Source organism: Micromonospora sp. C41 (assembly GCF_018070485.1).
Taxonomy (GTDB): domain Bacteria; phylum Actinomycetota; class Actinomycetes; order Mycobacteriales; family Micromonosporaceae; genus Micromonospora; species Micromonospora chalcea.
Genome location: NZ_JAGPXP010000001.1, coordinates 230,686 through 288,162 on the forward strand (window position 1 = coordinate 230,686; position 57,477 = coordinate 288,162).

Consider the following 57,477-nt stretch of genomic DNA (forward strand, 5'->3'; position numbering starts at 1 on the left):
GAACAGGTCGCCGCCGCGCTCGACGAGACCAGGGCACCGGCATGAGCGTGCTGCGGGTCGCCCCGCGTACCGCTGTGGTGCTGACCCTCGCCTCGGCCGCCGCGCTGGCCACCTTCACCTGGCCGTTCTTCGTCCCCGCACACCCGGAGAGCACCGCCCGCACCGGCGAGGCGCCGCTGGTCTTCATCGTCATGCTGCCGGTACTCGTGGCGCTCGTCCTCGCCGAACTCACCTCCGGCGGCATCGACAGCAAAGCCCTGGCGATGCTCGGCGTACTCGCCGCCGTCAACGCCGCCCTGCGCCCCCTGGGTGCGGGGACCGCGGGCATCGAGACCGTGTTCTTCCTGCTCGTCCTGGCCGGCCGGGTCTTCGGACCCGGGTTCGGGTTCCTGCTCGGTGCCACGTCGCTGTTCGCCTCCGCCCTGCTCACCGCAGGCGTCGGGCCGTGGCTGCCGTTCCAGATGCTCTGCGCCTCGTGGATCGGCCTCGGCGCCGGCCTGCTTCCGGCCCGGCTGCGCGGCCGCGCCGAGGTCGCAGTCCTGGCCGGGTACGGGATGCTCGCCGCCTACGGCTACGGCCTGCTGATGAACCTGTGGTTCTGGCCGTTCAGCGTCGGCGCGGACACCCAGCTGTCCTACGTCGCCGGTGCCCCCGTACTGGAGAACCTGCACCGTCTCGCCCTGTTCACCGCCGTCACGTCCACCTTCGGCTGGGACACCGGCCGCGCGATCACCACCGCCGTGGCGATAGTCCTCGCCGGTCCTGCCGTCCTCGCCGCGCTGCGCCGCGCCGTCCGGCGGGCCGCGTTCGGCGCGCCGGTCACCTTCGCCGCGGCGTCCGACAGGCCCGCGGCGAAGGTGACCGGCATCCCGCAGTCCTCCTCGCAGGCGACGTAGGGCGCCGGCCGGAGGGTCGGTCAGACGGTCGTACGCGACCACTGCTGGTTGGCGCCGGTGTTGCACGCGTACTGCTTGAGGACCACACCGTCAGCGGTCGATGCGGCCGGTACGTCCACGCACTTGCCGCTGTGCCGTGCCCGGAGTTGGAAGTAGCTGCCGCCTGTGACCATCTGGAACTGCTGGTTGGTGCCGGTGCCGCAGGTGTACTGGATCAGTTCGGCGCCGTCGGCGGTGGACGCGCTCACGACGTCGAGGCACTTTCCGCTGTTGCGGCTGACGAGTCGCCAGTAGCCGTTGCCGGCGTCCTGGAACTGCCACTGTTGCCACGTGTTGCCGTTGTACGTGTACTGGCCGACGCGCGCGCCGTTGTCGGTGTTCGGTTGCTGGACGTCCATGGCCTTGCCGCTGTGTCGCACGGTGATCCGGTAGAACGTGTCAGTCGGCGGGGGCGTCGTGGGGCCGCCGCCGATGGTGTCGCCCCAGGCGTACCGGATCTGGTCGGCGCCGGAGGTGTTGCGGACGGTCAGGTTGAGGTCGGTGCCGCTACCGCTGAGCGAGTACATCGAGTACCAGTCGTAGCCGATGGTGCCGGGCTTGCCGCCGAGCGCGGGCCAGTAGGTGCCGCCCATCCGGTTGTCGCGCATGACCTGAGCCATGGCGCGGATGTGGCGCACGAAGTTGTCGGTGCTGTTCGCGTCGGCGTAGTTGCGGCCGTCGTTCATGGGTGCGCCGAACTCGGTGGCGACCGCCCGCGACGCGCAGTTGCCGAGGCGGGTCTGGATGTGGCTCCGGAAGGCGTCGTAGGTCATCTCGCCGTAGAAGAAGGCGTAGTGGTGGAACGACAGCAGCGTCGAGGCGAATCGGCTGTCGTTGCAGATGTCGCGCAGGTCCTGACTGAACCCGGTGCCCCCGATGAGCACCCGGCTGGGCACCGCCGAGTAGTGGTAGCTGAGCCAGTTGGCCGCGACGTTGCGCCACTCCGTCGAGCTGTAGCCGTGGGGCTCGTTCATCGGCTCGAAGTAGACGTCGGGGTTCGAGCCGTACGTGTTGGTCACCGTGGACCACATCGCGTTCCACGCGGCGAGGTTCGTGATCCGGCCGCCGGAGGCGGCGCCGTCCTCCCAGTAGGCGAGGATGACCTTGAAACCGCGGGCGGTGGCGGCGTCGATGGCGCCCCGGTAGGCCTCCCACCACGCCGTTCCCACCGTGTGGGTGTTGATGGGCAGCCGGACGGTGTTGACGCCCATGGTGGAAGCCATGTCGTCGTAGAGGGCGTTGGCCTTGGCTCGCACCGTCGCGTTGCTGTCGGAGGAGCTGAGGCCCTGCACGACGAGGGGACCGGTGCTGAAGTTGTCACCCAGCACGGCCCAGTTCATGCCTCGGAACTGGTTCGTGGCGGCGACGGCGGGCGACGACATGACGGCGACGCCGCCGACCATCGCCGTCGTCGCGGCCACCAGCACGATCAGCAGCCGGCGTAGTGACCTGGTGCTCCGCGCCGGGCCCGGTGGGCGGCGCCGCGACGAGGTGGTCCGCGTCGGGAAGTGGTCGATCATCTGATCCAGCCTCTCTGGCTCCGGACATCGGGCTGACCGCCGAATCCGCTGCTGCCCGGCAGTGGTCCGGCCGTCCTTAGTCCCCTGGGGCGGCCCATGTTAGCGCTAACATCACCCGCATCGCGTGCGCTCCCAGGGCTTCAGGGCCGGGGTGCATCCCGTCGAGGCAGATATATGCCTTCTGGTTGTTAAATGCGCGTTACGAACAATTGTTGGCGGTTGCATCTGGAGTGTCAAGACATCGACGCGCATCGCATTCGCGGTGGCCTCGGCCCGCCGGCCGCCATCGGGTGCGGCGACCAGACGCTCGGAGGGTGACGGCCTTCACCTGCGCGGGCTGGCCCCGCGATCGCGCATAGACCTGCTTCCGCGGCGTGTTCGGCCCCGGGTCTGCGCGATCCAACTGGTAGCCAGCGCTGGGGCGGTTCCGGTATCGAGGGCGGGCCGGTAGCACTCCAGATTGGCGTCGCGCGCGGTGTCGGTCGTTTGGGCTGCTGCGGTGGTTGCCGGGCGGATGAGCCGTGGTTGGCGTCGGTCATCGCGATGATCGCCGTTTCGCGTAAGGTCCTCACATGCAGCCGAGGGCGTTCGAGCAGCACATTGCGGTGTTCGGGGAGAGCGGTAGCGGCAAGACCGTTCTGCTCTCGTCGTTCTACGGTGGCACGCAGGAGCCGCAGTATCTGAAGAGGAGCCTGTTCCACGTCCTGGCGGAAGACATCGGCCAGGGTAACCGGCTGCACAAGAACTACCTCGGCATGAAGGACGAGGGAACACTGCCGCTCACCACCCGTTTTGCCGCCACGTCGTACGCCTTCAAGGTGCAGATGAAGGACGGATCAGATCCCGCGGCGGTGAAGTCCCGGCCGTTCGACGTGCTGCGGGTGGTCTGGCACGACTATCCGGGGGAGTGGTTCGAGCAGTCCGTGCAGAGTCCCGAGGAGGCTCAGCGCCGCGCCGACACCTTCCGGTCCCTACTGAGCTCGGACGTCGCCCTGCTGCTGGTGGATGGCCAGAAGCTGCTCGACAACGCGGGCGAGGAGGACCGGTACCTCAAGTCTCTGTTCAGCAATCTCCGAAATGGCATCCTGTCGCTACGGGACGAGCTGATCGAGGACGGCAAGCCGCTTGCCCAGTTCCCCCGGATCTGGGTGATGGCGCTGTCGAAGGCCGACCTTCTTCCGGACATGGACGTGTACAGGTTCCGTGATCTGCTCGTGGCCAAGGCATGCGACGAGCTCGAGCAGTTGCGCGAGGCGATCGCCGGGCTGGTGGAGGGTCGCGAGGCGCTGTCGGTGGGCGAGGATTTCGTGCTGCTCTCGTCGGCGAAGTTCGAGCCGGGCAGGATCACGGTGGCCGAGCGCGTCGGGTTGGATCTGATCTTGCCGCTGGCAGCCGTCCTGCCGTTCGAGCGTCATCACCGGTGGCACGAGTTGACACAGCTTCCGGCACGCCTGTTCGAGGGCCTTCTCGGTCGTGCCGACGATCTGGCACTCGCGTTGCTGGCCAAGACCAAACTGCCCGGCCCGCTCGGTCTGCTGATGAATATCGTCGGTCCGGACCTCGTCAGCAACGCGGCGAAACTGGCGGGGGACAAGCTGAGGGCCGTCAATGCCGAGGCGCTGTCCAAGAAGGAGTTCCTCTCGGCCACACTGACCGGTTTCCGGATAGACCTGGAGAAGGGCGAGGAGAACCAGATCCTGCTCCGGAGTGTGCGATGAGCCTCATTTGGGCCACCCGCGGCCGAGTGTGGGGCTTCCGTTTCCTGCTCACCGGCGGGTTCCCGGACCCTCTTCCGGAGTACGAAGCCGCTTTCGCGGGTGCTGGCGACGCGCCGGAGATCTGCCACGCCGTCGGGGACAGGGTGGCGTTGCGCATCGCGGATCCGCTGGGGCGTCAGGACCAGTCGGGTCGGCTGATTCCGCACGAGTTCGTCATCTGCGGGCCGCAGGCAGCGGAGATCCGCTCGGTGGCGGACGGCCTCGCCCTGGTGTGGCCGCAGGTTGCTGGGGAGTTCGAGCGAGTCTGGGAATTGCCTCGGCCGCCTGTCTGAAGACGTTTGTGGGCATCTCGGTCGCGCCGGAGTTCAGCGATGTCCGCGTCATGCGCCTGCGGGCTCGGGTCGACCTCGTGATCCAATGAGGCGCATGGTTCTCCAGCGGATCGCCGCCGGCCTCCTGTTGCTGATCGGGTTGCTGGCGATGGCGGCCACCCACACCTTCCCGTTCCTCGACGATCTCTCCGAACCGGCCGAGTCGGCGGTCGCGATCGGGGGCGCGGCGTGCCTGCTGGCAGGAGTGTGGCTGTGGTGGCGCAAGCCGGCGGACCGGTCGTCCGCGCCGTCGCCCGGCGACGGTGGTAGCCCGTGACGGAGGCGGCCAAAGGGCCGGCGCGCTCGGCGGGCGGGCGCGGCGGAGGCGTCGGATACTGGGTCGATGACCAACCCCGACCTCGATCCCGAGGTGTACCCGCCGATCGACCCGCGTGAGGACGTGCCGGACGATCCCGGCGAACTCCTCCCGGACACGCCCGGCGAACTGCCCGAGGCGCCGGTCGAGCCGATGCCCGACGACGGGGAGCCCGGGGGCGTACCCGAACCGGCCTGACCGGCCCGGCGCCGGGGTGCCCGATAGATCGACGATGGTGGATAATCTTGCGGTGACCGGCGCGCGGACCGCAGGGGAGACCGGATGAGAATCGTCGACGCCCGGGTGATCGTGACCTGCCCCGGCCGGAACTTCGTGACCCTGAAGGTCGTGACCGACGAGGGAGTCACCGGAGTCGGCGACGCCACCCTCAACGGCCGGGAGTTGGCCGTCGCGTCCTACCTGCGCGACCACGTCGTGCCGCTGCTGATCGGGCGCGACCCGGCCCGGATCGAGGACACCTGGCAGTACCTCTACCAGGGGTCGTACTGGCGGCGCGGACCGGTCACGATGAGCGCCGTCGCCGCCGTGGACACCGCGCTGTGGGACATCAAGGGCAAGGTCGCCGGGCTGCCGGTCTACCAGTTGCTCGGCGGCCGGTCCCGCGAGGGCGTGACCGTGTACGGGCACGCCAACGGCGAGACGGTCGACGAGGTGCTGACCGAGGTCGCCCGTTTCGTCGACCTCGGCTACCGCGCGGTGCGGGTGCAGTGCGGCGTGCCCGGCCTGCCCCGGACGTACGGCGTCAGCGCCGACAAGATGTTCTACGAGCCCGCCGACGCCGCGCTGCCGACCGAGACGACCTGGTCCACCGAGGCGTACCTGGCCCACGTGCCGGGCGTGTTCGCCCGGGTCCGCGAGGAGTTCGGGCCCACCCTCCGGCTGCTGCACGACGTGCACCACCGGCTCACCCCGATCGAGGCGGCGCGGCTCGGCAAGAGCCTGGAGCCGTACGCGTTGACCTGGATGGAGGATCCGGTCCCGGCGGACCTGCAGGAGGGCTTCCGGCTCATCCGCTCGCACACCACCACGCCGATCGCCGTCGGCGAGGTCTTCAGCAGCATCTGGGACGCCGCCCAGCTCATCCGGGAACAGCTCATCGACTACGTCCGTACGACTGTGGTCCACGCCGGCGGGATCACCCACCTGCGGCGCATCTTCGACCTCGCCGCGCTGCACCACGTCCGCAGCGGCTCGCACGGCGCCACCGATCTCTCCCCGGTCTGCATGGCCGCCGCGCTGCACCTGGACATCGCCATCCCCAACTTCGGTCTGCAGGAGTACATGCGGCACACCGAGGCGACGGACGAGGTTTTCCCGCACGGCTACCACTACGACGGCGGCTACCTGCATCCGGCCGAGACTCCGGGGCTCGGCGTGGACATCGACGAGCAGGCCGCGGCCCGCTACCCGTACGCGCCGGCCTACCTGCCGGTGAACCGGCTGACGGACGGCACCGTGCACCCCTGGTGAGCGCGCCGGCTCAGTGGATGCGGCGGCCGTGCGCGTCCGGGATCCCGGACTTGCGGAAGAAGTACGTGTTGATCTGGTCCCGCCACTCGACGGCGCTGCGGAGCTGTTCGTCGAGGCGCTCGGCGACCCGGTCGTGGACGGCCGGGTCGACCGCCCCGGCGACGAGCCGCCACCGTTCCCGCATCGCCATCACCTCCTCGACCCCGGCGAAGTGCGTGTCGTAGATGTGCTGGATCACGGTACGGCCGCTGTGCAGCACGTGCCGGTAGGGCACGTGATGGAAGAACAGCAGCAGTTCGTCGGGGCAGCGTTCGCGGGACTCGTACACCTCGGACCACGGCGGCGGGTACTGGCCGGTGAAGCCGGTCCCGGTCGCCCGGGTCCGGTCCACCCCGACGCCGTCGCGGTCGGCGAAGTGGTAGGTGCCCCACGGGGTGTACTCGTAGCCGTCCACGTCCGGGCCGTAGTGGTGGCCGGGCCGCACCATGAACCCGACGCCGAGCGGGGCGGTGTAGCGCTCGTAGGTGCGCCAGGAATCGTCCATGATCGCGTGCATCGTGCGCCGCAGCGCTTCCGGGTCGCCGGTGGTCACCGGCAGCCACGTCAGGTCGATCCACTCGTCGAGGATCGCGCCGGGATCCAGCAGCGGATCCCAGGCGAGCCGGCCGAAGGCGTACAGGTTCGCCTGGGCCAGCGGGTGCCCGGTCCAGAACGGGTCGTCGCCCACGTTGGACACGGCGACCAGGCCGCCACCGGCGCCCGCCCGTCCGGCCGCAATGTCGGCGATCGTGTCGCCGGCCGCGCCCCGGGGCCGGAACCGCAGCACCAGGCTCCACCAGGGGCCGAGGTAGCAGACGTGCCGCTGCTGGCCGGTGTACTCCTGCGTCGCCTGCACCTCCACCGCCAGCCGGGTAGCAGGCATCGCGGCGAGCACCGGGGACACCGGTTCGCGTGGCTGGAAGTCGATCGGGCCGAACTTCACCTGGACGATCACGTTGTCGGCGAATCGTCCGTCCAGCGGCGCGAAGTGGTCGTGGGCGGCCCGGGCCCGGTCGGTCGACCGGTCCCGCCAGTCCTGGTGGTGGTCGTAGACGAACGCCCGCCAGCGCACCACGCCGCCGTGCGGTGCGAGCGCCTCGGCGAGCAGGTTCGCGCCGTCGGCGTGGTCGCGCCCGTACGCGAAGGGGCCGGGCCGGCCCTCGGAGTCGGCCTTCACCAGGTAGCCGCCGAAGTCGGGGATCCGCTGGTAGACCCGCCGGGTGGCGGCGGCCCACCAGTCCCGTACGCGCTCGTCCAGCGGATCGGCGGTGGGCAGGCCGCCGAGGGCCACCGGGGCGGCGAAGGTCACCGCCAGATGCACCCGGATGCCGTACGCGCGGAACACCTCGGCGATCTCCGCGACGTCGCCGAGCCGGTCGGTCAGCAGCAGCGCCTCGGTGTCGTGCACGTTGACGTTGTTCACGCAGATCGCGTTGACGCCGCAGGCGGCGAGCAGGCGGGCGTAGTCGCGGAGCCGGGCGGGCTCGCGCCGGGTGGCGCCGTCGCGCCAGAACAGGGAGCCGCCGGCGTAGCCTCGCTCGACCTGGCCCGACACCGGGTGCACGGCCACGTTGTCCCAGTGGTCGAGCATCCGCCGGTCCAGTGCCGGCCGGTGCCGCCGCGCCGGAAGGTCGTCGTGGAAGGCCGCCGCGCCGAGCCGGACCACGTGGAACATCCCGTACAGCAGGCCGGCCGGCGCGTCGGCGAGGACCACTGTCACGCCGCTGGCCCGCGTCAGCAGGTACCCCTCGTCGCCGAGCGCGCCGTCGCCGGTGCCGTTCACCGCCGGTGTCGCGCCGAGCCGGACCGCCTCCGCCGCCGCGTTCGGCACCGGGCCGGCGCCGCGCAGGGCCAGCACCAGGTCGGCGTCGACAGGCCACGGTGGCCCGTGCCAGAGCCGTCCGCCGTAGCGGGCGCAGGCCCGGCTCACCTCGCCGAGGACGGTGTCGACCAGGAGCCCGTCGCCGTGCACCAGCACCGGCCGGGAACCGAGCTCACGGAACGCCGCAGTCGGTAGCCAGGCGGCATGCCAGGCCGACTCGCCGCTGTCGGCCGACAAGCGGCCGGTGACCGGGACGCTCACGCGGTGAACTCCGCCCGGATGTCGTCGATCATGGGAGCACCGATCCGCAGCAGCGCCAGCACCAGGAGCGCGGCGAGCAGGGCGAGCACCGCCTCGGAGAACACCGCGGTGACGCCGGCGGCGGCGACCAGCAGCGCGACGTTGCCGAACGTGACGCCGGGCTTGCGCGCCACGTAGTAGACGGCGAGCCGGAGCACGTCGCGGGTGCGGAAGGTGAACAGCGAGACGATCACCAGCGCGTTGACCCCGACCAGGATCACCCCCGCCCCGACCACGACGAGCGGCACGGCCCACCAGCCGGGGACGGCGGCGGCGGGCAGGTTCGCCAGGTTGAGCGCGATGACTGCGAGCCACAGCAGCGTGGGCGCCCAGACGCGCAGCACGCCCGCCAGGTTCTCCCGGTAGGCCCGGCGGAACGCGGCGGCGGGACGGAGATCGGTCAGGTCGGGGCGCTGGTGCCGCAGCGTGTGCAGCGCGGCCGAGACGGCCGGACCGACCGGCAGCGCGGCGGCGGCGACCAGCGGAAGGTTGCTGCTGTCGCGGTCGAGCAGCACGAGTACGGCCAGACCGGGCAGCGTGCTCACCAGGAGCAGCAGTTCGACCACGAGCAGGGTGTGGACCGTCGCGGCGGCCCGCGACAACGGCCCGTCGCCGAACTCCCGCAGCCCGCCGGTCGCGCCGGTCACCGTCGGTCCTCGTGCGGGTCGAGCAACCTGTCGTCCCACCACGGCGGCGTCTCGTCCACTACCGGGGTCAGCTCGGCGAGAGTCACCTCGTGCCGGGCGAGGTCGAGGTCGAGGTCCGCCCGCCCGCCCGCGACCGGCACTGCGCGATGGGTACGGGCCGGCTCGGCGGCCTCCCGCAACGCGTCGAGCTGCCGTGGCCGGGGTGAGTGCGGGCTGCCCATCTCCCGCCAGGCCGCGAAGGCGTTGCCGGCGTCCTCACTCACTGCCGAGCGGAGCAGGAACGCCGACGCGGTGCCCGGCGGGCCGATCGGAACGGACAGCGACAGGGTGTGCCGCTCGGGTACCGGCTCGCGGCCGGTGACGTCCACCGGGGCCCAGGCCAGGACCGCGACCCGGCCGTCGGGGTGCCGGGTGACGAGATGGTCCGGCCCGCGCGCGAGCACCTCGTCGCCGAGCCGGGCCATGAACGCGTACAGATGGTAGGTGGGCTTCTTGATCTGCCGGTGGGTGAGCAGGCCGAAGCCGCCGTGCAGCGGCGCGGTCGGCACCCCCTCCTCCTCGAACACGTCGCTGAAGGTCCAGTAGGAGAAGGAGTCGACCAGATCCCCGCCGCCGGCCAGCACCGGAGCGAGGTAGGCGGCGTGGAAGGCCGTGTCGTGGATCGGGTTGTCCGGCCGGTAGGAGGAGTTGAACTCGGTGATGTGCACCGGGTGGTCGGCCAGCGCGGTGCCGGCCAGGTGCCGGCGGGGCGCGGCGAACTGTTCCAGCAGCTCCGCGGCCGGAGCCAGGGTCTGCCGGGTGCCGAACGGCAGGTGCCGGGCCGGGCCGGAGGTGTAGGCGTGCCGGCTGACGAAGTCGACGGGCACGTCGCGGTCGGTGACGAACTCGGCGAACGGCTTCAGCCACTCGTCGGCGCCGGGGGACAGGGCCGGGCCGCCGACCTGCAGTGCCGCGTCGACGTCCTTGACGGCGTGCGCCGACACCTCGTACAGGCGGTGGTAGGCGTCCTGGTCGGCGCCCTGCCAGAACGCCGGCAGGTTGGGCTCGTTCCACACCTCGATCGGCCAGCCGCGCACCTCGTCGAGGCCGTACCTGTCGACCAGGTGGGCCACCGTGGCGCGCACCAGGTCACCCCATTCGGTGTACGACCGGGGCGGCGTCACGTTTCCCCGCCACCAGAACACGGTCTGGTCGCCGGAGGCGAGCGCCGAGGGCATGAACCCCAGCTCCACGAAGGGTCGGATGCCCAGCGCGAGGTAGGCGTCGACGACCTGGTCCACGTAGGTGAAGGCGTGCCGCACCCGGCGCTCGCCCCGGTATTCGTACGGGCGGTGCACGCCGACGCCGTCGCTGAGCAGCCCGTGGCCGCGGATGTGCCGGAAGCCGATGTCCTGCTGCACCAGCGCCAGCGAGTCCTGATAGTCACGTCGCAGAGCCAGGTCGAACCGGCCGGTGCCCACGCAGGTACGCCAGGCGTCGGTCAGCCGGCCGGCAGGCCGGTCGGGGACGAGGAGCCGCGTCATCCGTGGTTCTTGCGGTACCGGTCGTACGCCTTGTTGACCAGGTCGATGTAGGCCTGCGCGTTCTTGCCCTTCAGCTCCGAGACGTAGGCGTCCCACTCGCTCAGCGGCCGCTGGCCGAGGGCGAACTTCAGCGTGTTCTGGGTGACGTGGTCCTTCAGCGCGGTCGCCCACAGCGTCGTCTGCTCCCGCTCGGAGTCGCTGAGCGGCGCCGGTGGCGGAGTCACCCAGGGCGCGGCCTTGCGGGCGTTCATCTCCTTCTGGAACTCCAGTTCCTCGGGCGAGAAGAACGACTGCACCAGGTCGAGCTTGCCCCCGTAGGCGAAGACGCCGTTGTAGAAGCCGAAGTCCTTCTGCAGGTGCTTGGTGCCCTTGGGGTTGAGGCCGATGACGTTGACGTCCGGGGCGAGGGTGCGCTTGCCCGAGCCGTCCTTGGTGTACGTGGTTCCCTCGACGCCCCACTTGGCGAACTCCTGGCCGGCGTCGGAGTACCAAAGCCAGTCGACGAACTGCATCATGGCCACGAAGTTCTTGCCGTCGCGCGCCTTGCTGGAGATCATCACGCCGTTCTCCAGCCGGGTCGCCGGGTTGACCGCTCCGGCCGGCCCGACCGGGAAGAGGATCTTGCCGAGCCGGGCGTTCGGGTTGATCTTCGCGATGTCCGGGCGGTAGTCGTTCACCAGGGTCTGCGCGTTCGTGCTGATCACGAAGGACTTGCCGCTGGCGAGCTTCTGCCGGGCCTGGTCGTCGGTCTGGGTGAACGTCTCCGGGTCGAGCAGCCCCTCGGCGACCAGCTTGTGGAGATACTCCACCACCTGCCGGTAGCCGTCCGAGGCGCCGGTGAAGACGTACTTCCCGGCCCCGGAGTCCCAGCTCGTCGGCTGGTAGTTCCAGCCGGCGCCGGGCAGGCCGTGCGCGAGGGCCAGCATGTTCAGCAGGTTGCCGGCCGGGTTGGGCTTGCCGAACCGGTCGGAGAACGGGATGACGTCCGGGTGGGCCGCCTTCATCGCCTTGAGCATGGCGTACACCTCGTCCCAGGTGGTCGGGGACGGGATCTTCAGCTGCTCCAGCACGTCGGTGCGGACCGCGAGCGTGTAGTCCTGCCAGGGCTTCTCGTGCAGGCCGGGCAGCAGGTAGAACTTGCCGTCCTCCTGCCGGAGCGTGTCCATCTCCGGCTGGAGCTTCCACTTCTCGATCTTGTCCTTGAAGTGCGGCATCAGGTCGAGGTAGTCGCTGACCGGCAGGATCGCGCCGGAGGAGACGTACGAGTTCTCCTGCGGGTGGTAGGTCTTCGGGATGATCATCGGGGCGTCACCGGAGCCGACCAGCACGCTGCGTTTCTGCTCGTAGTCGCTCAGCGGCACGGCGACCGGGTCCAGCTTGACGTTCGTCCGCCCGGCCAGCTCGGTCCAGAACAGCCACTCCGGCTTGAGCGGGTAGTTCGGGTGGTTGTTGTAGAGGATCGAGAACGTGACCGGCTCGGTGGCCTTGAACTGGTCGCCGATGCCGTACTTGTCCATCGCGCCCGTACGGTTGCGGTCGAGGTCCTTCTTGTCCGGGGTGTCGTCGCCGCAACCCGCCAGGGCGACGACGGCGGCCGCGCCGCTGGCGAGCAGTACCTGGCGCCGGGACAGCTGGGCCATGGGTTCTTCCTTCCGGTGGTGGGGTGGTGGTGCGGGCGGCGGCTATCCCTTCACGGCGCCGAGCATGATTCCGGAGACGAAATAGCGCTGGATGAAGGGATAGACCGCGAGGATCGGCAGGATCGTCAGCACGATCGTCACGGACTGGATGGTGGCGGCGGACTGGACGACGTCGCCGGCGCTGCCGAGGCCGCCGCCGGTCTGCGTGGCGTCGGTCGCGCCCGCGATGAGGTTGCGCAGATAGACCGTCACCGGGAGCAGGTCCTGCCGGTCCATGTAGAGGAACGCGGCGAACCACGAGTTCCAGAACGAGACGGCGTAGAACAGCACCATCGTGGCGACCATCGCCTTCGACAGCGGCAGGACGATCCGCAGCAGCGTGCCGTACGTGTTCAGCCCGTCGACGGCGGCCGCCTCCTCCAGCTCGACCGGCAGGCTCTCGAAGAACGCCTTCATCACCAGCAGGTTGAACACGTTTATCGCGTTGGGCAGGGCGATCGCCCACACCGTGTTCTTCAGCCCGAGGCTGGTGACCAGGACGTAGTTGGGGATCAGGCCGCCGGTGAAGAACATGGTGAACACGGCGATCCCGACCAGCGCGGTCCGGCCCCGCAGGTGTTTCTTCGACAGCACGTAGGCATAGCAGGTGGTCAGCACGACGGAGACGAGCGTGGCGACCACCGTGTAGAAGACGGTGTTGCGGTAGCTGACCCAGAACGTCGGGTCCGACGTCACCACCCGGTACGCGGTCAGGTTGAACCCCCGCGGCACGAGGTTCACCTCGCCCGCGACGATGTACGCGTTGTCGCTGAGCGAGCGGGCCACGATGGTGAGGAACGGATACAGGGTCACCACCACGACGCCGGTCAGCACGAGGGCGTTCACCACCTGGAAGACCCGGTAGCCGCGGGTGGGCCGGGGGCCACGCGGCCGGGCCGCCGGTTTCCGTGTACGGGCCTGGGCGCGGGCCTGCGTGCTCACCACAGGCTCGTCCCCACCGTGCGCCGGGAGATCGCGTTCGCCGACAGCACCAGCGTCAGCCCGATCACGGACTCGAACAGGCCGATGGCGGCGGCGTAGCTGAGGTTCCCGGAGACGATGCCCACCCGGTACAGGTAGGTCGAGATCACGTCCGCCGTCGGGTAGGTGAGCGGGTTGTACAGCAGCAGGATCTTCTCGAAGCCGACGGCCATGAAGGTGCCGATGTTGAGGATCAGCAGCGTCACCATCGTCGGCCGGATCCCCGGCAGCGTCACGTGCCAGGTCTGCCGCCACCGGTTGGCGCCGTCGATGCGGGCCGCCTCGTACAGGTCGCCGTCGACGGTGGTGAGCGCGGCGAGGTAGAGGATGGTGCCCCAGCCGACGGTCTGCCAGACCTCGGAGGAGACGTAGATCGTCCGGAACCATCCGGCCTGCTGCATGAACGCGACCGGCTCGCCGCCCACGGCACGCACCATCTGGTTCACCGTGCCGTCCACCGACAGCAACTGGAGGACCATGGCGGCCACGATCACTATCGACAGGAAGTGCGGCAGGTAGGACACCGACTGGACGAACCGCTTGAGCGCGCGGTTGCGCACCTCGTTGAGCAGCAGCGCGAGCACGATCGGCAGCGGGAAGCAGAACACCAGCGTCAGCGCGCCCAGCACCAGCGTGTTTGTGAACACGCTCCAGAAGGTCGGGTCGGTGAAGAACAACCGGAAGTACCGCAGCCCGGTCCAGTACTCGCCGAAGATGCTGCCGCCCGGCTGGAAGCGCCGGAACGCGATCACGTTGCCGAGCATCGGCAGGTAGCGGAACGTCAGGAAGAACAGCAGCGGAAGGACTGCGAGCGAGTAGAGCTGCCAGTCCCGGCGCAGGGCCCGCCGCCAGGGCGTACGGCGACTGCGCGGGGTCGGGGCTGCCAAGCTCGTCCTCCCCCTGACCATCGGCCGGAACGTTTCCGGTAATACGTCGTAAGCCTTTCGGAAATTTATGGGTATCGTTATCTTCGTGTCAAGAGCGTCGATTGATATCTCCCTAGGCCAACTCCGCCGCTACACGCCGGCTGTCGTCGAGCCCGCCGACTTCGACCGGTTCTGGCGGGCCACCCTCACCGCCGCCGCGGCCAGCCCGGTGCTCGTCGACGTCCGCCCCGAACCCACCGACCTGCGGCTGCTCGACGTGTGGGACGTGACGTTCGCCGGGTTCGCCGGCGAACCGGTGCGGGCCTGGTACACCCGTCCCGCAGGCGTAGCCACACCGCTGCCGGCAGTGGTGGAGTACCCCGGCTACGGGCGCGGCCGGGGCCTGCCGGGGGAGCGGCTCACCTGGCCGGTGGCGGGCTACGCCCACCTGCTGGTGGACAACCGGGGACAGGCCGGCCTGTACAGCCGCGGTGACACCCCGGACCCGCACGACGCTCCCGGCGGGCCCAGCCCCGCCACGAGGGGAATCCTGTCCCCGGACGACTACCACTACCGCCGCCTGATCACCGACGCGGTCCGCGCGATCGACGCCGTCCGCGTACTGCCCGGGGTGGACCCGGCCCGCGTCGCCGCGGTGGGCAACAGCCAAGGTGGTGGACTCGCGCTCGCGGCGGCGGGCCTCGTCGACGGCCTCGCCGCGCTCCTGGTCACCGCCCCGTTCCTATGCGACATCCAGCGCGCCATCGAACTGACCGAGGCTTCCCCGTACGGCGAGATCGCCCGCTACCTCGCGGTGCACCGCGAGGCCGAGGAGCCGGTCCGGCGCACGCTGTCCTACGTCGACGGCGTCACCTTCGCCCGGCGCGCCACCGCACCGGCGCACTTCGGGATCGGTCTGCGCGACGAGGTCTGCCCACCGAGCACCGGCTTCGCCGCCTACAACCAGTACGCCGCTGCCGCATCGGCCACTCCGCTACGGGAGATGCACACGTACCCGTTCAACGGCCACGAGGGTGGGGAGGCCGTCCACGTCCGGCGGCAGCTGCGCTGGCTGGATGCGGTGATGCGTCCCGCCGGGACGGCAGCCGGCTGACGGACTCACCGGATGTCCGATGCAGGGCGCTAGATGACCCGGCGCCGTACCCGCCACACCACCACGCCGATCAGGATCGCCGCGACCGCGACGAACACCGCCGCCTCGATGAGCTGGAACGTCCAGAACCGGTCGGCCGGGTGGTAGACCCCGAACCGCTGGATGCCGCGTTCGTGCAGGAACTGGCTGAGGTTCGTGCCGGCCTGGTTGGCCGCGTCCTCCAGTTCGTAGTACTCCGTCGAGCTCAGCCTGCGCCCGGCGGCGTCCGCGTAGCCGCGTTCGATCACCCAGTCGGCGACGCCGGCTCCGGCCTGGCCCTTCGTGCCGCCGGCGGGGACCGGCTCCATGGTGGTGAGCGGCGTGGCGTACGCGGGACGGGCCAGCAGCGCCACCGACATTCGGGCGGCGAGGAACGCCCCGAACGCGACGCCGAACGCGGGCAGGCTGCGCCGCAGGATCGCCCCCGCGGCGGTGGCGACGCCGAACGCGAACAGCGCGTACGCCAGCGGAACGAGCCCTTCCAGGTCGAAGGCGTCGTACTGGAACCGCCCTTCCCAGGCGTCGAACGGCTGCCGGAACCAGGTGAGCACGGCGGTGAACATGCCGGTGAGCGCGACTGTGACGCCGGCCAGCGCGGCGAGCTTGGCCGCCAGCCAGCGCATCCGCGGCACGGCCTGGGTCCAGGCGAGCTGCCAGGTGCCGTCCTCCAGTTCGCGGGCGAGCAGCGGCGCGCCGAGGAACGCGCCGATGCCGACGGGCACCAGGTAGAAGGCCGCGAGGAGGTTCTCGACGTATCCGTACTCCTCGTCGAGCCGGCGGAAGGCGGCCGTGCACGTCTCGCCGGCGCCTGCTGTTCCCGCGCACCGGGCGGGGCCGCCGGGGAACAGGTCGTGGGCCTGCGTCCCGAGCACGAGCAGGGCGATGCCGAACACGCCGAGAAGCAGGCCGAGGACACAGACCTCGGTGCGGTGCTGGCGCCAGATCAACCACGTCATGCCGCCACCTCCGACGGGACCGCGGCGCCCGGCTCGGACGGCCGGCGCAGGTACGCCAGCACCAGGTCCTCCAGCCCGACCGGCTGGGCCTGCCAGCCCGGCGCGGCCGGGATGCCGCCGTCGCGTACCAGCAGGGTGGTGTGCCGGTCGCTGTGGACGGCGTCCACGACGGCGCCGGCCCGGTCGAGGTCGGTGGCCGTGCGCGGGCCGACGAGCAGCCGGTGCTCGGCGAGGAGGGTGTCGATGTCACCGGTGAGCGTGACCCGGCCGTGGTTGAGCACGACCAGGTGGTCGCAGACACGTTCCAGCTCGTGCACGACGTGGGAGGAGAACAGGACCGTCACCCCGCCGTCGGCCACCGCGCCCATGAGGACCTGCAGGAATTCGCGCCGGGCCAGCGGGTCGAGGCTGGCCACCGGCTCGTCGAGGACCAGCAGGTCCGGCCGTTTCGCCAGGGCCAGGGCCAACGCGACCTGGGCCTGCTGCCCGCCGGAGAGCGAGCCGGCCCGGCGGTCCAGCGGGATGCCCAGCTTCGCCAGCCGGCGCTCGGCCAGCCCTTGGTCGAAGCGGAGGTTGCAGGCCCGGCCGAAGCGGAGCATCTCGGCGACGGTGAAGCGCTTGTACAGCGGGTGGTCCTGGGCCAGGAACCCGATCCGGGACAGGGTCTGCGGGGTGCTGGCGGTGACGTCGTGGCCGAGGACCTCGACGGTGCCGGTGCTCGGCGCCAGCAGTCCGACGATCAGGCGCAGCAGCGTGGTCTTGCCCGCGCCGTTCGGCCCGACCAGGGCGATCACGCCGCCCGCCGGCAGGGTCAGGGTGCAGTCGCGCAGCGCCCAGCCCTTCCGGTACCGCTTGCCCACGCCGTCGGTGCGCAGCGCGATCTCGGTGTCTGTCACGCCACGTCCTCGTTTCTCGTCTGCTGGTGGACGGAGGTGAAGAGCGCGTCGACCGCCTGCTCGTCGAGGCCGGCCTCGTAGGCGCGGCGCAGCCACGTCGCCAGGCCGCGGCGCAGCGACGTGTACGTCGACGGCGACATCGCGGCCGACTGCTGCTCGGTGACGAACGTGCCCTGGCCGGGCCGGCCGGTGACCAGGTTCTCCTGCTCCATCTGCCGGTACGCCTTGGCCACGGTGTTCGGGTTGATGGCCAGGTCCTCGACCACCTCGCGGATGAGCGGGAGGCGGTCGCCGGGTTGGAGGAAGCCCAGCAGCACCGCCTGGCGGACCTGCTGGACGAGTTGCAGGTACGGCGGCACGCCGGAGTGGGTGTCGAGCCGGAAGACGAACACTGGTAGCCCTTCGCTGTTTTACTAGTACCGTAGTAAAGCCGCAGGTGGGCGGTCAAGAAGGGCGGGTTGGCCGCGGCTGGGGGATCGACATGATCGCCGATGGCTGTATCGTTGCCGACGCCGCATCCCGCAGGCCGCTTCCAGCAAGGACGACCATGACCGCCTCCACCGTCACCGCCGTCATTGACCTCGACCTGACCGGCCCCACCATCTCCCGCCACGTCTACGGCCACTTCGCGGAGCACCTGGGGCGCTGCGTCTACGGCGGCTTCTGGGTGGGGGAGGGCTCCGCGATCCCGAACGAGGGCGGGATCCGCCTCGACGTGGTGGAGGCGCTGCGCCGCATCGGCATCCCGAACCTGCGCTGGCCGGGCGGCTGCTTCGCCGACGACTACCACTGGCGCGACGGGATCGGCCCGCGCGAGCTGCGGCCCCGCATGGTCAACTCGCACTGGGGCGACGTGGTCGAGGACAACTCCTTCGGCACGCACGAGTTCATGGCGCTGTGCGAGCTGCTGGGCGCGGATCCGTACGTCTCCGGCAACGTCGGCTCGGGCAGCGTGCGGGAGATGTCCGAGTGGGTCGAGTACCTGACCCGCGGCGACGACTCTCCGATGGCCGCCCTGCGGCGGGAGAACGGGCGCGACGAGCCCTGGCGGGTCCCGTTCTGGGGACTGGGCAACGAGGCGTGGGGCTGCGGCGGCAACCTGCGCGTCGAGCAGTTCGCCTCGCTGGCCCGCCAGTACGCCACCTACGTCCGCGACCACGGCGACAACACCGTCTACCGGATCGCCGCGGGCGCGAACAGCGACGACTACCACTGGACCGAGACGTTGATGCGCTCCTTCGACGACCTCGCGGCACCGGACTCCCGCGCCTGGCCGTTCCAGGCCGTCTCGCTGCACTACTACACGATGACCCGGGGCTGGTCGTCGAAGGGCGCGGCGACCGGCTTCGACGAGGAGGAGTGGTACCTCGCGCTGCGGAACGCGACCCGGATCGAGGAGCTGGTGTCGCGCCACGAGGCGGTCATGGACCGCTGGGATCCGCAGCGCAAGGTCGGCCTCGTCGTGGACGAGTGGGGCACCTGGTGGGACGTGGAGCCGGGCACCAACCCCGGCTTCCTGTATCAGCAGAACACGCTGCGCGACGCGCTGGTGGCCGCGGTGCACCTCGACACGTTCCACCGCCACGCGGCGCGCGTCGTGATGGCGAACATCGCGCAGACCGTGAACGTGCTGCAGGCCATGATTCTCACCGACCCGGAGACGGGCGCGCTGGTGCTCACGCCCTCGTACCACGTGTTCGCGATGAACCGGGCCCACCACGACGCGGCGTCGCTCGCGGTGACCTTCAAGGGCGAGGTCCCGGTGCGCGAGGTGGCGGGGGATCACCTGGCGACGCTCTCGGCGTCCGCCTCGACGCGCGGCGACACGGCGCTGGTCTCGCTGTCGAACCTCGACGCGCGGCGTCCGGTGACCGTCGTCCTCGACCTGCGCGGACGGGACGTCACCGCCCACCGGGCCACGATCCTGACCGCCGACGCGCTCGACGCGCACAACACGCCGTCGACCACGGGCGTCGCGCCCCGCGAGCACGCCGGGGTCACGGACCACCCGCGTGGCCTGGAGGTCGAACTGCCGCCGCACGCGTACGTCACGGTGGCGCTCGACCTCGCCTGACCGCCGGACACACGGCTCCGCGCACGGCCGCGTGACGACAGCGGTCTGGTGACGCCTGCGTTCCTCTCCTCACTCCGGCGCCCGGGGCCAGGAAATCGCCAGTGACCTCGGTCGATCGAGTTCGCCCAGTGGCGCGCTGCTCGGTCCGATAATTTTCGGTGCTGTGTCGGTCGGAACGTCTGCCTCTTGCTCGGTGCTACCGCAGGCAGCGGGGTCGTTGACGGATGGCGGGGCACTTAGTAGCCTCAGCGCACACAATCCTGGCATGTAAATATCTCGATAAGTTTCGGAGACGACGACCTCGCCTGCGGTGCCCACCGCCGGAGGGACCGTCGCGCTGATTCGCCGCGGTCACCCGACCACCGCCGCGCACGATTACCGCATGGAGGGCCGTTGAAACGCGTCCGGAGCACCGTAGCCATCATCGCCACCGCCGCGCTCCTCCTCGGCGGATGTGGCGGATCAGACGGCGAATCCGACTCGAAGACCTTCGAGTTCTGGTCGTTTGCCAACATCAACCAGAAGGCCGACGTCGACGTCTACACCAAGGCGCACCCCGATGTGCGCATCAAGCTCACCGAGGTCGGCAGCACCACCGAGACCGCGCAGGCGCTCACCGCCGCGCTGGCCGGTGGCAAGGTGCCCGACCTGGTGCTCATCCAGGCCGACGACCTGCCGAAGTTCATGCAGTCGCCGGACAACTTCGTCGACCTCACCACGCTGGGCGCCGGCGACATCAAGGGGAACTACCTCGACTGGGTGATGTCGCAGGCGACGACCAAGGACAACAAGATCATCGGGGTACCGACCGACGTCGGCGGGCTGGCGGTCGCCTACCGTACCGATCTGTTCAAGGCAGCCGGCCTGCCCACCGACCGGGACGAGGTCGCCAAGCTCTGGCCGACGTGGGACGAGTTCATCAACGTCGGTAAGCAGTACGTCCAGAAGACCGGGAAACCGTTCGTGGACAACACGCCGACCAGCGTCTTCTTCCAGGCGGTCAACCAGGGCAGCCAGCGCTACTACAGCGCCGACCGCAAGCTCGACTACGACAACGAGCAGGTCAAGGCGGCGTTCGACGTGACGCTGAAGGCCTTCGAGGCGGGCATCTCCGCCAAGCAGGGGTCGTTCTCCTCCGGCTGGACCGCGGCCATGAAGAAGGGCGACTACGCGGTGGTGTGCTCACCGTCCTGGATGCTCAGCCAGATGAAGACGAACGCCCCCGAGACGAACGGCAAGTGGGACATCGCCACCATTCCCGGGGGTTCGGGGAACTGGGGCGGCAGCTTCCTCGCCATCCCCAAGCGCGCCAAGAACGCGAAAGCGGCGTGGAACTACATCTCCGAGATGCAGTCGCCGAAGGGCCAGCTCGAGCACTTCCTGATGCAGGGGTCGCTGCCCACCACGCCGTCGGTCTACACGGACCCGCAGCTGGTCGGAAAGACCGACCCGTTCTTCAGCAACGCGCCGATCGGCAAGATCTACACCCAGTCGGTGCTGGGGATCAAGCCCTTCTACTTCGGCCCGCAGGACGGCCCGATCGGCACCGAGTTCCTCAACACGCTCACCAGCGTCGAACAGGGCAAGGTGAGCCCGGCGAAGGCCTGGGACACCGCGCTGACAAACGTCAAGAACGCCGTACGCGAATGACCGAGGGCTGACGTGCGGCAGCCGGGCACCGCCCGGCTGCCGCCCATCGCGGAGGTGACGCTTTGACCACCATGCTCAGCCCGGCCACGGCCCCGCCGGACCTCCGGCGGCCCCATCGCAGACGGCGGATCCAGCAGGGCGTACGGGAGTTCCTGGCGCCGTACGCGTACATCGCGCCGTTCTTCGTGCTCTTCCTGATCTTCGGTCTCTTCCCGCTGCTGTTCACCTTCTACATCTCCCTGTTCGACTGGGATCCCATCGGTGAGCACCGTTTCGTGGGGCTGGACAACTTCACCGAACTTCTGCACGACCCGCGCTTCTGGGGCGCGTTGCGGAACACGTTCAGCATCTGGGTGATGTCGACGGTGCCGCAGTTGCTCCTGGCGCTCGGCCTGGCGCATCTGCTCAACCACGCGCGGCTGCGGCTGGCCGCGTTGTTCCGGATGTCGGTGCTCGTCCCCTACGTCACCTCGGTCGCGGCCACGACCATCGTCTTCGCGCAGATGTTCGACCGCGACTACGGCATGATCAACTGGTTCCTCGGGCTGCTGGGCTTCGACCACATCGACTTCACAGCCTCGCTCTGGGGCAGCCACGTCATGATCGCCACGATGATCGCCTGGCGCTGGACCGGCTACAACACGCTGCTGTACCTCGCCGCGCTGCAGTCGGTACCCCGGGAGCTGTACGAGGCCGCCGCCGCCGACGGCGCGAACGGCTGGAAACAGTTCCTGCACATCAGCATCCCGTCGTTGCGGCCGATCATCGCGTTCACCGTCGTGACGTCGACCATCGGCGGGTTGCAGGTCTTCACCGAGCCGCTGCTGGCCAACCCGGTGGGCGGGCTCACGTGCGGGGCGGCACGGCAGTGCCAGACCGTCACCCTCTACCTCTACGAGCAGTCCTTCGGGCAGTTCCACTTCGGCTACGGCGCGGCGGTCGGCGTCGCGCTCTTCGTCATCGTGGTCGCCTTCTCCGGACTCAACTATCTGCTGGCCACCCGCGTCCGCTCGGAGCGCCCATGAAGCCCGCACCCTCGACCGCCGCGCCCGTACGGACCCGGCGGCGCTCGGCCAACCGCGTCTCGATCGCGGTGTACGCGCTGCTCACGCTCGTGGCGCTCGCCAGCGTCTTCCCGCTCTACTGGATGTTCGTGGTGGCGACGACGGACTCCGCCACCGCGACGACCCTCCCGCCGACGATCACACCCGGCGGCAACTTCCTGCACCTGGCGGAGCTGGTCTTCACCATCGTGCCGTTCGTGCAGTCCCTGCTCAACAGCGTCATCGTCGCCGGCACGATCGCCGTGGGCCAGGCGGTGCTCTGCGCGCTGGCCGGGTTCGCCTTCGCCAAGCTGTCCTTCCCCGGCCGCAACACGCTGTTCCTCATCGTCGTGCTGACCATGACGGTGCCGGCGCAGCTGGCGGTGGTGCCGCAGTACCTGATCATGTCCCAGCTGGAGTGGGTCGACACCCTGCAGGCGGTGATCGTTCCCGGTCTGGTCAGCGCGTTCGGCATCTTCTGGATGCGTCAGCACATCGGCAGCACCATCGACGACGAGCTGATGGCCGCGGCGCGTGTCGACGGCGCCACCACCTGGCAGATCTTCTGGCGGATCGCGTTCCCGCTGGTCCGCCCGGCGGCGTACGTGCTGGGGCTGTTCACGTTCGTCTACGCGTGGAACGATTTCCTGTGGCCGTTCATCGTCCTGAAGTCGCCGGAGAACTACACCGTCCAGATCGCCATCAAGGCGCTGCAGCAGAACCGGGACATCGACCTGGGGCTGGCCATGTCCGGCTCGTTCCTGGCCACCATTCCGCTGCTGGTGCTGTTCGTGTTCGTCGGACGCCGTCTGGTGCAGGGAATCATGGAAGGCGCATTCAAGGGGTGAGGTCCGTCTCGGTCCCGTCAGCCGGCCGGCCGGTAGTCGAACCAGTCGAAACCGGCGCTTCCCTCGGTGACGTACATGCCGATGACCCGGCCGGTGAACCCGGAGGCGACCTCGGTGGACAGGTAGCGCCCGTCGAGCTCCGCCAGGCACGACCAGCCGTCGCCGGTCTCGACCTCGAAGCTGATCGTGTCACTGCCGGCCGCCGTGACGCCGACGAGGCCCGCCCGCGCCAGGTCGCCGGACGAGGTGACCGTCGGGGGCAGCACGCCGGTGGTCCGGATGGCCAGCGCCACGGTCAGCGCCCCCGCGGGCACCGGGCACTCCCCGAACACCTGCCGAAACGGTCCGACCCGGCCGACGACCCGGGCCTGCCCCCGGGCGAGCTCCAGGTCGTAGTGGTGGGCCTCGTCGATCCTGATCGTCAGGCCGGACCGGCCGGAGCCGGGATCGAGGCGGGCGCTGACCCGGCAGTCGTGGTGCTGCTGGCGGCGGCCGACGACGGTGGCGCCACTGCGGTCGAGGCTGTCGCCGGTCGCGTGCAGCGTCAGCCAGCCGGGCCGGTCGGTCAACGACCACGCCGAGTCGGGCCGGCTACGGGGAGAGATCCACTGTGGGCCGAGCCGCTCGTCGTCGAAGTCGTCCCGCTCGGCCCACCGGCTCGTCCCATCCGGGCCGTTGGCGATCGAGACCGGGTCGACCACCGGCCACCCGTCTACCCAGCGCACCGGCGCCAGGAACGTCTCCCGTCCCAGGACGTGGTAGGGCGGCCACTGGCCCTTCGGCCGGATCCCCAGCAGAACCATCCACCAGCTGCCGTCGGCGGCCTCGACCATGTCGGCGTGCCCGGTCGCCTGCACCGGCCGGTCGGTGCCGCGATGCGTCAGGATCGGATTGGCCGGCCCGGGCTGGAACGGCCCGCGCGGCGAGCGGGCGCGGGCGACACTCACCGCGTGGCCGGTGTGGGTGCCGCCCTCCGAGACGAGCAGGTACCACCAGTCGCCGACCCGGTACAGATGCGGCGCCTCCGGGTACTGGCCGCCCGTCCCCGACCACATCGGCACCGGTCCTTCCAGGACCTCTCCGGTGCGCGGGTCGATCCGGTACGACTCGACCCCGGACACCGTCATCCAGCAGGTGCCGTCGTCGTCCCACGCCAGCGACGGGTCCACGTGGGGCAGGTCCAGGTAGACCGGGTCCGACCACGGGCCGGCGGGATCGGTAGCCGTGACGATCAGGTGCCGGTCGAGCGTGACGTTCGTCGTGACGACCCAGAACCGGCCGTCGTGGTGGCGGATCGTCGGCGCGTAGATGCCCCGCGAGGCGAGCGTGTCGGCCGGCAAACGGAGCTGATCGGCGCGGTCCAGCACGTTGCCGATCTGCTGCCAGCTGACCAGGTCACGACTGTGGAAGATCGGCACACCGGGCGCGTACTCGAAGCTCGAACACACGAGGTAGTAGTCCTCACCGGCGCGGCAGATGCTCGGATCGGGCCAGAAGCCCGGGAGGATCGGGTTGCGGTAGCCGTCGTCCGCAGGCTCCGGTTCCATTTCCGCTCCTTCTCGTACGGGCACAACGCCTCCACGAGTGTCGATGTCGCGAACCGTATCGGACAACCCGCGAGTGGGCGATGACAGTTCTCGGCCGCCTCCTGTCCCGGCGCCCCCGTCGCGACGCGGCCACGGAGTTTCCGTACACCTTCACCGTGCGGCGCGGGCTGCGCGTGCCGATGGACGACGGCGTGGAGCTGGTCGCCGACCTCTACCAGCCGGTCGGCGTGGTGGAACCGCCGTTGCCCACGATCGTCGTCCGCTCCCCGTACGGCCGGCACGGCTCGCTGACCCACGCGCCGGCGCTGGCCCGCTCGGGGTTCACGGTGCTGGTGCAGAGCTGCCGCGGCACCGGTGGCTCCGGTGGCAGTTTCCGGCCCCAGCTCGACGAGCAGCGCGACGGCATCGCCACCCACCGGTGGGTACGCCGCCAGCAGTGGTGCACCGGCACCGTCGCGACGTACGGGGAGAGCTACCTCGGCTACACCCAGTGGGCGGTGGCCGGACGGATGTGCCGTGACGACCCCGGCAACTCCCCGGACGCGCTGTGCCTGAACGTCACGATGGCCGACTTCGGCCCGATCACCTGGACCAACGGCGCGTTCTCGCTGGAGGGCTCGCTCGGCTGGTCGCGCCGGATGGACCTGCGGGGCCTGCGCGGCGCCCTGGTCCGGGCGTGGCTCGCGCGGCGGCCGGACCGGAAGCTGGCCGCGGCCTTCGACGTGCTGCCGCTGTCCGGTGGCGACACCGCGGTGGCGGGCCACCCGATCAGCTGGTACCAGGACTGGCTGGCCCACGAGAAGCTCACCGACGACTACTGGACCCGGCAGTCGCACACCGCGTCGGTGCCCGACGTCACCGCGCCCGTGTACATGGCCACCGGCTGGTACGACATCTTCCTGCCCTGGCAGCTGCGCAACTACGCCCAACTCGCCGCGGCCGGCCGCCCGCCCCGGCTGACCATCGGCCCGTGGGGCCACAGCAGCGCGCAGAGCCCGTTCCTCACCGAGTCCATCGCGTTCCTCAAGGAACACTTCGCCGGCGCGCCCACGACCCGGCCGGCGCCCGTGCGCGCCTTCCTCACCGGCGCGGAGCAGTGGCACGATCTGCCCGCGTGGCCACCGCCGGGCACCGTGGCGCAGCGGTGGCACCTGCACCCCTCGGGGCTGCTCGACCCGGCCGTCCCCGGCGCGGGCAGCACCCGCTACACCTACGATCCCGACCGGCCCACGCCCGCGCTCGGCGGCCCCGGCATGGGCCCGTCCCCGGGGCCGGTCGACAACAGCGCCCACGAACGCCGCGCGGACGTGGCCGTCTTCCGCAGTCCACCGCTGGCGCACGCGCTCGTCCTCGCCGGGGAGCCGACCGCCCATGTCCGGTTCCGTTCGACGGCGGCCAGCGCGGACGTGTTCGTGCGGATCTGCGACGTGCACCCCGACGGCCGCTCGATGAGCGTGTGCGACGGGATCCGCCGCGTCGGCGGCGTCGGTACCACGGCTACCGACCCGCAACCGGACGAGGACGGGTTCGTCGAGCTGGAGGTGCCGCTGTGGCCGGCGTTCCACCGCTTCGCCGCCGGCCACCGCGTCGCCGTGCAGGTCAGTTCCGGAGCGCATCCGCGCTACGCCCGCAATCCCGGCACCGGCGAGCCGGCCGCCACCGCGGCCAAAACGGTACGGGTGGAGCAGGAGTTCTCCCACGGCGGCGACCACCCGTCCCGGATCGACCTGCCGGTATGGACCTGAACAGACATCTCCAGAAGGGACCCCCGGATGGCATCCGTATTCCATGTGGCGACAAGCGGTTCCGATCGCGCCGACGGCTGCGCCGAGCGGCCGTTCCGGACGATCAACCGGGCGGCCGGCGTCGCCCAGCCCGGTGACACGGTGGTGGTGCACGCGGGGGAGTACCGCGAGTGGGTGAAGCCACGCCACGGCGGTCTCAGCGACTCCCGCCGCATCACCTACGAGGCCGCGCCCGGCGAGCACGTGGTGATCAAGGGATCGGAGCGCGTCACCGGCTGGGAGCCGCTCGGCGGGACGGTGTGGCGGGCACGAGTCGACAACGCGCTGTTCGGCTCGTTCAATCCGTTCGCCGAGGAGGTGACAGGTGACTGGATCGTCCACCGCACCGGCACGCCACCCAAGCACCTCGGTGAGGTCTACCTGAACGGCCTGAGCTTCTTCGAGGTGGGGAGCCGCGCGGAGGTCGAGGACCCGCCCCGGCGTACCGAGGTCGTCGACGACTGGACCGGGGTGACCCGTCCGGTCGGCGATCCCGACCAGACCCGGCTCGTCTGGTACGCCGAGGTCGGTGAACAGACGACGATCTGGGCCAACTTCCAGGGCGCCGACCCGAACACGGAACTGGTCGAGATCAACGTACGCCGCAGTGTCTTCTACCCGGAACAGCCGCACCTGGACTACATCACCGTCCGTGGCTTCGAGTTGGCGCACGCCGCCAGCCCGTGGGCGCCACCGACCGCCGACCAGCCGGGCCTGATCGGACCCGGCTGGGCGAAGGGCTGGGTCATCGAGGACAACGTGATCCACGACGCCAAGTGCTCGGCGATCTCGATCGGGAAGGAGGGCTCCACCGGGCAGAACTTCTCCGCTCTGCGCGGCGACAAGCCGGGCTACCAGTACCAGCTGGAGTCGGTCTTCGCGGCCCGCCGGATCGGGTGGGACCGGGAGCACATCGGCTCGCACGTGATCCGCCGCAACACGATCTACGACTGCGGCCAGAACGCGATAGTGGGTCACCTCGGGTGTGCGTTCTCCACCATCGAGGACAACCACATCCACCGCATCGGCCTGAAACGCGAGTTCTACGGGTACGAGATCGCCGGCATCAAGCTGCACGCCGCCATCGACGTGGTGATCCGGCACAACCGGATTCACGACTGCTCGCTCGGCACCTGGCTGGACTGGCAGGCGCAGGGCACCCGGGTCTCCCGCAACGTCTACCACGACAACTGCCGGGACCTCTTCGTCGAGGTCAGCCACGGTCCCTACCTGGTCGAACACAACATCTTCGGCTCACCCGCCGCGTTGGAGCTGTTCAGCCAGGGCGGTGCCTTCGTCAACAACCTGATCTGCGGCACGGTGCGGCTGGAGCCGGTGCTGGACCGCGCCACCCCGTACCACCTGCCGCACAGCACGCAGGTCGCCGGGTACGCGGTGATCTACGGTGGGGACGACAGGTACGTGGGCAACCTCTTCCTGGGCGGCGATCCGGGCGCGGCCTACGCGACGGGTGCGGAGGGTCGAGGGACGCCGCTGGGCGGCACCGCCGGATACGACGGCCATTCCGCGTCGTTCGCGGAGTACCTGGCCCGCCTGGACGAGCAGCCGCCCAGCGACCAGAAGAAGTACCTCGACGTGAAACAGCCGGTGTACGCCCGGGCGAACGCCTACGCCGCGGGCGCCCGGCCGTTCGCGGGCGAGCGTGAGCCGTGGGTGCTGGGCGCCGCGACGGTGACGGTCGTCGCCGAGGGCGACGCGGTCTGGCTCGTCACCGATCTGCCCGAGACGTTCGACGAGGCCCGTGTCGGTGTGGTCACCGGCCGGGATCTGGAACGGGTCCGGTGCGCCGACGCGGATTTCGAGGAGGCGGACGGCAGCCCGGCCGTCATGGGCGTCGACCTGGTCGGGGAACCCCGGCAACCGGGACGCAACGGCGCCGTCGGCCCGATCGCGGGCCTCGCGTCCGGGTCGCGCCGCACGCGCGTCCTCTGACGGCGGACCCGCCCGTACGCGAACGGAGACGGTGACGCCGGGCGGCGTCACCGTCTCCGCCTGCCTCAGCCGCGCGCGGCCCAGTCGCCGAGGGCCCAGTCGCGCACCTCGGGCATGTCCTCCAGGTGCTCCACCACGTACGTCTCGTGGCGGTCGAGCTGGCTGCGGCACCACGCCTTGAGGTCGGCGGCGCCGCGCGGGAGGCGCTTGGCGTTGTTGATGGCGTCCATCACGAGGTGGTACCGCGACGCCTTGTTGCGCACCGTCATGTCGAACGGCGTGGTGGTCGTGCCCTGCTCGATGAAGCCACGCACGCGGAACCGGTCCGCGTCCGGGCGGCCGTGGACGAGCTGGTGGATCGCGCCGGGGTAGCCGTGGAAGGAGAAGATCACGTCTACGTCGTCGGTGAACAGCTCGGTGAACAGGGTCTCGCTCATGCCGTGCGGGTGGTCCTTGGGCCGGACCAGGGTCATCAGGTTGACCACGTTGACCACGCGGACCTTGAGCCCGGGCAGCCGCTCGCGCAGGATCTGCGCCGCCGCGACCGTCTCCATGGTGACGACGTCGCCGGCGCAGGCCAGGACGATGTCGGGGTCGCTGGTGCCGTCGTCGGTGCCGGCCCACTCCCAGATCCCCGCGCCGCGGGCGCAGTGTTCGATCGCCTCGTCCATGGAGAGGTACTGCAGCTGCGGCTGCTTGTCGATGACGATCAGGTTGATGTACGACCGCGACCGGAAGCAGTGGTCGGCCACCGACAGCAGGGTGTTGGCGTCCGGCGGCAGGTAGACCCGGGCGACGTCGCCCCGCTGGGTGAGCACCACCTGGATCAGGCCCGGCCCCTGGTGGGAGAAGCCGTTGTGGTCGTTGCGCCACGCCGTCGAGGTGAGCAGCACGTTGAGGCTCGGCACCTTCGCCCGCCAGGGCAGGTGCTTGGCCTCCTGCAACCACTTGCCGTGCTGCACGGTCTGCGAGGCGCTGACCATCGCGAACGCCTCGTAGGTGGCGAACATGCCGTGCCGGCCGGTCAGGTTGTAGCCTTCCAGCCAGCCGTGGCAGTTGTGCTCGCTCAGCACCTCCATCACCCGGCCGTCGCGGCCGATCGCCACGTCCTCCGGTGTCACCCGCTCCATGAAGGCACGGTCGGAGACGTCGAAGACGCTGCCGAGGCGGTTGCTGTTGGTCTCGTCCGGACAGAACAACCGGAACCGGTCGGCGTTGCGCGTGTAGATGTCGCGGATCATCTCGCCCAGCTTGCGCGTCGACTCGGCCCGCTGCTGCGCCGGCCGGGGCACCTCGATCGCGTACGACCGGAAGTCCGGCAGGTCCAGGTCCCGGGTCAGCAGTCCGCCGTTGGCGTGCGGGCTGGCGCTCATCCGCAGGTCGCCGTCGGGGGCCTGGTCCCGGATCAGCGCCACCGGCGCGCCGGTGGAATCGAACAGCTCCTCCGGACGGTACGACCTGAGCCAGCGCTCGAGCAGCGCGAGGTGCTCCGGGTTGTCCTTGACGCCGGACAGCGGCACCTGGTGCGAGCGCCACGTGCCGGTGACCGGCGTCCCGTCGACGGTGTCCGGGCCGGTCCAGCCCTTCGGCGACCGCAGGACGATCAGCGGCCAGGTCGGGCGGGTACCGTCCCAGGAACCGTCACGGGCGGCGGTCTGGATGTCGCGGATCCTCGTCCACGCGGCGGCGAGCGCGGCGGCGAAGCGGTGGTGCATGCCGGGCAGGTCGGAGCCCTCGACCTCGATGACGTCGTAGCCGTGGCCCCGCAGCAGGTGGCGTACCTCCTCGGGGTCCTTGCGCCCGAGTACGGTGGGACCGGAGATCTTGGCGTCGTTGAGGTGCAGGATCGGCAGGACCGCGCCGTCGCGTTCGGGGTTGAGGAAGGACACGCCCTTCCAGGAGCCCTCGAGCGGCCCGGTCTCGGCCTCGCCGTCGCCCACCACCGCGATGGCCAGCAGGTCCGGGTTGTCCATCACCGCGCCGAACGCGTGGACCAGGACGTAGCCCAGCTCGCCACCCTCGTGGATGGAGCCCGGGGTGGTCACCGACACGTGCGACGGGATGCCGCCCGGGCTGGAGAACTGCCGGAACAGGCGCAGCATCCCGGCCTCGTCCTGGCTGACGTCCGGGTAGATCTCGCTGTAGGTGCCCTCCAGATAGCCGGCGGCCACCAGCGCCGGCCCGCCGTGGCCCGGGCCGGCCAGGTAGATCGCCTGCTGACCGGTGTGCCGGATCAGCCGGGAGACATGCGCGTAGATCAGCGACAGGCCGGGGCTGGTTCCCCAGTGGCCGAGCAGGCGCGGCTTGATGTGCTCGGCCGACAGCGGCTCGCGCAGCAGCGGGTTGCCCTGCAGGTAGATCTGCCCGATGGTCAGGTAGTTGTTCGCCCGCCACCACGCGTCCAGACGGGCGAGTTCGGTGTCGTCGAGTTCGGCGAGCGTACGGATTTCGGATTCGACCGCGGTCACCGTGCTTCCTTTCACTGATCTCGTCATGTCCGGACCCAGGTTAGGCCCAGCCGGGCTCGTTCACCGGGGGCCGCAGACCGCAAGCCGCGGGACCTTCGGCCCTCTCGATCCGTAGTACGCGGCGCGCATCAGTTCCTGCATGTCGCCGAGCATCGGCATCCGCGGATTGGCCGGCGCGCACTGGTCCTCGTACGCGTTCAGCGCCTGCTGCGGCAGCGCGGCGAGGAAGGCCCGCTCGTCCACCCCGACGGCCGCGAACGACGGCTCGATGCCGACCTCGTCGCGCAGGCGCTCGATCGCCGTGGCCAGGGCTTCGACCGCTTCGGCGTCGGTGGCCGCGGGCAGCCCGAGGGTACGGGCGATGTCGGCGAAGCGCTGCGGCGCCCGGTACGTCTCGTACCTGGGCCAGCCGGTGAGCTTGCTCGGCACGGTCCCGTTGTACCCGATGACGTGCGGGAGCAGGATCGCGTTGGTGCGCCCGTGTGCGACGTGGAACGTGGCACCCAGGGTGTGCGACATGGCGTGCACGATGCCGAGGAAGGCGCTGCCGAACGCCATGCCGGCGATCGTGCCGGCGTTGTGCATCTTCTCGCGGGCCACCGGGTCCGCGGCGCCCTGGTGCACGGCCCGGGCGAGGTTGCCGAAGATGAGCCGGACGGCGTGCAGGGCCAGACCGTCGGTGAAGTCGTTGGCGTAGACCGACACGTACGACTCGATGGCGTGGGTGAGCGCGTCGAAGCCGCTGTCCGCGGTGACCACCGCCGGCAGGTCGGCGGCCAGGACCGGGTCGACGATCGCCACGCTCGGGGTGAGCGCGTAGTCGGCGAGCGGGTACTTCTTGCCGGAATCGGTGTCGGTGATGACCGCGAACGGGGTGACCTCGGCTCCGGTGCCGGAGGTGGTCGGAACGCAGACGAGTTGGGCCAGCGCGCCGAGGGTGGGGAACTTGAAGGCGCGTTTGCGGATGTCGAAGAACTTCTCCCGCAGATCGGCGAAGACCACCTCGGGGTGCTCGTAGCGCAGCCACATCACCTTGGCGGCGTCCATCGCCGAACCGCCCCCGAGCGCGACGATGGTGTCCGGGCGGAACGAGCGCATCAACTCGGCGCCCCGGTCGACCGTTTGTACGCTGGGCTCCGGCTCGACGTCGTCGATGATCTGCAGGGCGACCTGCTCGCGGCGGCGGTGCAGCACGGACAGCACGCGGTCCACGTACCCCAGTCTGGTCATGGTGTGGTCGGTCACCACGGTGACCCGGCGCACGCCGGGCATGTCGGCGAGGTAGCGGATCGCGTTCGGCTCGAAGTAGATCTTCGGCGGCACCTTGAACCACTGCAGGTTGTTCGTCCGCCGGGCCACCCGCTTGATGTTGATGAGGTCGACCGCTGTGACGTTGTGCGACACCGAGTTGTGGCCGTAGCTTCCGCAGCCCAGCGTCAGCGACGGCAGGAAGGCGTTGTACATGTCGCCGATGCCGCCCTGCGAGGCCGGCGCGTTCCAGATGATCCGGACGGCCTTGACCCGGCGGCCGTACGCCTCGGCCAGGTCGGCGTCGCGCGTGTGGATGACGGCGCTGTGCCCCAGGCCGTCGAACTCGACCATCTGCTCGGCGTACTCGAATCCCTGGTCGTGGCCGGTGGCGGGCAGCAGGGCGAGCACCGGGCAGAGCTTCTCCCGGGTCAGCGGCTCGGCCGGGCCGACCCGGTCGACCGGAACCAGGATGATCGAGGTGTCCGGGTCGACCGGGAATCCGGCGTGTTCGGCGATCCAGGTCACCGGCTGCCCGACCACGTCCGGGTTGAGCTTCCCGGAGCCGAAGAGCAGCTTCTCCAGCAGCGACTTCTCCTCCGGCGTCGCGATGTGGGCGTGCAGTCGCCGGAACTCGGCGAGGGCGGCCGGCCGGATCGCGTCGTCGATGATGACGGCCTGCTCGGAGGCGCAGATCATGCCGTTGTCGAACGCCTTGGACAGCACCACGTCGTTCACCGCGCGGGCCACGTCGGCCGACGCCTCCAGGTACGCGGGGACGTTCCCGGCGCCGACGCCCAGCGCCGGTTTGCCGGTGGAGTAGGCGGCGCGGACCATGGCGTTGCCGCCTGTCGCCAGGACCACCGAGACGTCGGGATGCCGCATCAGCTCGTTCGTCGCGGCCACCGACGGCTCGTCGATCCACTGGATGCAGTGCTCCGGCGCGCCGGCGGCGACGGCGGCGTCGCGGACCGTGCGGGCCGCTTCCTGGCTGCACCGTTGCGCCGCCGGGTGGAAGGCGAAGATGACCGGGTTGCGGGTTTTGAGGGCCAGCAGCGCCTTGAAGATGGTGGTCGAGGTCGGGTTCGTCACGGGCGTCACCGCGGCCACCACGCCGACCGGCTCGGCGATCTGGGTGATGCCCGTGATGTCGTCCTGAGCGATCACCCCGACCGTGCGGACGTCGGCCATGTGGTTGGTGACGTGTTCGCAGGCGAAGATGTTCTTCACCGCCTTGTCCTCGAACACGCCGCGACCGGTCTCCTCGACCGCCAGCATCGCGAGTTCGGCGTGCCGGCCGAGCGCCGCCACCGACGCCTTCTTCACGATCCCGTCGATCTGTTCCTGGCCGTAGGAGTCGTAGGCGGCCAACGCCGTGAGACCGTTCTCCACCAGGGTTCCGATCATGCTTCCGCCCTCCATCGGTCGTCACCCCGAACATAGATCCGCGGTGATCGATGCGACTATGGCCGGTGGGCCCGCGAGGACGGGACCACCGGCCCGCGCTTGGCCCGCTGGATCTGCTCGTAGACGTGGGTCCGCAGTTCGGTGAACCGGGGCAGGGCCCGGGTGGTGAGCTGATCGCGTTCCGCCGGGAGGTCGATCACCAGGTCCTCCTGGACCCGGGTCGGTGAGTTCGACAGGACGAGCACGCGCTGGCCCAGGTAGACGGACTCGTCGATGTCGTGCGTCACGAAGACGGTGGAGATCCCCCGGGTCAGGTGCAGTTCGCGGACGAGGTCCTCCAGGTCCGCGCGGGTCTGCGCGTCCACCGCGGCGAACGGCTCGTCCATGATCAGCACGTCCGGCTGGTACGCGATGGCGCGGGCGATCGCCACCCGTTGCTGCATTCCGCCGGAGAGCTGCCACGGGTGGCTGCGCGCCGACTGCGGCAGCCCGACCGCGTCGAGGGCGTCGGCGACCAGCCGGGCGCGTTCGGCGCGGGAGAGCTTCTTGTGGCGGAGCGGAAGCTCCACGTTGCCGCGGACGGTCAGCCACGGGTAGAGGCTGCGGCCGTACTCCTGGAAGACCACGGCCATCGCCGGGCTCGGCCCGGTCACCGGCGAGCCCTCCATCTCGACCAGGCCGCTGGTGGGCCGCAGCAGTCCGGCGAGGCATTTCAGGAGCGTGGTCTTGCCGCAGCCGGAGGGACCGACGACGCACAGCAGCTCACCGGGATCCATGGTGAAGCTGAGATCCCCGATCGCCTCGACCTCGCCCCGGCCGGAGGCGTAGACCTTCCGCAGGTGCTCGACCCGCAACAGGGGGGTCCCGTCAGGCACGGGTGATCTCCTTCATTCCGTGGTACCAGCGCAGGACGCGGCGTTCGACGACACCGAAGGCCACGGCGAGGAAGACGCCGATGAGGCCGAGCAGGAGGATGCCGCTCCACATCTCGGCGATGAGGTAGTTCCGCTGGAAGTAGGCGATCCGGTAGCCGAGACCGGCCGACGACGCGAACATCTCCGAGATGACCATGAGGATCAGGGCCACCGAGAGCGCCTGCCGTACGCCGGTCATGATGCGCGGACTCGCCGCCGGCAGGATCAGCAGCCACAGCCGGTCCCACCGCGAGATCCGGAACGAGCGCGCGGTCTCCAGCATCACGCTGTCGGTCGACCGGACGCCTTCGATCGTGTTCAGCAGGATCGGCCAGATCGCGCCGGAGGTGATGACGACGACCTTCATGGTGTCGGTGATGCCGAGCAGGAGCATCGCGACCGGGATCAGCACCGGCGGCGGAATCGCGCGGAAGAACTCCAGCAGCGGTTCGAGCATCTCGCGTAGCGGGCGGAGCCGGCCGATGACGACGCCGGCGGCGACGCCGAGCAGGATCGACGCGAACAGGCCGATCAGGAGCCGGTACACGCTCGGCAGGACGTCCTCGACGAACGCCGGGCCGATCCAGGTCTGCCGGAACGCGTCGAGGAGCGTGCCGGGGCCGACGAGGAACCGGCTCGTCGACCGGGTGGACCAGACCGCCCAGAGGCCCACGGCCAGGATCGGAAGGCCGACCGCGAACAGGAGGTTCTCGGCGACCCTGACGCCCAGGTCACGAGGGCGGGCCTTTGCCGCGCCGACGGCGGTCATCGGGCCGCCTCGTCCGCGAGCACCGACTGGTGCCAGGCCAGCGAGCGGCGTTCGACGAAGCGGAACACGACGTTCACCAGCAGGCCGAGCATCCCGGTGACCACGACGAGGCCGTACAGGCCGACGGCGTCACCGGCGGAGCGGGACAGCTCGATCATCCGACCGAGGCCGGGGTTGCCGATCACCATCTCGGCGGTGACGGCCAGGATGAGCGCGACCGCCGCGCCGAGGCGCAGGCCGGTCATCAGGTACGGCAGAGCGGTCGGCAGGATGAGGTAGCGCAGCCGCTCGGCGCGGGTGAGGCCGAAACTCCGCGCGGTGTCCCGGGCGACGCTGTCGACGTCGGCGACGCCGTAGATCACCTGCACGAACACCTGCCAGAACGCCGCGTAGACGATGATGACGAGAGCGGCGCGCATCTGCAGGCCGAACATCAGCACGGCCAGCGGGATCAGCGCGACCGACGGCACCGGTCGCAGGAACTCGACTGTCGTGTGGGTCGCGCGACGCAGGAACGGCACCATCCCGACCACGGTGCCCAGCGCGACCGCCGCGAGCGTCGCCACCGTCAGACCGATCGCCCACGACGTCATGGTGAGCCGGACCCGACGCCAGAACGCCAGGTCGCGGACCTCCTGGGCCAGCCGTCCGAACACGTCGGTGGGGTACGGCAGGTAGTCCGGGTCGACCAGCCCCAGCGCCGGGATCAGTTGCCAGACGACGAGGAACCCCAGCAGGCCGACGGCGCCCAGCAGGATCTTGCGCATCGGCCGGCTACTGCTGCTGCTGGATGAGGCGGTCGAAGTCGGGGCGCCGGTCGAGCACGCGGTACTTCTGGGCGAGCGTCGCCAGTTGCTCCAGGCCGGCCCGGTCGAGCTCCCACCCGAACGACGGGAGCCGCACGGAGTCCGCCACCGCCTCCGGCAGTTCGAGGTTGTCCTTGATGGCCTGGCGCAGATCCTTCTCGTTGGCCGGATCCTTGGCCCAGGCGAGCGTCTTCTTCATCGCCGCCGAGAAGTCCGCGACGAGCGTGGCGTCGGAGTCCTTCAGCTTGCTCGACGTGATCGTCGTCAGGGTGGTGAGTCCGGGGACGGTGGCCTGGTACGGAGCGACCACGAGGACGTCGCCGCGCTTGCGCATCTGGGTGATGAACGGCTCGGTCACCCAGGCTGCGTCGATGTTGCCGGCGGCGAGCTGGGCGGGCGCGTCCGGGAAGGCCACCTCGACGAACTTGACCTTGGTGGGGTCGCCGCCGTCCTTCTCGACCGCCGCCATGATCGTGACGTCGCCGGCGGCGCCCAGGCTGTTCACCGACACCTTGCGCCCGGCGAGCTGGGACGGCCGGGTGATGCCGGATTTCGCCGACGCCAGCACGGCGTTGATGTCGTCACCGTCGGCGTAGGACGACGCGTAGTTGCCGATGATCACCACGCCGAGGTTCTGCAGGTCGGCCCGGAACGGGCCGAACGGCTGACCGATGGCGAAGTCGATGTCGCCGTTGATCAGGGCCGGGATGGCCTGGGCCCCGCCCTGTGCGGGCACCACTTCCACGTCGAGCCCCTGCTCCCGGAAGATGCCCGCCTTGATGCCGCCCCACAGCGCGGCGGTCTCGCTGATGGGCAGCGCCGCCACGCGGACCTTGCGCAGCTCGCCGCTCGACCCGGGGGACGGATCGGTGGCGTCGGAGTCGGTGCAGCCGGTCAGGGCGATCGCGACGCTGGCGAGAACAGCCAGGGCGGTGACCTTCTTCATGGACGAGCCCTTCCGTGCGAAGCGCTGGTGCATCCGGAGGAGTGGGGCCGGCGAACAGAGATGAACCATCCGACCGCGTCGATCAGCGTCGTGCAGAGTTGATTGATTGTCAAGAATTCTGATAAGGCCACTCGCATTGCGCCCGAAGTGGTCAGACCTCGATGACAATGCGTCTTGACGAACGACGATTTTGTGACCAAACTGTGCGGTGGCGGAGGGGGCGACGACTTGGCGATCGTGATCGTGGGCGCTGGTATCGGTGGCCTCACCACCGCGCTCAGCCTGCACCGGGCCGGCTTCCGTGACATCGCCGTCTATGAGCGCGCCGACGCGCTGCGCCCACTCGGCGTCGGGATCAATCTGCTCCCGCACGCCGTCCGAGAGCTGACCGAATTGGGCCTCGGAGAACGCGTGGAAAGGCTGGGCGCCGCACCCGGCACACTCGCTTACTACAACCGGCACGGTCAGCAGATCTGGAGCGAGCCGCGCGGGCTGGACGCCGGATATCGCTGGCCGCAGCTTTCCGTGCACCGCGGCCGGTTCCAGATGGAACTGCTCGCAGTGGTGCGGGAACGGCTGGGCGCGGACGTGGTGCGCACCGGGCACCGGCTCGTCGGCGTCCACGACGGCGTCGCACGCTTCGCCGCGGCAGCGGGAGAGGTGAGCGTCGCGGCCGACCTGATCGTCGGCGCGGACGGCATCCACTCCGCGCTGCGCCGGCAACATCAGCCCGACGAGGGTGAGCCGCTCTGGAACGGGCTGACGCTGTGGCGGGGGACGGCCCGGGCACCCGGATTCCTGGACGGGCGAACCATGATCATGGCGGGGGACGCGGAGCAGAAGTTCGTCGCGTACCCGATCGGTCCCGGCGTGATCAACGTCGTGGCCGAGCGGCGCGGCCCCGGCTTCGCCGGGCCCAACGCGGACTGGAACCGGGCGGTCGACCCCGCGCCCGTCGTCGCGCTCTTCGCGGACTGGCGTTTCCCGTGGCTCGACGTGCCGGAACTGCTGGCCGCCGCCGACGAGATCCTCGAATACCCCATGGTGGACCGCGACCCCATCGACACGTGGACCCACGGGAACACGACGCTGCTCGGAGACGCGGCACACCCGATGTACCCGAACGGCTCCAACGGGGCGTCGCAGGCGATCCTGGACGCGCGTACCCTCGCCTTCCACCTCGCCACCGCGACGACGGTCCCGGCGGCGCTGGACGCCTACGAGGCGGACCGGCGGCCGGCGACCACCGCGCTCGTGCTGAGCAACCGGCGGCAGGGCCCGGAGCAGGTGATGGTGCTCGCCCGCGAGCGCGCGCCGGACGGGTTCGCGCACATCCACGACGTCATCCCGCCGGAGGAGCTCACCGAGATCGCCACCGGCTACAAGAAGGCGGCCGGCTTCCTGCCCGCCGATCTCAACGAACGCGCCTCCCTGACGCCGACGGTCTTCTCCGGTGTCCTGCCGTGACCGGCCCCGAATCGGCCGAACTGGACGCGGCACGCCTGGCCTCGGTCATCTCACCGCTGCGCCGCACGCTGCTCGCCGCCGCCCGGGCCGCCGAGCACCTGCCGGAGATCCCGGACGCGCAGATCGAGATCGTGCGGGCACTGCCCCGCGGCACCGTGTCCGGCCCCGGTGAGCTGGCCGAACGACTCCGCCTGAGCCGCTCGACGGTCAGCAACCTGCTCACCACGATGGAGGGCAACGGCCTGGTCGAGCGCCGCCCCCGTCCCGGCAACCACCGCCACGTCGACGTCCTGGCCACCCCGAAGGCCCTCGACCTGTTCGACCGCTTCGACCTCGCGAGCGGAGACCTGGTCGCCCGCGCCGCGGCCACCCTGTCGGCGGCGGACCGCGCGGCCCTCGCCGCCGCGGTGCCCGCGCTGGAGCGCCTGCGCGACGCGCTCGCGGACACCAAGGACACCCCATGAGTACGCGTCGACCCGCGGTCAGCGCCCCGGCGGTGCCCGGACTGGAGGCCGCGTTCGACGTGGAGGTGCGGCTCGGCGCGCTGGAGGACCACGGGGTGACCCGCGCGGGCCACCGGCGCGTGGTGCCTGTCGTCGGCGGCCGGGTCACCGGCCTGTTCGACGCCGACATCCTGCCCGGCGGCGCCGACTGGCAGCTGGTCCGCCCCGACGGCGCGATCGAGATCGACACGCGCTACTCGGCGCGCACCGCCGACGGCGGCCACGTCTACCTCCGGACGTTCGGCGTCCGCAGCGGCCGCCCGGAGATCCTCGCGGCGTTGTTGCGCGGCGACGCGGTCGACCCCGCCGAGTACTACTTTCGCCTGGGCGTACGACTGGAGACGTCGGTGCCCGCGCTGGCCGCGCTGGAGCAGTCGATCTTCGTGGCGTCGGCGATCCGCGAGGCCGACCGGGTGCGCTACACCGCCTACCGCGTCACGTAGGTGTTCGCGCTCCGGGCCTCAGATCTGCACTCCCGCGTAGATCCACGGCACGATCAGCGCGTACCCGAGGAGGAGCGCGCCGACGGTGACGACCGGTGAAGATCATGTGGGTGTCGGGTAGGCCAGGGCGCGCTTGTCCGGCTTGCCGCTCGCCGCCACCGGAACCCGCTCGATGGCCTGGATCGTCTTCGGTGCCGACGAGTCGCCCAGCGCCTCCGTCACCACGGCACGCAGCCGCCCGGCATCGATGTCGTGACCGGCGGCCGGTACCACGTACGCGTGCACCGCCTCCCCGGTGACGTCGTCGGGACGGCCGACGACGTACGCCTCGGCGACCGTGGGATCGGCGGCGAGGACCCGTTCGATCGGGCCCGCGTACACCAGGTTGGCGTGCACGATGACGACGTCCCGGATCCGGCCGAGCAGGTGCAGGTAGCCGTCGCCGTCGAGCCGGGCCAGGTCGCGGGTGCGCACCCAGCCGTCGACGAACACGTCGGCGGTCTCGGCCGGATCGTCCCAGTAGGCGGTGGCCTGCGCCGGCGTCCGCACGAACAGTTCCCCCTCGGTGGCGGGCCGGCCGTCGGCGTCCCGGATGGACAGCGCGGTCACCGCCGGTGGGCGGCCGACCGAGGCGAGCGCGGACGGGGACGCCAGCATCTCGGCCGGCGTCACCATCGTGATCATGCCGGTCTCGGTCTGGCCGTAGCCCTGAAAGACGACGGGGCCGAGCACGTCGAGCGCCTCGGCGAGCCGGCCCGGTGGGAGTGGGGAGCCGGACACCAGCAGGGCCCGCAGGCTGCTCAGGTCGACCGGATCGGCGCGCTGGTCGCGCACGAGCTGGTACAGCTTGCCCACGGTGATGACGCTGGCGGTCGCCCGGTGCCGGGCGATCATGCCGGGGAAACCCGGGGGCCGGGCCGCGACGAGGGTGCCGCCCGCGGCCAGGGTGAGGATGCCGTACTCCAGCATCACCTGGCTGCTCAGCGAGCCGAAGACCAGGTAACGCTGGAGCCGGCTGGCGAGGTCGGCGATCGCCGGGGGCCACCGGTCCGGGTACGGCGCCCAGGCGGCGCTCATCGCCGCGTACGTCTGCGCGCAGCCCTTCGGGCTGCCGGTGCTGCCGCTGGTCCAGACGATCCGGGCGACGTCGTCCGGGCGACCGGCGGCGATCAGCGGCCTTCCGTCGTCGGCGGTGCCCGCCAACTCGGCGACCCGGGCGTCGTCGACCAGCAGCGTGTTCTCGCCGAGTTGCCAGGTGCGGTGGGCCGGTGTCAGGTCGGGGCGGATTCCGGATACCCGGGCGCCGACCGCGAACGCCGCGATGATCGCCGCGAACGCCTCCGCGGTGACGCCGAGCCGCAGGGCCACCCCGACGCCGGGGCCGGCCCCCGCGGCCCGGAGCCCGGCGGCGATGCGACGGACCAGCCGGTACATCTGGGCCGTGGTGACCCTCCGGTCGCCGTCCTCGAAGACCGGCCGGTCGTCACCGGTGGCGAGCAGGTCCAGCACGGGCTGCGGCCAGACCTCAGCCGGCATCGGAGAGCACGCCCTTGACGAAGAGCACGAGCGGCTGGTGGTGCACGTCCGGCAGATTCCAGTGGTTCTCGAGGTTCTCCGCGAGGTGGTGCGCCGCGACGACCCGGCCGCCGCGATGGACCCGGACGACCGGGTGCAGGTAGCTGGCGTCGTGCGCGTGCGCGGCGTCGTTCTCGGCGATCCGCGGCACCGTGACGTCGAACGGGTCGACCTGGTCGTGGTCCGGCCCGTACTCCAGGGTGACCACGAACGCGAACGGCTCCGGGCCCAGGCCGCCGTCGTGCACGTACGCGACGGGCACCTCCTCGTGGTAGCGCGCGGTGTCGCCGTCGACGACGACGACGTCGCCGAGGACCGCGAACTGCTGCCACAGCGCGGAGGTGCGGTTGATCCGGGCGATGACCGCGTCGGCGATCGCCTCCGGGGTGGGTTCCAGCGGCGTGGCCGGCCACGGGGTGTCGTGGTGGCGGGCGCCGAGGATGCGGTGCAGGGCCCGCACGCCGTACCGGAAGCCGTGGATGAACCCGTTCGTCGAGCGCTTGAAGTCGCGCTGCTGGGTGAGGGTGCCGGCGAAGTAGAGGCCGGGCACGTTCACCGACTCGTACGCCGGGGTCTGCTCCGGGAAGCGGTCGTTGATGACCAGCCGTGGCCGGGCGGACGGGTCGAAGATGCTCGCGTCGAACCGGAATCCGGTGCAGAGGATGACCCGGTCGTAGTCGATCTGCCGGATCGCCTCGACCGTGCGGGCGTACCGGAAGTCGATCCGGTAGCCGCCGTCGTCGCGCCGGGCGATCCGCTCGACGACGCCGTCGAGGACCGCGTTCTGCGACTTGAGCTGGTACGTGTCGAGGAAGTTGTTGTTCACCGCTCGCAGGTGCCCGACGTAGTGCGACTGCCACGCCAGCTTGATCGAGTGCGGGCCGGCGACGTGGATGACAGCGGCCGTCTCGACCAGGGCGTCAGCGGTCTCGAAGGCCGAGTTGCCCTTGCCGATGATGAGGACGCGCTGGTTCGTGAAGTCGTCCGGGTCGACGCTGACCGTGTCGTACCGCTCGGCGAGCGCGGCGCCCTCGATCGGCGGGACGTACAGCTGGGACACGCCGGTGGCGACGACCACCCGGCGGGCGGTGAGGGTGTCGTCGCCGGCGTCGACGGTGAACAGGTCGCCGTCGCGCGCGATCCGGGTGACCCGGGTGTCGTACCTGACCCGGAGGCCGCGTGCGAAGTCGGCGAGGTAGCGCACCAGGTCGGCCGCGTCCGGGAAGTACCGGCGGCTGTAGTTCTTGAACAGCAGCGCCGGATCGTCGGTGAGCAGCGAGTTCCAGTCCGCGCGCAGGTTGAACTCCGGATCGTCGGACCCGGTCCAGACCTTGTTGATCGAGATGAGTTGCCGGTGCCGGGGGTAGGTGGTGAAGAACGTGCCCGGCGCCGGGCCGGCCTCCAGGACCAGGTAGTCGCGGCCGTCGCGCTCCAGCAGGTGAGCGAGCTGCAACCCGGCCGGTCCGGCTCCGATGATCAGATAGTCGACCGTCATGCGCCGCAACGTAGCGACTCGATCTCAGAGCGTTCTGAGAATTCGTCTCTAGGGTGCGATCGCATGACGACAGAGGTGGACCTCGATGTCCCACTGCGGATCGCCGACCTCCGTGCCGCCCGTGACCCGGTCAAGGTCGTGGTCGGAGCACAGGCCAGGGAGCGCGTCACGGCCGCCCGTACCTTCCTGTCCGCGGTGCTCGGCGACGACCGCGCGGTGTACGGCGCGACCACCGGCTTCGGCGCTCTCGTCGGGTACGCGGGCCGCGCCGACCTGCGCGACCAGGCCGACAACACGCTCGCCCACCTCGGCGCGGGGCAGGGCCCGGAACTCGACCCGGAGGTGGTCCGCGCGACACTGCTGCTGCGGGCCGCGTCGCTGGCCCGGGGCGCGTCGGGGGTCTCGCCGCACGTCATCGACGCGCTCGCGGCGATGCTCGCGACCACGTTCGTCCCCGCGGTGCCCCGGCTGGGCTCGGTCGGCGCCAGCGGTGACCTGATCCCGCTGGGCGCCGCCGCCCAGGCGTTACGGGGCCGTGGGCACGCCTACCTGGACGGGGTACGGCTACCGGCGGCCGAGGCGCTGCAGCGGGCCGGCCTGGAACCGCTGCCGCTGGACGGGCGGGACGCGCTCGCCCTGGTCAACGGCACGTCGCTGACCACCGCGGCGACGGCGCTGGCGCTGGACGCGGCCCGCTGCGCGCACCGGGCGGTCCAGGTGCTCACCTGCCTGCTCGCCGATCTGCTGGGCAGCGACACGCAGTTCCTCGACGCCCGGCTGCTGGCCGCGTACGGCCATCCGGGCGCGGTCGACGTGGGCGCGCGGATGCGGCGGGTCGGCGCCGGGATCGTCGCGTCCGGGGCGCGCCCGTTGCAGGAGCCGTACAGCATCAGGTGCGCGCCGCAACTGCTCGGCGCGGCCGAGGACGCGCTGCGCTACGTCGACGCCGTCGTCGGGGCCGACCTCGCGAGCGTGACCGACAACCCGCTGTTCTTTCCCGACGAGGACCTCGTCGTGCACGGCGGCAACTTCTTCGGGCAGCCGGCCGCGTTCGCCGCCGACGTGCTGTCGATGGTCGTGGCGCAGGTCGGCAACCTCGCCGAACGGCAACTGGATCTGCTCGTCGACCCGAACCGCAACGGCGGCCTGCCGCCGATGCTGGCCGCCGGCCCGGGACAGCAGCACGGTCTCCAGGGCGTGCAACTGGCGGCGACCGCCCTGATCACCGAGATCCGCCGGGACACCATGCCCGCGAGCATGCAGAGCGTGCCGACCAACCTGCACAACCAGGACGTCGTCCCGCTCGGCACCCAGGCCGCGCTGCGGGCGCTGGACCAGACCCGGCTGCTGCACCTGATCGTCGGATCGCTCGCGGTGGGACTGCGCCAGGCGGCGTACGTCGGCGCGCGTGCGCCGACCGCGCCCGGCTGCGCCGAGGCGCTGGCCGCGGTGGCCGCTGTCGTACCGCCGATCGACCCGGACCGGCCGCTGGACGCCGACGTGCGGCGCGCCGCCGATGTGATCGCCGATTTCTCCGTTTCCTTCTCCTGAGGTGGACGCACATGACGCTTGACTACCTGATCGTCGGAGCCGGACCGGCCGGCCTGCAGCTCGCGGCCCTGCTGGAGGCCGACGGCAAGCGCGACTATCTGGTCCTGGAACAGGCGCGGATACCGGGGGCGTTCTTCGCCACCTTCCCCCGCCACCGGCAACTGATCTCCATCAACAAGCCGCACACCGGCTCCGACGATCCGGAGCTGAACCTGCGGCTGGACTGGAACTCGCTGCTCAGCGACGACCCGGCGCTGCGGTTCACCGGCTACACCGAGCGGTACTTCCCCGACGCCGACGTGATGGTCCGCTACCTGGCCGACTTCGCCGCGAAGACGGGGGCGCGTGTCCGGTACGGCTGCCGCGTGACGTCGGTCGGCAAGGTCGACGGGGTGTTCGAGGTCCGGGCGGGGGAGGAGGTGTTCCGGGCGCGACGGCTCGTCGTCGCCACCGGCGTCTCGCAGCCGTACCGGCCGGAGATCCCGGGCCTGGAACTCGCCGAGCAGTACGCGGAGATGTCCGTCGACCCGCGCGACTACCTGGACCAGAAGGTGCTGATCATCGGCAAGGGGAACTCCGCGTTCGAGACCGCGGACAACCTGATGGAGACCACCACGCTGATCCACGTGGCCGGGCCGAGTTCCATCCGGATGGCCTGGCGCACGCACTACGTGGGACACCTGCGCGCGGTGAACAACAACTTCCTGGACACCTACCAGCTGAAGTCGGCGAACGCGATCCTCGACGGCGACGTCAAGCGGATCGAGCGCGACGGTGACGGCTTCACTGTGACCTTCTCGTTCTCCCGCGCCGACGAGGTGGTCAAGGAGCTGCGGTACGACCGGGTGCTCGCCTGCACCGGGTTCGCCTTCGACGCGTCCATCTTCGACGACACCTGCCGTCCGCAACTCGCCATCCGGGACCGCTTTCCGGCGCAGACCCCGGAGTGGGAGTCGGTGAACGTGCCCGGCCTCTACTTCGCCGGCACGATCAGCCAGGAGCGGGACTTCAAACGCTCGACGAGCGGCTTCATCCACGGTTTCCGGTACGCCGTCCGGGCGCTGCACCGGATCCTGGAACGGCGGTACGGGGACACGCCGTGGCCGGCGGAGAAGCTGGACGCCACCGGGGAGCTGATCGCCGACGCCGTCGTCGCGCGGGTCAACCGCACCTCCGCGCTGTGGCAGCAGTTCGGCTTCCTCGCCGACGTGGTCACCGTCGCCGGGTCCGACGCGCGCTACCACGAGGAGGTGCCCGTCGAGTACTTCACCGGCACCGGCCTGCGTACCCCCGACCACGACTACGAGCACGCCTTCGTGGTCACCCTGGAGTACGGTCCCGAGCACGACCAGGTGGACCCGTTCGACGTCACCGTCAACCGGGTCGCCCAGGACGTCGCCGGCCAGGCCCACGACGCCGCCTACCTGCATCCGGTCGTCCGCCATCACCGGGCGGGCCGGGTCGTCGCCACCCACCACCTGGCGGAGAACCTGGAGAACCGGTGGGACCGGCCGGAGACCCATGTCGCGCCGCTCGTCGCGTTCGTCGACAGCTGCCTGAGCAGTGCCGAGAGCTGAGATGCGCCCGCTCGACGCGGCGCTGGACGGTCCGGCGCTGAACCTGGCCGAGCTGGCCGCCGACGCGCGGGGCCGCCTGGACCCGGTGCACTGGGACTTCTTCTCCGGCGGAGCCGGCGAGGAACGTACGGTGCGCGCCAACGAGGCGGCCTTCGCCCGGCGCTACCTGGTGCCCCGCGTCCTGCGCGGCGCCGCCCGGCGCGACCTGCGGGTCTCCCTGTTCGGCAGCCGGATCTCGATGCCGGTGCTGATCGCGCCGACCGCGTTCCACCGGCTGGCCCACCCCGAGGGCGAGGTGGCCACCGCCCGCGCCGCCACCGAGGCGGGCACGATCATGGTGGTCAGCATGGCGGCCACCCGCCCGGTCGAGGAGATCGCCGCCGCGGGCGGGCCGCTCTGGTTCCAGCTGTACCCGCAGCCGGACCTCGACTTCACCGCATCGGTGGTACGGCGGGCGGAGGCGGCCGGGTGCAGCGCTCTGGTCGTCACCGTCGACTCGCCCGTGTTCGGCCGGCGCGAACGCGACCTGCGGCACGGCTTCGTCGACCTGCCGGCCGGGCTGAGCTGCGAGAACATGCGCGACGCGACCGGCCGGGTGCGGGACATCGAGATGGACGCCGGGCTGGACTGGGCCCGGATCGCCCGGCTGCGCGAGATCACCGCGCTGCCGATCCTGCTGAAGGGGGTGCTGCATCCGGCGGACGCGGCGCTGGCCGTCTCGTACGGTCTCGACGGTCTGCTGGTCTCCAACCACGGGGGCCGGCAGCTCGACGGCGCGCTGGCCACCCTGGACGCGCTGCCCGCGGTGGTCGAGGCCGTCGGCGGGCGGCTGCCGGTGCTGCTCGACGGCGGTGTCCGCCGGGGCGCCGACGTCCTGGTGGCGCTGGCGCTCGGCGCGAGCGCGGTGCTGGTCGGCCGTCCGGTGCTGTGGGGGCTCGCGGTGGGCGGCGCCGCCGGGGTACGCCACGTGCTCGACCTGCTCCACGCCGACCTCGACCGGACGCTGACGCTGGCCGGCGTCACCGGGCCGGCCGACCTGCGCGACGACCTGGTCGCCACGGTGGCGTGCGGATGAGCGCCCTGATCGTCCTGCTGGTCCTGGCCGGGATCGGGTGGACCGTGCCGTACTGGCTGCCCCGCACCGTGGTCCGGCTGCGGGAGTGGGTGTTCGTCAGAGTCAACGGTGTCGAAGGCGTTCCGGTGCCGGGCCCCGTCGTCGGCATGGAGCACTTCGAGCGGGTGTACGCCGATCCGGCGGCGGACGGACGCAGCCGCGGGGCCGGGCTGTCGGACCTGTTCTGGTACTGGCTGGCGCCCGGACCGCACATGCACCAGGAACATCTGGAGCCGGGGGAGCGCTACCGCACCGTCGCCGCCACGACCCGGCGGGTGGTCGCGGTACGCCGCGAGCGCTGCGACGCTCTCGCCACCGCCGCCACCCGGCGGGTGCTCGACCTGTTGCCGGCCGACCGGACCAGCCACGTCCGGCTGCGCGACCTGATGATGCCGGTCTGGGCCGAGGTCTACTACGAGCTCGTCTTCGGCGAGGCGTGCCCGCCGCACGCGCGGGCGCTGATCGTCGCCAACGCCGACGACGTGGTCAGCGGGCTGAAGTGCACCGGACTGCGGCACATGCGCCGGCGCGAGCGGCTGACCGGGTATCTGCGCGACCGGATCGAGGCGGGCACCTGCCCGGTGACGCTGCCGCCGCCGTTCACCGCCCAGGAGACGGCCTGGTATCTCCAGGGCGCGTTCTTCAACACCGCCGTGGTGCAGATGTCCGAGGCGATGGCGCACGTGCTGCTCGCCCTCGCCACGCACCCCGACGTGCAGCGCGGGCTGGACGGTGACGACGCGCTGGACCGGGTGATCGACGAGACGCTGCGGGTGCACCCGCTCTTCGGCGTCGCGCACCGGATCACCTCGGCGCCGATCACGCTGCCCACCGGCGTGTCGCTGCCGGCCGGAACGGTGCTGCTCTTCAACTACCTGGCGTTCCACCGCGGTGGGGCCGCCGGTGACGACCGGTTCGACCCGGACCGGTGGCTGACGCTCAAGCGCGGCGACGCGCACTTCATCCCGTACGGGGTCACCGCGAACCGCGCCTGCCCGGCCCGCGGCGTCGCGCCGGTGATGATGCGCGCCGCGACCCGCGAGGTGCTGCGCCGCTACGTGCTGACCTCCTCCGTCTCACACACCCGGTCGCTGCCCAGCCGGGGCCCGGCGTATCTGACACCGGTCGGGAGCCCCCCGCCGGGGCGGCTGCGGCTGGCCGCGATGCGGTCGCGGGACCGGTGGGCCGACGTGGGCCGCAGTATCCGGCAACTGGTGTTCGGCACCTGGATGGTGGTCGACGCCCGCCGGCAGCGGTTGTGCACCGACTACTTCGAGAGGGCTGTCCGATGACACCAACGGAGCTGGCGCCACGGTTCTTCATCGCGGTCACGGTGATCCTGATCTTCTGCAAAGGGGTCGCGTGGCTGCTCGGCAAGGCGGGCCAGCCCGCCGTGGTCAGCGAGATGCTCGCCGGCGTACTGCTCGGCCCGTCGCTGCTCGGGCTCCTCCTGCCGGACGTGCAGAACGCCCTGTTCCCGGCCCCCCTGCTCCCGGTCCTCTACATCGTGGGTCAGGTCGGCCTGGTGCTGTTCATGTTCCAGGCCGGGTACGCGTTCAGCAGCCATCGGGTCACCGGGCTCGCCGGCACCGCCGGCGTGATCTCGCTGGCCGGGGTCACCGCGCCGCTGCTGCTGGGGGCGCTGCTGGTGCTGGTGACGGCGGGCGTTGTGCCGATCCAGGCCGACGGGACGTCACTCGGGGTCTCGGCCGCGTTCGTCGGCGTCGCCCTGGCCATCACCGCGTTCCCGATGCTGGCCCGGATCATCACCGAGAAAGGGCACGCCGGCACCCGGCACGGCACGCTCGCCCTGGCCAGCGGCGCGATCGACGACGTGGTCGCCTGGATCATGCTGGCCGCCGTGCTGGCGGTCGCGTCCGGCCGGGCCGGTCCGGCGATCGTCACCGCGGGCGGAGCGGTCCTGTTCGGGCTGGTGCTCTGGTTCGGCGGGCGTACGGCCGCCGCCACGCTGATGACCCACCGGGCCCTCAACGACCGCGCCCGGCTGCTCGGCACGGTCGCCCTGCTGTTCCTGGTCGCCTGGTACACCGACGAGATCGGGCTGTACGCGGTCTTCGGCGCGTTCGCGGTCGGCGTGGTGATGCCGCGCACCGACAACACCGACAAGGTGGTGGACACGCTCACACCGGTCGCCGCGACGCTCTTCCTGCCGTTGTTCTTCACCTACTCGGGCCTGCGTACGGAGTTCGGCCTGCTCGCCTCGCCGCCGGTGCTGTTGTTCGCGCTGGCCTGCGTGACGGCGGCGATCGCCGGCAAGTTCGGCGCCTGCTGGGCGGCGGCCCGGCTGCGGGGTGAGCCGTCGAGCGTCGCGATGCGGGTCGGCGCGCTGATGAACGCCCGTGGCCTGATGCAGCTCATCGCGCTGAACGTCGGGCTGGAGGCGGGCATCGTGAGCCCCGCCCTGTTCACCGTGCTGGTGCTGGTCGCGCTTGTCACCACGCTGATGACGACGCCGGCGCTGAGCTGGATCGAGCGCCGGGAGGCGCGGCAGCCCGACGGCGTACGGACGCCCGCGCTGGCGGTTTCAGATAGTTGAAGAGGCAAGTACTGACGCTTCCATCGTCAACCATCTATGAGATCGTTAACATATGCGGGGCGGAACATCGAACCGGCTGTTGCTGGTCGAGGACGACGCGGATCTGACCGAGATGCTCACCGAGACGCTCGGCCACGAAGGTTACCTGGTCGACCAGGCCTTCGACGGCCAGCGCGGGCTGCATCTCGGGCTGACCCGCCCGTACGACGTGATGGTCATCGACCGGATGCTGCCGGCGCTCGACGGCCTCGACCTGGTCACCCGCCTGCGCGCCCGGGCGGTCCCGGCCCGTACCCTGATGCTCACCGCCCTCGGCACCGTCGACGACCGGATCGCCGGGCTGGACGCGGGCGCCGACGACTACCTGGTCAAACCGTTCGACCTCGACGAACTGAGCGCCCGGGTCCGGGCGCTGTGCCGGCGCCGGCCCGAGCCGACCGACGTGCTGCGCATCGGCGCCGGGCGACTCGACCTGGGACCGCGCGAGGCGGTGCTGCCCGACGGCACCCGGGTGGCGCTGTCCACCCGCGAGTTCGAGCTGCTGCGGGTGCTGGCGGCCCGGCCGAACGCCGTCCATCCGCGAGCCGTGCTGCGCCGCAAGGTCTTCGAGGAGGCTGCCGGCGCATCGATAGTGGACACGTACGTCTACTACCTGCGGCGCAAGCTCGGCCGCGCGGTGGTACGCACCGTGCACGGTCTCGGCTACCGCCTCGGGACCCTCTGATGGAGGCGGTCGAGAAGGCGATCGTCAGACGGGCCCGGCTACGGATCGGCCTGCTCGTCGGCCTCACCATCGGCGGCCTGCTCCTGCTGGCCGGCGGCATCTCCTACGCGGTCCTGGTCCGCGGCCAGGAGGCGCAGATCCAGCGTGAGCTGGCGTGGGGCACGGAACACGGGACGATCGCCGGGCCGCCCGCATGCAGTTGGATCTTCCGGTACGACGGCGCCACCGTGCGCACCGGCGCGAACCCGCCGCCACCGGGCTTCCCGTTGCACGACACGCTGGCCACCGTGGCGGCGAACCGGACCACCGAGATCACCACCGTCGCGCGTAACGGCACCACGTACCACGTACGCACCGAGGCGCGCGGCGACACCGTCGTCCAGGCGGTGTTCGACGCCCGCTTCCAGCTCTCCGACCGCCGGCACCTCCTGCTCGCGTTCAGTCTCGCGGCGGCGGCCGGGCTGCTCGCCGCCGTGCTCACCGGTGTGCTCGTCGGCCGCCGTGCCGTCGCGCCGCTCGCGGAGGCGCTGACCCGGCAGCGCCGCTTCGTCGCGGACGCCAGCCACGAGCTGAGGACGCCGATCGCCCAGGTGCACACCCGGGCCCAGCTGATCGCGCGCCGGGCACGCAACGACGGCGCCGCCACGAACCTGGACGACCTGGAACGGCTGATCGGCACCACGCGCCGGCTCGGCGAGATCGTCGACGACCTGCTGCTCTCCGCCCGGCTCGCCGCCGCGCCCGCCGACCGGGAGCCGGACCCGCCGGTCGACCTCACCGCGCTGATCGGTACGACAGTCGCCGCCGAGGGTGACCGGGCAGCCGAGCGCCAGGTCACGCTCGTCCTGGACGTCCCGGGTGACCCGCTGCCGGTGCCGGGTGTCGAGTCGGCCCTGCGCCGGGTCGTCGGCGAACTGCTGGCGAACGCGCTCGCCCACACCCCCGCGGGAGGCCGGATCACCGTGACGCTGCGGGCGGTGGACAACGCCGCGGAGTTCGTGATCGCCGACACCGGCAAGGGCTTCGACCAGGCGGACGCCCGGCGGATCTTCGACCGGTTCCACCGTGGCGCGGGCGCCGGAGACCGCCGCTTCGGCCTGGGACTGGCGCTGCTTCAGGAGGTCGTCACCAGCCACCACGGCACAATCGAGGCCGAGGGTCATCCGGGCCGGGGAGCCCGCTTCACGGTGCGCCTTCCCACGGCGGGATCGTCGGCTACCACGGGTCGGGCAGCGCGGATCAGGAACCTTCGGATGTGGCAGCTCGGCGCCGGTACGTGATCGCCGGACGGGACGGATTGCCACACCGGGACGCCGCGTGGTCGCTCCGAGCGCACTGGCCGCCAGTGCGCTCGGAGCGACGGATGAGATCGCCGGTGCGAACCCGGGCATCCCCCGGCCCGCGGTGCCGGGTCAGATGCCGAGCGACCTCCGAGTGGCCCGCACCGTGTCGGACAGTTCCTCGTAGCAGTCGAATCCCCGCTCGATGCAGTCCATGTCGACCCCGCATTCGCGCTGCCGCGCCCGCAGCAGTGACTCGTCCGCCACATACACCGGAAAGGTCAGGAAATCGACGTCGGGAACCCGTTCCCGGAGCACGGCTACCTCGTCCTGCCCGTCTTCCCTGACCTGGAGCCAGCCGTTGAGGTCATCGTGAACGACCGCGCCGGCGGCGATCCCCTTCGTCCAGCCGGTGAAGAGCGCGGCGAGGCTGGTGGCGGCACGAGCCGAACCCCAGACGTCGGGGGTGAACTCGTAACGCCAGATCTCGCCCTCGTACTCGCCGGCGAGCACGAACGTGTAGACCAGATGCTCGAAGTTGAACAAGCGCACCTGGTGCCGCCACGGGAACGGCGTGCCGATCGAGATGGCCAGGGTGTCGAGTTCCTCGCCCCCGTCGGCCGGCCACGGCATGATCCAGCCGCCGTTGGGAAGCAGCCGCCGGGGCGGCCAGTTCTGTGACTGGAACCAGGTCAGCTGCTCCGCGACGTGGTCCACGCCGAAGATGCGGTAGACCGAGCCGGGCGGCTGCCCGGCGGGCGCCTCGGCGTGCTCGGGCCAGTCGAGGCCGGCCGCGGTCGCCGCCGCACGGTACTCCGCGACGGCGTCACGCAGTACGCGCATGTCGTCGAGCATCAGGGAGCCGCCGCCGGCTTGGGGCTCATGCACATGCTGGCCCCGCCCTCACTGACCCGGAACCCGAAGCTCGGCCCGTTCGCCGCGACCCACGGCTTCACCGGCAGCACGATGAACCGCTCTCCGTCGGCGACCTCGCACTTGCGGAAGAACGCCGACATCTCGGTGCCCTGCGGGCTCGACTCCGACGGTGGAACCGGCTTCAGGGAAGCACGCTCGCCCGACAGGTTCACCGCCTGGTTCGTCACCCAGAACGGGAACTCGTCGCACACGGTTCCCGGCGCGCGCCCGGTGCACTCGTTCGGCGTGAAATGGGTGTTGAACCACCGGCGTGGATAGCCGGCGTCGATGGCGGCCCGACCGCCCTGGCTGCGAGCCGGGTAGAACCACTGGGCCCGCGTCGGTGGCTGCGGATATCCACCGTCACCCATCGCCGTCACGATGTGGGTCCCGGTCTCCTTCATGGGCCGGAGGTCGTAGGACACGCCACCGGGGACGTAGACGGCGAAGCCGTTGTCGCAGCCGGCCGTACCCTGGGTGCCACGCTGGGCGGTGCACGCCGCATCGATGATCCGCTTGAGCCGGCCGTCCTCGGCGTTGGTCCAGGCGAAGGGAATGCCGTCCCGGTCGGCCACCAGCTTCGTCGTCTTGATCACCTCCGCGTAGATCTTCAAGCTGTTGTACCACTCGCCCTCGTCCGCGCCCCAGTTCTCGAACGTGTCGAAGTCGGTGTCGTGGCGGATCGGGTACTCGAGGATGCCGTGGATGCCGATCTGACCGGGGAAGAGGATCTCGAGCAGCGCCCAGAGCGCGAGTCCGATGCCGATTCCCGAGAGAGCGACGACGACCCAGGAGGTGCCGACGGCGGCAGCGGGCGCGACTGCGACGAGCCGGACGGCCTGCGCGGCAGGCGCCAGCACGAGCGTGCACGTGGTGGTGTTCTGGGCGCACCAGGTGATCGGCATCGTCGCATTGCCCGGATCGAACAGCGTCGAGACGCGACCGGGGACCGGGTCCACCGAGGAGATCACCGGACCACGGCCGGGCGGTGCCGCCGAGAAGAGAAGCTGGGTGAGGCTGTCCGCGCAGTTGACGAGCTTCTCCCCGGACGGCGGTAGGAAGGCGTCCAGGCAGCTGTCGTTCGAGACGGTGTAGCAGCCCGGGAACAGCTCCGTGCTGCCGGCCGGCACCGTGACACTGGTACGCGAGTCCGCAGCGAGGTAGAAGTCTCCGCCGCTCCCGGCGCACTGAGAGCCTTCGCTTGCCGCCTGCTGGGTGGCGGCGGGAGACACCTCGTCCGTATTGATCATGGTGGTGAAGTCGGCGGAGAGCTCACGGGCCACCGTGCGGTCGGCGCGTAGCGCCTCGACCCGGAACGTGTACGGCGTGTACTCCTCCAGGGGGCCGATCGGAAGGACGATGCTGTTCCCCGCCGTGCACGGGTTCGCCGGATTGCCGTCGGTGTCCTGGCAGAAGTGGGTCAGCGAGAACTCGTCGTACAACTGGCCGTCGAGGTAGGCGCGGTAGCTGGTCTCGGTTGCGGGGTCGGGATGCCATGTTGCCGTGGCGGCACCCTGCTCCGGGTCGAGGACCAGGTCGGCGTCGGGATCCGGTGGCGGCGGGGCGGCGGCCGTCGTGAAGGACGCCGTGGCGCGGGTCGCGGACTTGTTGCCGGCCAGGTCGACGGCGACCACGGAAACCGTGTGGTTGGTGGACGGCGACAGCCCGGTGATGGAGTACGACCGGGTGCCGATGGTGGTCCGGTGCGGGGTTCCGCCGTCGACGGTGATCTCGTACCCGGCAAGGCCGTAGTTGTCCGTGGCCTCGCCCCAGGTCGCCTTGGCCGTGGTCGCCGTGATCGCGCCGACGGTCAGGTCCGGGACGGCGCTCGGCGGGAGCAGGTCCACCACGGTGACGGACCGCAGGATCCGGGCGTAGCGTCCGGGTTCGCGTTCGGCGCGGGCGCACACCTCGTTCTCGCCCAGTTCCGCCGGGCGAAGACTGGCGGTCCACGACGCCGACCAGTCCGACACACCGGCCGGCGGCGGCCCGAGGGTGATGTCGGTGGTGGTCAGCCGGCCGACCGAGACGTCGACCATGGTGGCGTTCTTGTGCAGGAAGCCGCTGAGAGCGATCTTCCCGTGCTCGTCGACCGCGACCTCGGTCCCGGTCGTCGGCCCTTCGAGCCGGATGGAGGCGTGGTTGACGTCCTCCGGCACCGACGGGTCCGCGCACGCGGGAAGTTGCTCGGCCGGAGTCGCCTCGGCAGCCGGCTGGCTCACCAGGCCGACGGGGAGGATGAGCGAGACGGCGAGCGCCGTAGCTCGTAAGAATCTGCTGAAATGCCTGTCGTGCCCATGGTTGGCCATGCCTACCCCCGTATGAATGACGCCAATCAATGGTTGGGCGGACATTAGCAAGGCGCGGTCCATCGTGGTGGCCCCTCGTCGCCCGGTCGCACCAGGCGACGTGGCCGGAGCGGAGGTCACTAATCGGTTGCCCGTCGCGGTGACGGCTGCCTAGATTGCCGATCATGCACGACATCGACGGGCGTTCCGGATGAGCAGCCGTCTCCGCGAGATCGCCCGGCAGACGGTCGCGATCGCCGAGTCGGGGCGCTACCGCAACAACGCCGGCGAGGACATTACGATCGAAGCGGCGGTACGCGCTGCGGTCGACGGCACCCGTGAGCACCTGCCGGACGAGGTCCTCCACCTCGACGGCGCGAAGCCCGGCGCCGACACCGTCGAGGTGACGTACGAGTCGACGTTGCAGGCGGCCCGCCGGCTCGGACCCGGCGCGGCGTGTCTGGTGTTCGCGTCGGCGAAGAACCCGGGTGGCGGGTTCCTGGGCGGGGCGAAGGCGCAGGAGGAGAGCATCGCCCGCTCGTCGGCGCTGTATCCCTGTCTGCTCGCCGCCCCGGACTTCTATGCCTTCCACCGGGGGCAACGGGATCTGCGCTACAGCGACCGCGTCGTCTACTCCCCGGGCGTGCCGGTGTTCCGTGACGACAAGGGGAACCTGCTCGACCGGCCGTACACGACGTCCTTCCTGACCGCGGCGGCGCCGAACCTGGGCGCGATCGTGCGCAACCAGCCGGAGCGCGCGCCGGACGTGCCGGCGGTGCTGGGCCGGCGGGCCCGGCGGGTGCTGGAGGTGGCGGCCGCGCACGGGCATCGGACAGTGGTGCTGGGCGCGTGGGGGTGCGGGGTGTTCCGCAACGACCCGGCCGTGGTGGCCGGCGCGTTCGCCGACGCGCTCCGGGTGGTCGACCGGTTCGACCTCGTGGTGTTCGCCGTGCGCGACGGGCTGCCGGGCACACCGGTCTACCGCACGTTCGCGGAGCGCTTTCGGTAGGTTCGTCGCATGAGTGAGGACACGCTCCGGTCGGTGGAGATCGAGCGCACCAGCGTGGGCAGGTACGTCGTGCGCAACGCCCGTGGCGGCGAGCTGTCGATGGGTACGGGGGAGGACGCGACCTTCACGCCCGTGGAACTGCTGCTGGCGGCGCTCGGCGGCTGCACCGCCGTCGACGTCGACCTGGTGACCAGCCGGCGCGCCGAACCGACCCGGTTCGCCGTCACGGTGAGCGGTGACAAGATCCGCGACCCGGAGGCCGGCAACCGGATGGAGAACCTCACCGTCACCTTCGCGGTGGCGTTTCCGGCCGGCGCGGACGGTGACCGGGCCCGCGAGGCGCTGCCCCGATCTCTGCGGCAGTCACACGACCGGCTCTGCACCGTGTCCCGCACGGTGGAGCTGGGCACCCCCGTCACCATGGTGGACGCGAGCGACAGGGGCCCGGCCGAGCCTCGGTGACCGCCGGAGACCCGGTGCCACCCGGGCCGATCCGCCAGGTCTGTTAACGCTAACCAATGCCGAGGCAGTGTCCCGGCATGTGTCGCCATCCGGCCACAGAAAAGCCTTCGGGAAGCTTCGACCACCCGATCACCTTGACAGCCGTCTATGTTATCGAAAACATGACTGGTAACCCGGACGTAACGCCGCTGCCATGATCGCTCGCCCCGTCTCGTGATCTCGGGAGCGGAAGCGACCAAGCGCGGGAGGTTTCGGTGGCACGGACCGCTCAGACGACGCGGACGGTTGCGGTGGTGGTCTCGGCGACCCTGGCACTCGGCGCGGGGGCGCTGGCCGGGGTGCCGCCCGCCTCGGCGGCGACGGTGGACACGACCGCGTCGTACGTGTTCGTGAACCGGCACAGCGGCAAGGCGATGGACCTGTACGACTGGTCGACGGCGGAGAACGCGCCGGTGAACCAGTGGACGCGCAACGACCTCGCGGTGCAGCAGTGGCAGTTCGTGGACGCCGGTGGCGGCTTCTACAGGGTGCGGTCGCGGCACAGCGGGAAGGTGCTGGAACTGCCGAGCGGCAGCGACGGCACCCAGCTGGTGCAGTCCACCGACAGGTCGTCGGCCACGCAGCAGTTCCGGTTGCAGGACTCCGCGGGCGGGTTCGTGCGGTTCGTGAACCGCCAGTGGAACAAGGTGATCGACGTGTGGGGCTGGTCGACCGCCGACGGCGGCCGGCTGGCCGGCTACTCCGACCTGGACGGCGGCAACCAGCAGTGGCAGCTGATCCGCCTGGGCGGCGGGACGCCGACCACCCCGGCACCCACCACTCCGGCGCCGGCGTATCCGCAGCCCGGCCGGGTCACCGGCGACATCGGCGTGCACGACCCGACGGTGGTCAGACGACCCGACGGCACCTACCTCGTCGCGCACACCGGTGACGACATCGCGTTGAAGACCTCCACCGACCGGGTGGCCTTCCGCAACGCGGGCACCGTCTTCCCCGGTGGCGCGCCGTGGACCACCACGTACACGGGTGGCGCGCGCAACCTCTGGGCGCCCGACCTGTCGTACCGCAACGGGCGCTATCACCTGTACTACTCGGCGTCGACCTTCGGCTCCAACCGTTCGGCGATCTTCCTGGCCACCAGCGCCACCGGAGCCTCCGGGAGCTGGACCAACGAGGGGCTGGTCGTCGAGTCGCGGACCACCGACGACTTCAACGCCATCGACCCGAACCTCACCGTCGACGACCAGGACCGCTGGTGGCTCACCTTCGGCTCGTTCTGGTCCGGCATCAAGATGATCCCGATCGACCCGGCCACCGGACGCCGGCTCGGCACCGCCATGTACGGTCTCGCGAACTACGGCCCCGGCATCGAGGCGCCGGTCCTGGTCAAGCGCGGCGCCTGGTACTACCTGTACGTCTCGTTCGACAGATGCTGCCAGGGCGCCGCCAGCACGTACCGGATCATGGTCGGCCGTTCGGCGAGCCCGACCGGGCCGTTCCTGGACCGCGCCGGCCGGGACATGCTCGCCGGGGGCGGCACCCAGATCCTCGCCTCGCACGGCAGCGTGCACGGGCCCGGCCACCAGGCGGTCCTCGCCGACACCGACGGCGACGTCCTCTTCTACCACTACTACGCCGACAACGGCGCGTCGCTGCTCGGCGTCAACCGCATCGGCTACGACGCCGACGCCTGGCCCTACGTCTACTGACCCGGGACCACCCCCGATACCTGGCCCACCTGGGAGGGCACATGCCGCTTCGACACCTGCTCCGCACGGCCCACCGGGCCGGCGCGGCGCCCGCACGCCGTCGCCTGCGGCCGATGCTGGCCGCGGCGCTCGCGGCGA

49 protein-coding genes (2 of these 49 cut by a window edge) are annotated in these 57,477 nt (G+C 70.8%); 28 read left to right on the forward strand and 21 right to left on the reverse strand.

Going from position 1 to position 57,477, the window contains the following annotated elements; genetic code table 11:
- Both KBX43_RS00340 and KBX43_RS00345 read left to right on the forward strand, forming a co-directional pair.
- Window positions 1-45, forward strand: the final stretch of a protein-coding gene (locus KBX43_RS00340; RefSeq protein ID WP_210882206.1) for an ABC transporter ATP-binding protein. 1,587 nt of this gene lie to the left of the window's left edge; the window shows 45 of its 1,632 coding nt (coding positions 1,588-1,632); its start codon lies beyond the left edge, outside the window; its stop codon occupies window positions 43-45.
- Window positions 42-896, forward strand: coding sequence for an ECF transporter S component (locus tag KBX43_RS00345; RefSeq protein ID WP_051610840.1), 855 nt, complete (start codon window positions 42-44; stop codon window positions 894-896). Before KBX43_RS00340 ends, KBX43_RS00345 begins: the two co-directional genes overlap by 4 nt.
- 20 nt (window positions 897-916) lie before the next feature.
- On the opposite strand, the gene KBX43_RS00350 is transcribed toward KBX43_RS00345, so the two are convergent.
- Entirely contained in the window at window positions 917-2,455 is a 1,539-nt protein-coding gene (locus tag KBX43_RS00350; protein WP_210882208.1) for an RICIN domain-containing protein, read from the reverse strand.
- Between the two features lie 572 nt (window positions 2,456-3,027).
- Between KBX43_RS00350 and KBX43_RS00355 the strand changes: the two genes are divergently transcribed.
- The 5 genes from KBX43_RS00355 (at window position 3,028) to manD (ending at window position 6,351) form a co-directional block, all read left to right on the forward strand.
- Window positions 3,028-4,173: a hypothetical protein gene (locus KBX43_RS00355; protein ID WP_210882210.1), complete on the forward strand. Its 1,146-nt coding sequence runs from the start codon at window positions 3,028-3,030 to the stop codon at window positions 4,171-4,173.
- On the forward strand, window positions 4,170-4,505 hold the full coding sequence (locus tag KBX43_RS00360) for a hypothetical protein (protein WP_210882212.1): 336 nt from the start codon (window positions 4,170-4,172) through the stop codon (window positions 4,503-4,505). The genes KBX43_RS00355 and KBX43_RS00360 overlap by 4 nt, the downstream gene beginning before the upstream one ends.
- A gap of 94 nt (window positions 4,506-4,599) precedes the next feature.
- Window positions 4,600-4,821: a hypothetical protein gene (locus tag KBX43_RS00365; protein ID WP_247677017.1), complete on the forward strand. Its 222-nt coding sequence runs from the start codon at window positions 4,600-4,602 to the stop codon at window positions 4,819-4,821.
- A gap of 66 nt (window positions 4,822-4,887) precedes the next feature.
- Complete coding sequence (locus tag KBX43_RS00370; protein WP_013287071.1) at window positions 4,888-5,058, forward strand: hypothetical protein; 171 nt, start codon at window positions 4,888-4,890, stop codon at window positions 5,056-5,058.
- Window positions 5,059-5,142: 84 nt separating this feature from the next.
- Window positions 5,143-6,351, forward strand: coding sequence for a D-mannonate dehydratase ManD (manD, locus tag KBX43_RS00375; RefSeq protein WP_043322904.1), 1,209 nt, complete (start codon window positions 5,143-5,145; stop codon window positions 6,349-6,351).
- Between the two features lie 10 nt (window positions 6,352-6,361).
- Here manD and KBX43_RS00380 read toward each other — a convergent pair whose 3' ends face one another.
- The 6 genes from KBX43_RS00380 to KBX43_RS00405 are packed head-to-tail and all read right to left on the reverse strand — an operon-like array spanning window position 6,362 to window position 14,229.
- Window positions 6,362-8,473, reverse strand: a complete 2,112-nt coding sequence (locus KBX43_RS00380) for an alpha-glucuronidase (RefSeq protein ID WP_166456154.1) — start codon at window positions 8,471-8,473, stop codon at window positions 6,362-6,364.
- On the reverse strand, window positions 8,470-9,159 hold the full coding sequence (locus tag KBX43_RS00385; protein ID WP_104112229.1) for a hypothetical protein: 690 nt from the start codon (window positions 9,157-9,159) through the stop codon (window positions 8,470-8,472). Before KBX43_RS00385 ends, KBX43_RS00380 begins: the two co-directional genes overlap by 4 nt.
- Window positions 9,156-10,682 carry a xylan 1,4-beta-xylosidase gene (locus tag KBX43_RS00390; protein WP_166456155.1) on the reverse strand — a complete coding sequence of 509 codons (1,527 nt, stop codon included), beginning with the start codon at window positions 10,680-10,682 and terminating at the stop codon, window positions 9,156-9,158. Before KBX43_RS00390 ends, KBX43_RS00385 begins: the two co-directional genes overlap by 4 nt.
- Window positions 10,679-12,322, reverse strand: coding sequence for an extracellular solute-binding protein (locus tag KBX43_RS00395; protein WP_069088313.1), 1,644 nt, complete (start codon window positions 12,320-12,322; stop codon window positions 10,679-10,681). Before KBX43_RS00395 ends, KBX43_RS00390 begins: the two co-directional genes overlap by 4 nt.
- 42 nt (window positions 12,323-12,364) lie before the next feature.
- On the reverse strand, window positions 12,365-13,303 hold the full coding sequence (locus KBX43_RS00400; RefSeq protein WP_233607833.1) for a carbohydrate ABC transporter permease: 939 nt from the start codon (window positions 13,301-13,303) through the stop codon (window positions 12,365-12,367).
- Complete coding sequence (locus KBX43_RS00405; RefSeq protein WP_210882216.1) at window positions 13,300-14,229, reverse strand: sugar ABC transporter permease; 930 nt, start codon at window positions 14,227-14,229, stop codon at window positions 13,300-13,302. The genes KBX43_RS00400 and KBX43_RS00405 overlap by 4 nt, the downstream gene beginning before the upstream one ends.
- 67 nt (window positions 14,230-14,296) lie before the next feature.
- On the opposite strand from KBX43_RS00405, the gene KBX43_RS00410 reads away from it, so the two are divergent.
- Window positions 14,297-15,322 carry an acetylxylan esterase gene (locus tag KBX43_RS00410; protein ID WP_210882218.1) on the forward strand — a complete coding sequence of 342 codons (1,026 nt, stop codon included), beginning with the start codon at window positions 14,297-14,299 and terminating at the stop codon, window positions 15,320-15,322.
- A gap of 29 nt (window positions 15,323-15,351) precedes the next feature.
- Here KBX43_RS00410 and KBX43_RS00415 read toward each other — a convergent pair whose 3' ends face one another.
- From KBX43_RS00415 to KBX43_RS00425, 3 genes are read right to left on the reverse strand one after another with little or no spacing between them, the layout of a single operon-like run.
- Window positions 15,352-16,317, reverse strand: a complete 966-nt coding sequence (locus KBX43_RS00415; RefSeq protein WP_210882220.1) for an ABC transporter permease subunit — start codon at window positions 16,315-16,317, stop codon at window positions 15,352-15,354.
- Entirely contained in the window at window positions 16,314-17,213 is a 900-nt protein-coding gene (locus tag KBX43_RS00420) for an ABC transporter ATP-binding protein (RefSeq protein ID WP_064445472.1), read from the reverse strand. The genes KBX43_RS00415 and KBX43_RS00420 overlap by 4 nt, the downstream gene beginning before the upstream one ends.
- A complete protein-coding gene (locus KBX43_RS00425) occupies window positions 17,210-17,605 on the reverse strand; it encodes a GntR family transcriptional regulator (protein WP_043322934.1) in 396 nt (131 codons plus the stop codon). Before KBX43_RS00425 ends, KBX43_RS00420 begins: the two co-directional genes overlap by 4 nt.
- A gap of 155 nt (window positions 17,606-17,760) precedes the next feature.
- On the opposite strand from KBX43_RS00425, the gene KBX43_RS00430 reads away from it, so the two are divergent.
- The 4 genes from KBX43_RS00430 (at window position 17,761) to KBX43_RS00445 (ending at window position 22,828) form a co-directional block, all read left to right on the forward strand.
- Window positions 17,761-19,287: an alpha-N-arabinofuranosidase gene (locus KBX43_RS00430; RefSeq protein WP_210882222.1), complete on the forward strand. Its 1,527-nt coding sequence runs from the start codon at window positions 17,761-17,763 to the stop codon at window positions 19,285-19,287.
- Window positions 19,288-19,680: 393 nt separating this feature from the next.
- Window positions 19,681-20,937 (forward strand): ABC transporter substrate-binding protein, encoded by a 1,257-nt coding sequence (locus tag KBX43_RS00435; protein WP_043322939.1) that lies wholly within the window; start codon window positions 19,681-19,683, stop codon window positions 20,935-20,937.
- A gap of 71 nt (window positions 20,938-21,008) precedes the next feature.
- Complete coding sequence (locus KBX43_RS00440; protein ID WP_051611455.1) at window positions 21,009-21,962, forward strand: carbohydrate ABC transporter permease; 954 nt, start codon at window positions 21,009-21,011, stop codon at window positions 21,960-21,962.
- The gene (locus KBX43_RS00445; protein ID WP_043322941.1) at window positions 21,959-22,828 is read left to right on the forward strand and encodes a carbohydrate ABC transporter permease; all 870 of its coding nucleotides are present in this window, start codon (window positions 21,959-21,961) and stop codon (window positions 22,826-22,828) included. The genes KBX43_RS00440 and KBX43_RS00445 overlap by 4 nt, the downstream gene beginning before the upstream one ends.
- A 17-nt stretch (window positions 22,829-22,845) precedes the next feature.
- Here the strand turns inward: KBX43_RS00445 and KBX43_RS00450 are convergent, their stop codons facing one another.
- Window positions 22,846-24,375 carry a glycoside hydrolase family 43 protein gene (locus tag KBX43_RS00450; RefSeq protein ID WP_210882224.1) on the reverse strand — a complete coding sequence of 510 codons (1,530 nt, stop codon included), beginning with the start codon at window positions 24,373-24,375 and terminating at the stop codon, window positions 22,846-22,848.
- Between the two features lie 80 nt (window positions 24,376-24,455).
- Here KBX43_RS00450 and KBX43_RS00455 point away from each other — a divergent pair, with 80 nt between their 5' ends.
- On the forward strand, window positions 24,456-26,120 hold the full coding sequence (locus KBX43_RS00455; protein WP_210882232.1) for a CocE/NonD family hydrolase: 1,665 nt from the start codon (window positions 24,456-24,458) through the stop codon (window positions 26,118-26,120).
- 27 nt (window positions 26,121-26,147) lie between these two features.
- Complete coding sequence (locus tag KBX43_RS00460) at window positions 26,148-28,112, forward strand: right-handed parallel beta-helix repeat-containing protein (RefSeq protein ID WP_210882246.1); 1,965 nt, start codon at window positions 26,148-26,150, stop codon at window positions 28,110-28,112.
- A gap of 65 nt (window positions 28,113-28,177) precedes the next feature.
- Here the strand turns inward: KBX43_RS00460 and KBX43_RS00465 are convergent, their stop codons facing one another.
- From KBX43_RS00465 to KBX43_RS00490, 6 genes are read right to left on the reverse strand one after another with little or no spacing between them, the layout of a single operon-like run.
- A complete protein-coding gene (locus tag KBX43_RS00465; RefSeq protein WP_113973056.1) occupies window positions 28,178-30,607 on the reverse strand; it encodes a phosphoketolase in 2,430 nt (809 codons plus the stop codon).
- A gap of 33 nt (window positions 30,608-30,640) precedes the next feature.
- The gene (adhE, locus tag KBX43_RS00470; RefSeq protein ID WP_247677018.1) at window positions 30,641-33,235 is read right to left on the reverse strand and encodes a bifunctional acetaldehyde-CoA/alcohol dehydrogenase; all 2,595 of its coding nucleotides are present in this window, start codon (window positions 33,233-33,235) and stop codon (window positions 30,641-30,643) included.
- 56 nt (window positions 33,236-33,291) lie between these two features.
- Window positions 33,292-34,110: an ABC transporter ATP-binding protein gene (locus tag KBX43_RS00475; RefSeq protein WP_043322950.1), complete on the reverse strand. Its 819-nt coding sequence runs from the start codon at window positions 34,108-34,110 to the stop codon at window positions 33,292-33,294.
- Window positions 34,103-34,918, reverse strand: coding sequence for an ABC transporter permease (locus KBX43_RS00480; protein WP_051610846.1), 816 nt, complete (start codon window positions 34,916-34,918; stop codon window positions 34,103-34,105). The genes KBX43_RS00475 and KBX43_RS00480 overlap by 8 nt, the downstream gene beginning before the upstream one ends.
- Window positions 34,915-35,685, reverse strand: a complete 771-nt coding sequence (locus KBX43_RS00485; RefSeq protein WP_043322952.1) for an ABC transporter permease — start codon at window positions 35,683-35,685, stop codon at window positions 34,915-34,917. Before KBX43_RS00485 ends, KBX43_RS00480 begins: the two co-directional genes overlap by 4 nt.
- 7 nt (window positions 35,686-35,692) lie before the next feature.
- On the reverse strand, window positions 35,693-36,670 hold the full coding sequence (locus tag KBX43_RS00490) for an ABC transporter substrate-binding protein (RefSeq protein ID WP_113973117.1): 978 nt from the start codon (window positions 36,668-36,670) through the stop codon (window positions 35,693-35,695).
- Window positions 36,671-36,907: 237 nt separating this feature from the next.
- On the opposite strand from KBX43_RS00490, the gene KBX43_RS00495 reads away from it, so the two are divergent.
- From KBX43_RS00495 to KBX43_RS00505, 3 genes are read left to right on the forward strand one after another with little or no spacing between them, the layout of a single operon-like run.
- The gene (locus KBX43_RS00495; RefSeq protein WP_307851450.1) at window positions 36,908-38,137 is read left to right on the forward strand and encodes a flavin-dependent oxidoreductase; all 1,230 of its coding nucleotides are present in this window, start codon (window positions 36,908-36,910) and stop codon (window positions 38,135-38,137) included.
- The gene (locus tag KBX43_RS31285) at window positions 38,134-38,601 is read left to right on the forward strand and encodes a MarR family winged helix-turn-helix transcriptional regulator (protein ID WP_198033248.1); all 468 of its coding nucleotides are present in this window, start codon (window positions 38,134-38,136) and stop codon (window positions 38,599-38,601) included. The genes KBX43_RS00495 and KBX43_RS31285 overlap by 4 nt, the downstream gene beginning before the upstream one ends.
- Entirely contained in the window at window positions 38,598-39,083 is a 486-nt protein-coding gene (locus KBX43_RS00505; RefSeq protein WP_051610848.1) for a DUF3237 domain-containing protein, read from the forward strand. The genes KBX43_RS31285 and KBX43_RS00505 overlap by 4 nt, the downstream gene beginning before the upstream one ends.
- Before the next feature lie 102 nt (window positions 39,084-39,185).
- Here KBX43_RS00505 and KBX43_RS00510 read toward each other — a convergent pair whose 3' ends face one another.
- Together KBX43_RS00510 and KBX43_RS00515 are read right to left on the reverse strand one after the other, a co-directional pair.
- Window positions 39,186-40,619, reverse strand: a complete 1,434-nt coding sequence (locus KBX43_RS00510) for a class I adenylate-forming enzyme family protein (protein ID WP_210882251.1) — start codon at window positions 40,617-40,619, stop codon at window positions 39,186-39,188.
- The gene (locus KBX43_RS00515; RefSeq protein ID WP_210882253.1) at window positions 40,609-42,153 is read right to left on the reverse strand and encodes an NAD(P)-binding domain-containing protein; all 1,545 of its coding nucleotides are present in this window, start codon (window positions 42,151-42,153) and stop codon (window positions 40,609-40,611) included. The genes KBX43_RS00510 and KBX43_RS00515 overlap by 11 nt, the downstream gene beginning before the upstream one ends.
- Before the next feature lie 63 nt (window positions 42,154-42,216).
- Here KBX43_RS00515 and hutH point away from each other — a divergent pair, with 63 nt between their 5' ends.
- Genes hutH through KBX43_RS00550 form a run of 7 tightly spaced genes read left to right on the forward strand, consistent with a single transcriptional unit; the run spans window position 42,217 to window position 50,956 of the window.
- Window positions 42,217-43,704, forward strand: a complete 1,488-nt coding sequence (gene hutH, locus KBX43_RS00520; protein WP_043322962.1) for a histidine ammonia-lyase — start codon at window positions 42,217-42,219, stop codon at window positions 43,702-43,704.
- An 11-nt stretch (window positions 43,705-43,715) separates the two neighbouring features.
- On the forward strand, window positions 43,716-45,281 hold the full coding sequence (locus KBX43_RS00525; protein WP_210882255.1) for an NAD(P)-binding domain-containing protein: 1,566 nt from the start codon (window positions 43,716-43,718) through the stop codon (window positions 45,279-45,281).
- 1 nt (window position 45,282) lies between these two features.
- Complete coding sequence (locus tag KBX43_RS00530) at window positions 45,283-46,356, forward strand: alpha-hydroxy acid oxidase (protein ID WP_064445489.1); 1,074 nt, start codon at window positions 45,283-45,285, stop codon at window positions 46,354-46,356.
- On the forward strand, window positions 46,353-47,687 hold the full coding sequence (locus KBX43_RS00535; RefSeq protein WP_210882257.1) for a cytochrome P450: 1,335 nt from the start codon (window positions 46,353-46,355) through the stop codon (window positions 47,685-47,687). The genes KBX43_RS00530 and KBX43_RS00535 overlap by 4 nt, the downstream gene beginning before the upstream one ends.
- Complete coding sequence (locus tag KBX43_RS00540) at window positions 47,684-48,952, forward strand: cation:proton antiporter (protein WP_064445490.1); 1,269 nt, start codon at window positions 47,684-47,686, stop codon at window positions 48,950-48,952. Before KBX43_RS00535 ends, KBX43_RS00540 begins: the two co-directional genes overlap by 4 nt.
- Before the next feature lie 52 nt (window positions 48,953-49,004).
- Window positions 49,005-49,676, forward strand: coding sequence for a response regulator transcription factor (locus tag KBX43_RS00545; protein WP_104112254.1), 672 nt, complete (start codon window positions 49,005-49,007; stop codon window positions 49,674-49,676).
- Window positions 49,676-50,956, forward strand: a complete 1,281-nt coding sequence (locus tag KBX43_RS00550; protein ID WP_166456169.1) for a HAMP domain-containing sensor histidine kinase — start codon at window positions 49,676-49,678, stop codon at window positions 50,954-50,956. The genes KBX43_RS00545 and KBX43_RS00550 overlap by 1 nt, the downstream gene beginning before the upstream one ends.
- 132 nt (window positions 50,957-51,088) lie before the next feature.
- Here KBX43_RS00550 and KBX43_RS00555 read toward each other — a convergent pair whose 3' ends face one another.
- Window positions 51,089-51,799: a hypothetical protein gene (locus tag KBX43_RS00555; RefSeq protein ID WP_233607837.1), complete on the reverse strand. Its 711-nt coding sequence runs from the start codon at window positions 51,797-51,799 to the stop codon at window positions 51,089-51,091.
- A gap of 11 nt (window positions 51,800-51,810) precedes the next feature.
- A complete protein-coding gene (locus tag KBX43_RS00560; protein WP_307851439.1) occupies window positions 51,811-54,093 on the reverse strand; it encodes a fibronectin type III domain-containing protein in 2,283 nt (760 codons plus the stop codon).
- Between the two features lie 277 nt (window positions 54,094-54,370).
- On the opposite strand from KBX43_RS00560, the gene KBX43_RS00565 reads away from it, so the two are divergent.
- From KBX43_RS00565 to KBX43_RS00580, 4 genes are all read left to right on the forward strand, one after another.
- Window positions 54,371-55,168, forward strand: a complete 798-nt coding sequence (locus tag KBX43_RS00565) for a TIGR02452 family protein (RefSeq protein ID WP_069088332.1) — start codon at window positions 54,371-54,373, stop codon at window positions 55,166-55,168.
- A gap of 9 nt (window positions 55,169-55,177) precedes the next feature.
- Entirely contained in the window at window positions 55,178-55,630 is a 453-nt protein-coding gene (locus KBX43_RS00570; RefSeq protein ID WP_064445493.1) for an OsmC family protein, read from the forward strand.
- A gap of 254 nt (window positions 55,631-55,884) precedes the next feature.
- Window positions 55,885-57,339, forward strand: a complete 1,455-nt coding sequence (locus KBX43_RS00575; RefSeq protein ID WP_210869257.1) for a family 43 glycosylhydrolase — start codon at window positions 55,885-55,887, stop codon at window positions 57,337-57,339.
- A gap of 41 nt (window positions 57,340-57,380) precedes the next feature.
- Window positions 57,381-57,477, forward strand: partial view of a family 43 glycosylhydrolase gene (locus KBX43_RS00580; protein ID WP_247677019.1) — the start only. The gene runs 1,397 nt beyond the window's last position; 97 of the gene's 1,494 nt are visible here — the first part of the coding sequence; the start codon lies at window positions 57,381-57,383; the stop codon falls past the right edge of the window.

Coding starts and splice junctions, on each gene's coding strand:
- KBX43_RS00345 (WP_051610840.1), top strand. CDS start 42: ATGAGCGTGCTGCGGGTCGCCCCGCGTACCGCTGTGGTGCTGACCCTC.
- KBX43_RS00350 (WP_210882208.1), bottom strand. CDS start 2,455: ATGATCGACCACTTCCCGACGCGGACCACCTCGTCGCGGCGCCGCCCA.
- KBX43_RS00355 (WP_210882210.1), top strand. CDS start 3,028: ATGCAGCCGAGGGCGTTCGAGCAGCACATTGCGGTGTTCGGGGAGAGC.
- KBX43_RS00360 (WP_210882212.1), top strand. CDS start 4,170: ATGAGCCTCATTTGGGCCACCCGCGGCCGAGTGTGGGGCTTCCGTTTC.
- KBX43_RS00365 (WP_247677017.1), top strand. CDS start 4,600: ATGGTTCTCCAGCGGATCGCCGCCGGCCTCCTGTTGCTGATCGGGTTG.
- KBX43_RS00370 (WP_013287071.1), top strand. CDS start 4,888: ATGACCAACCCCGACCTCGATCCCGAGGTGTACCCGCCGATCGACCCG.
- manD (WP_043322904.1), top strand. CDS start 5,143: ATGAGAATCGTCGACGCCCGGGTGATCGTGACCTGCCCCGGCCGGAAC.
- KBX43_RS00390 (WP_166456155.1), bottom strand. CDS start 10,682: ATGACGCGGCTCCTCGTCCCCGACCGGCCTGCCGGCCGGCTGACCGAC.
- KBX43_RS00395 (WP_069088313.1), bottom strand. CDS start 12,322: ATGGCCCAGCTGTCCCGGCGCCAGGTACTGCTCGCCAGCGGCGCGGCC.
- KBX43_RS00410 (WP_210882218.1), top strand. CDS start 14,297: ATGGGTATCGTTATCTTCGTGTCAAGAGCGTCGATTGATATCTCCCTA.
- KBX43_RS00415 (WP_210882220.1), bottom strand. CDS start 16,317: ATGACGTGGTTGATCTGGCGCCAGCACCGCACCGAGGTCTGTGTCCTC.
- KBX43_RS00430 (WP_210882222.1), top strand. CDS start 17,761: ATGACCGCCTCCACCGTCACCGCCGTCATTGACCTCGACCTGACCGGC.
- KBX43_RS00440 (WP_051611455.1), top strand. CDS start 21,009: ATGCTCAGCCCGGCCACGGCCCCGCCGGACCTCCGGCGGCCCCATCGC.
- KBX43_RS00445 (WP_043322941.1), top strand. CDS start 21,959: ATGAAGCCCGCACCCTCGACCGCCGCGCCCGTACGGACCCGGCGGCGC.
- KBX43_RS00450 (WP_210882224.1), bottom strand. CDS start 24,375: ATGGAACCGGAGCCTGCGGACGACGGCTACCGCAACCCGATCCTCCCG.
- KBX43_RS00455 (WP_210882232.1), top strand. CDS start 24,456: ATGACAGTTCTCGGCCGCCTCCTGTCCCGGCGCCCCCGTCGCGACGCG.
- KBX43_RS00460 (WP_210882246.1), top strand. CDS start 26,148: ATGGCATCCGTATTCCATGTGGCGACAAGCGGTTCCGATCGCGCCGAC.
- KBX43_RS00465 (WP_113973056.1), bottom strand. CDS start 30,607: ATGACGAGATCAGTGAAAGGAAGCACGGTGACCGCGGTCGAATCCGAA.
- adhE (WP_247677018.1), bottom strand. CDS start 33,235: ATGATCGGAACCCTGGTGGAGAACGGTCTCACGGCGTTGGCCGCCTAC.
- KBX43_RS00480 (WP_051610846.1), bottom strand. CDS start 34,918: ATGACCGCCGTCGGCGCGGCAAAGGCCCGCCCTCGTGACCTGGGCGTC.
- KBX43_RS00485 (WP_043322952.1), bottom strand. CDS start 35,685: ATGCGCAAGATCCTGCTGGGCGCCGTCGGCCTGCTGGGGTTCCTCGTC.
- KBX43_RS00490 (WP_113973117.1), bottom strand. CDS start 36,670: ATGAAGAAGGTCACCGCCCTGGCTGTTCTCGCCAGCGTCGCGATCGCC.
- KBX43_RS00505 (WP_051610848.1), top strand. CDS start 38,598: ATGAGTACGCGTCGACCCGCGGTCAGCGCCCCGGCGGTGCCCGGACTG.
- KBX43_RS00510 (WP_210882251.1), bottom strand. CDS start 40,619: ATGCCGGCTGAGGTCTGGCCGCAGCCCGTGCTGGACCTGCTCGCCACC.
- KBX43_RS00515 (WP_210882253.1), bottom strand. CDS start 42,153: ATGACGGTCGACTATCTGATCATCGGAGCCGGACCGGCCGGGTTGCAG.
- hutH (WP_043322962.1), top strand. CDS start 42,217: ATGACGACAGAGGTGGACCTCGATGTCCCACTGCGGATCGCCGACCTC.
- KBX43_RS00525 (WP_210882255.1), top strand. CDS start 43,716: ATGACGCTTGACTACCTGATCGTCGGAGCCGGACCGGCCGGCCTGCAG.
- KBX43_RS00530 (WP_064445489.1), top strand. CDS start 45,283: ATGCGCCCGCTCGACGCGGCGCTGGACGGTCCGGCGCTGAACCTGGCC.
- KBX43_RS00535 (WP_210882257.1), top strand. CDS start 46,353: ATGAGCGCCCTGATCGTCCTGCTGGTCCTGGCCGGGATCGGGTGGACC.
- KBX43_RS00540 (WP_064445490.1), top strand. CDS start 47,684: ATGACACCAACGGAGCTGGCGCCACGGTTCTTCATCGCGGTCACGGTG.
- KBX43_RS00545 (WP_104112254.1), top strand. CDS start 49,005: ATGCGGGGCGGAACATCGAACCGGCTGTTGCTGGTCGAGGACGACGCG.
- KBX43_RS00550 (WP_166456169.1), top strand. CDS start 49,676: ATGGAGGCGGTCGAGAAGGCGATCGTCAGACGGGCCCGGCTACGGATC.
- KBX43_RS00555 (WP_233607837.1), bottom strand. CDS start 51,799: ATGCGCGTACTGCGTGACGCCGTCGCGGAGTACCGTGCGGCGGCGACC.
- KBX43_RS00565 (WP_069088332.1), top strand. CDS start 54,371: ATGAGCAGCCGTCTCCGCGAGATCGCCCGGCAGACGGTCGCGATCGCC.
- KBX43_RS00570 (WP_064445493.1), top strand. CDS start 55,178: ATGAGTGAGGACACGCTCCGGTCGGTGGAGATCGAGCGCACCAGCGTG.